Genomic DNA, 40399 nt, shown 5'->3' on the forward strand with positions numbered 1-40399 from the left:
AGCACGGCAATTAACTCTCTCGGAGTCTCGCCCCGCTCCTTTACCTACCTCTCTCGGAGTCTCACTTCGCTTACTTACCTGGCGCCGATGGTAGTGCACGAGCGCTGCGCTCAAGAGTAGGTCATCGCCGTATCTTTACACCAATTCCCAATCAACTATAAGGTTGATTTGGGATTTTTTGTTTGTACATAACTGCTGTTTTTCGTCCTGCAGTTTAAATCTTGTTACTTTTCTACTCCAATTTTTCCATTTTCTTTCTCTCTTCACTTAAAAACTACTTGCAAGGGTAAGATACCGATATACTGTGTTTATGGGTATCTTCAAACTGTAAACTTTTCCAGATAATTCTAAAAGATGGTATCTTTTACAATCCATATTCTTCAGGTGTAAGAACATGAAAATAACTGCTCGCGATATCATGAGTACCAGATTCCACACCCTTTCTCCAGAAACACCCGTACAAGAAGCCATCACCCTGTTCAAGCAGGCGAGCCGCAAAGAAAACAGAAAACTGTTTGGGATGATGGTTCTCGATGATCAAGGTAAGCTTATAGGTATGCTTTCCATGTATGATATCCTGCTCTATATGAGACCAAAACATATTCATATCTGGGGTATGATGGAAGATATTGATGTAGCGGGACTTGTAGATGCCGCCTGCTCTAAAATGGCCAATGTGTTAGTCGGTGATATTATGTCATGCGATGTAGTCACAATAACCCCGGATACTCATAAATTCATGATCCTCGATATCATGATTAAAAAGCATATACGCCGTCTCCCGGTCATTGATGAAGGTATCCTTGTTGGGATTGTCTATATTTCTGATCTTTTTTACGATATTCTCGATAGATTTACCGAATGAGGTGTGTATGCTAAAGAGTAATGAAAAGAATACCCTTAGTGGCGTGTCAGTAAAAAATGCAATGCGCAGGCAATTCAATGCTCTTCCCCAATCTACAAGCATCGATCACTGCATCAATACACTTCTCAAGTACAAAGTAAGTGGTATCCTGGCCCTGGATGATACTGGGAAACCTTCAGGGGTTTTATCTAAAACTGATATCATTGGAGCATATTATGCCGATCTACCTATAGAATCACCAATAGAACATATTATGGCCACACCACCTCTTATGTGTACAATGGAACAACCTTTAGAAACTGCTCTTGAACAAATGAGAGAAAATACGGTATATCGTCTCTATGTTGTCGATTCTAAAGATCAAATTGTTGGCACCCTTGCTTACCCCGACATCGTAGGTTTACTCTACAAAAGTTGCTACATGTGTGAATACAGCCATTATCGAAAAAAATACAGTGATACAGATACCATAAAACGGCTTACTGTTCAGGATGTTATATTCGGAGAGGTAAAATCTGTTAATATGGCAGACAATCTTTTCAATGTACTAGAAGAACTTTCAACCTATCGCCTCGGTGCAATTTTGGTCGTCGACGATGAAAATATACCAGTTGGTGTTGTGTCCAAAACTGACCTGATCTTCGCTTACAAACACCGCTGTGATAAGCTTCAGCCTGCATCATCTATCATGACGAGCCCTGTTCAGACATGTTATGGTGACGATCTTTTGGAAGAGGCTGTAAAAAAGATGATTTTTTCAGATATCCATCGTCTTTTTGTAATCAACAGACTCAACGATACTATGGATGGTGTGTTCTCATTGACGGATGCCGCACGGTGCCGCTCTGGCTCATGTCATGCGTGCATGAGCAGTAGAATTACTCTTGAAAATTAAAACCTTCAGGAAAAACTCAGGCATAACAGTTTGAAAGAATTCAACTGAGCAGTTCCTACATCTATACAGTTTTTGGTAGCATGACCGTGAACATTGCTCCACCTAGTTCGCTGTCATCTACCCTTATCTGTCCTGCATGCCCCTCTACAACCTCTCTTACAAAACTCAGGCCAAGACCGAAACCACTTTCTTTCATCTGATTGGCTCCTCTCATGAATTTTTCAAAGATCTTGTTCTTCTCGCCATCATCTACACCTTCACCGGCATCTTCCACCCGTAAAATAATATGATTGACAGCCTCTGTAACTGAGAGCAATACCCTGGTATGCTGAGGGCTAAATTTCACGGCATTATCCAGGAGATTTAAAACTGCCTGGGTGAGCAATGATTCATCCCCCAGCAACGGACTCATTTTTTGAGGCAAATCATAAAATATCTCAATATTTTTGTTTGCAGCACTGTGTGACACCCCACTCGCTGCGTCATGGACGACGTTCAGCAGATCAAAGGGATACCTGTTGATGAGGTATTTCCCACTCTCAATCCGCGCGATATCAAGGAAATCCTCAATCATCTTGGCAAGCCGATTGGACTGATCTCTGATTTCTATAGCGAACTTTTTTTCCGGTCCAGCCAGAGACTCTGAAAGCATTTCAGCAAAACCCATGATTGTTGTCAGAGGCAACTTGAGTTCATGGGAGACGATGTTCATTATTTCACCCTTCAACCGCTCTAACTCTCTTATCTCTGTGACATCCGTGAAACTTGCGAGAACGCCGTCAAAGCCTAGAATAGTATCAGTGACTTTATGGATAACGACACGATGATAGGACTTTTTACCTTTTAACGCGGTAAAAATATCAAAAATACGATCGATAGTTCCAAATTCGAGATTCTGAAAAGTGACATCTTTATCAGTTTTTTTATCGGTTACAATTATTGGGTTTATAAAATCAAAAAATTCATCAAGTGTGGGTTCTCTTTTTCCCGGATTTATAACTGTTTCCCATAAAGTTGAAAAACGTTGATTGGCCAGAACAATGTCACCTTTACCTTTCTGCCAAAGAATCAATGGAGGAGTTTCTTTACTCAGTAGATGATTAATAAAACCATTCTGCAAGCTAAGGGCCTGAATAGCCTGATGCATATGACGGATATGATTATGAAACCCTTCCGTTAACTTAAGCTGTTTTCCGTATCTTGGCACATACGATAGTGGAGTGGGAAGGGTCTTGAAGATCTTATCCACCCCATCAACGAGTTGCGTGTCCAGTACTTTTATCTCTTTAATGAGACCGGCTGTGATTTTAAGCCACCATATGACCGTATGGCTTACATAACTGATAACAAGGACAAAAAGAGGAAGAGCAAGATTGACAAAATAGTGATAATTGAAAAAAATGACCGACAACGCACAAACACCCAAACCAAACACAATGGAGACAATGGCATTTTGAGCTTCACTGTTATTGGGCCATAACCAGAGAGCCATAACAAAACAGATCAAACAAAGCCCCCACTCAAGCCAGGTCAGCTCCTTTACAAAACTGTTGTCCAGGATATTATTAAGAATGGTCGCCTGTATTTCTACGCCTGGTATCGGATGTTTTTTGCTAAATGGCGTGATATGGACATCGCCGAGGGCCAGGGATTTGGATCCAATCAAAACATATCTTTCATTAAAAAAATCTCTATCATATTTTCCTGACAAGACATCATCATAAGACAGATAAAGAAAAGTAAACTCAGGACCATAGAAATTTATATAAGGGATAGCTGTTTCTTTTTCAACATCTTGCAGGTAGTGGCTTCCTGCCGCCTCAGTCATTGCTCCGGCAAGAACGGGAACATCAAACTTGTGCAGTTGAATCCGGCGAACAAGACCATCTGAACCCAGCTCGGTTTCAATATGGCCAAACTTCGCAACGCTTTTATATAGTTCAACAGGTTGTAACACCTGTCCCTGATAATTCTCGGCAATGGCTAGTACAACGGGGGGACTTTTTTCCAGTGCCTCAGAGAACGCTTTATCATCACTGGAAGGATGGGAAAAAATCAGATCAAAACCTATGGCCCTGGCCTTGTCTATCTGCTTAAGAAGGCGCGCATGGGTCGCTCGTGAAAAAGGCCAGGGCCCCAGCTTTTTTAGAGATATTTCATCAATGCCAACAATGACAATCGACTGGCTCGACGGCCTGGAGCCTCTCACCTGAAAAAGCAGATCCAAGCTGATTTCTGCAAGCCATGGGAAAAAATTTGTTTGAGAAAGAGTAACACAAACACAAATCGTTAAAATTACTCCCCATATCCTCTTATACCCATCCACCTCCTGCGACCTCTTAGAGAATGAGTATTAAACTCAAAAATAAAGTCAAAACAATTCCGTCAACAATAGCAAAAGGGGCTTGGGCTATCTTCAACTTCTGAGAAGGCGTCCAGGGACTCATCTGGCCATCCGACAGGACTCCTCTTACCCGCACATAATAGGTCCCAGGATCCATAGATTCGTTATAGGAAAATTCGGGGTTTTGAAGATTTTTTTCAGAAATAACTAAGTCGGAAAAGTCTGTTTTTCGACTCATCTGCACTTCGTAAACAATATCTTCTCCCATAGAGGCCCAACGTAAATTAACACCATCTTTACTTGAGCCCTCCAATGGTCCAAATGAAGTCTGTTGCTGTACCTTCCAGGTGTCAACGAGCGAGAACAAGGACCTGAAACCATCTGAAGCAATGGATTGCACTCTGCAATAATATGTCCCTGGAGCAAGATTTTCAAATGTGAATGAGTTGTCATTCTGAACAACATCGACAAGTAACTCACTAAATTGGTCATCAATTGCAAGCTGTAAATTATAACTCTGCTGCCCCTCTCCCTGTAACCATTCTACTTTCAGAGACTGATCGAAAACAGCTTTACCCTTTCTGGCGGAGACAAAGATTGGTGCTCCCGGAATCGTCCTGACCTGGAAGGAAAATGGCCGCGCTGCCTGACTTTCAAACCCCTCCTCATCTATTGCCGTGAGAAAACCAAAATAATTACCATCAGCTAAGGCAAGTAATGTGAAAAATGCTCCCGATTTAGCCGTTTTTGCTAAAACAGTATTATAGCCTTGCTCATCCGTCGTTACCCTGAGGTGATACAAGGCCACCCCATTGCCTGCGGAAGGGCTTGGAATTTTAACGGGGAGTTCTTTCACAATATCAGAGATAACGGGCGTTTCAGGGGCTGCCGGCAAGGTCTTAGGAGCTCTTGGCCTCCGCCCTGCTTCGACTTTTGTCCCCATCCCTTTTGGCAATGACAATTCGCCTTTCTCTCCTGCCACCTGGACGACACCCTGGAGGGTTTCAACAATATTTACGTTATCATCGGTTACTTTTAAACGATACTCTGTACCACGAACGCCCGTGACAGACACAGGGGTACGTGTTGTAAATGTTTCATTGGCCTTTAATTGTTTTTTTACCGCATGGGTGATTCTTCCCTTTTCAAGAAAAAATTCAGCTTTGAGACTATTATCTGAAAGCTTTACCAGATACGTCAGGGTAAACTTTGATCCACTGGAAATTCTGGTATATTTATTGTCAGGAAAAATAAGATGGGTAAAACCATCATCCTCGGTGACCAGTGTCTGACCAGGCATGATGAGATCCCCCTGAGATACCCGCTGAAGCTTTTTGCCATTGGAAACAATAAAAACACCCCCAATGACCGAAGCCACCCTTGCCGACACCTTCTCAACCTTAAGAAGTTCAATGGGCGCCAAAAGAATATCTCCTGGAAAAAGCTTATATGGAGGAGTTAAATTATTAATTTTGGCTAATTCTTTCCAATGATATTCTGAGGTACAGAATTGTCGGGTAACTTTTATAAGATTTACCCCTTTTTGAATCGTTATTGGTATGAGCGTTTCAGCGTAGACTTGACGCATCGATAAAACGGAGCTCAACAGGATCAATACACTCAGAAGGATTCGAACGTGGTAGTTTGCTGTTTTATTTTTTTTATAAGATATGAAGCTTTTCATAGCCGGGTGTACCCTTTATTGACAGGGCGGTTTCAACCGCTGAGACCTACGCCTCAATCAGTTTGTAACCTACTCCTGCCACAGTTTCGATTTTAACGCTATCAATTGATATTTTAGCCATTTTTTTTCTCATATTGGCAATATGCATCACTAATGCTTTCGTCTCGGTATCAGTTTTATACCCAAGAACGTCATTAAGTAGATCGGTATGTCCCACAGCCTGCGTTTTTCTTTTTGCTAAATAGTAAAGAAGATCAAACTCTGTTTTGGTAAACTGGATTTGCTCGCCATTCACCATCCTCGCTTCCCTTGCAAGTGGATCTATTTCCAGGGACCCCATACGTATGATTTTTTCAGACGAGCCCCCTTTCAATTCTGCGACTCTCCTCAAAACTGTTTTAACCCGAGCCAAAAGCTCTTTTGTGCTAAATGGTTTTGTCATATAATCATCTGCGCCATAATCAAGACCTGTCACTTTGTCTTCTACCGTATTGAGGTCTGTAAGCATAATCGCGGGTGTGTTATCTCCGCTTTTTCGCAGCGCAGCTAAAGCGGTCAAGCCATCAACGTGGGGCATTACCACATCCAGTATGAGTATATCCGGCTGGAACGCATGTACCCGTTCAAGAAGATGTTGCCCGTTTTCTTCAACCCAGACGGTTGCTCCATTTTGCTCAAAAAAGCTCCGCAACAAGGTTACAATACCACTGTCATCTTCGGCCACTAGAATTGAAACACCTTCGAGCTCTTTTTTTTCCATTGTGCCTGTAATTATCTTTTGAGGTTTAATGATAATATCAACTATAGTGTTAACATTTTTCCCATATCATTACGATAGATTATCGCAATTTTCCAATCGTATGAGTACATTGTTGACCGCCTCTACTACGGGATCATTATCGACAAATCTATAACGACTTTCATTTACGATATCTTTTAGGAGACAAACGACTCGAGGAAGGTGGTGCACACGAGTACTGTTAGAGATCCTGCAGACAAGATCTTCTCGCACAGAAAGGGGAAGTTCTTTTCGCTGCTCCAAAATACAGAGATATATTCCTTCAATCTTTGCATCATCAAAATCATCAAGACACTCAATAAGACTTACTTTAACATCGTCGTTTACAAGATGAAATGCAGCAATGAACCTTTCGGTTACCTCCTCCCCGCCAAGGGCCACAATGCAAGTAATAACTTGTCGTTGAACCCTGTGATCGGGGTGACAGAGAAAGGCAGAGGCATATGGGTAGAGATCAGGATCACCAATCGCCCCAAGCAAGATCAGACAATTGCGAACAACATACCAAGGTTGTCTGTCTTTTAGTTTTTCCATAAGGATTGGAAGAACTCCACTCATGTCTTCTAAAATCATTTCCAGAAGAGTCAACCGACTGTCTTTCTTGGTGCTCTTACAAAGAGCCTGGATCATTTTCCCTGTCGAATGGGGAGCCAATGCCAGCAAGAGTTTTCGTTCTGCGATCTGAGCCGGGGACTTTTCCTTTAGAAAACTCTCTATTATTGCGTCAATGTTTTTTTCGTCTGCAACACCACAATGGAGTTTATTCACCTGTGTTCTGATGCGTTTATCTGTGGTCATCCTCTCATAGTTCTTTTTGTGGACAGCAGATAACAGTGTTTCTGCCTGACTCCAGAACTGCAATGAAAGCATTTTTCGAATGATGGCCTCTACTCGAACAAACACATTCTCTAAACCAATATAATATTCTTCTACCCGCTTTAACCACTCCGTTAAAATTACAGCTACAGCCTGGTAAAACTCTTTATCTTTTTGGCTATCCAAAATTGAGGCAAACTCAGTAACAACAAGTATTGCTCTCTCTCTTAAATTGTATCTTTCGTGGTTTGCGGCACATTGTCCAACCTTTCCGAGCACATTCAAGATGATATGATTGTGACCAAGGTCAAATAGTCTTATGAGATATTGTTGTAATTCATTGCAGAACTGATCACTTGCCAACACTTCAAAATAACCATTACCGAGGTCATACATCCGATGTTGAAAATGCAATACCTCAAGTTTTTTCGGGTCGTAATTTTTCACCTTCTTGACCTCCCCTCAATTATTTTCAGGTATTTCCATCTCGACCTTGACGTCGTCCCGCCTCTGAAATGATTCTGGAGTACCTCCCCCATTTCAGTTCCCCGCCATCTCCACCCACCATCACCAGAAGCTCATTGAAGAAACTGGCACCAATCCAAGGGACCCATCGAAACTCTAGGTTGAAAGGATTTTCAGTTGAAACTTGTAACCAAGTGACACGGGTTTATCAACAACCCTCATCCCATCTTTACTGAATTATTACCCGCATTTTTCTTACAAAAGCCACAAGATGTCAGAAAGTGCTTCACCCAAAAGAGTAACCGAACAAAAATCCCAATAAGGCATGGTCACATATCCTTCACTCTCCAATCCTTATAAGAAAAAGGTACTCACCCTTTCATTGCATATTTCTTTTGTGATATGATTTTCAAACTACTTGCCACGACAACCTCAAGGTAAATTCCAGGGAACAAAGATTACATGTATAATGCTTCATCGATACAGGCAGAGCAGATTATAAAACAACCGGTTGATGTTGTTGACTTACTGGCGACTGAGCCCTCAGTAAAACCATTTCAGGACAGGGTAGGAGAACTCTGTCTCAGCGGCAATCTTGAACTTAAAATCAAGAAGGCAAATTCTGGATTTATAGGTAAGAGCCTCTATCTCACAGAAAACGATGAAAAAGAACTCGCCACTGAGGTCTTACTATTACGCCACAAATTCACTGAATCAGTTTGGCGGACAGCAAAATTTAACCAGGCCGCCATCACCATAATTCAGAACATCTATCTTTTTCGACTACGAAAAATTTTCTTTGACCCAACTGGGCCTTTGTATGAACAGGAACGGGTTGAAGCATTATATCTTTTCAGCTCCTACGATAAAGAAAAGTCCCTGCCACTGAACAAAACCTTTCAACACCTGATCCTTGCCCGGGTATGGAACCGAATTGTCAGTCAAAGCAGTCGGGAAGAATTGCACACACCTGAATTTATAGAATTACAGCAAATCGTGGAGAAGTTGAATACGGTAAGAAACATCTACATGTTACTCACAACCGGGCTTGTCAAAAAGATAGTTGGACAACTGGGTAAAAGATATGATGACACACTTGCCAGTGAAGACGCCTGGCAGATCGGCAGCATTGGAGTCGCTCGAGCGGCTTACAGATACCACCATTCGTGTGGTATCCGGTTTTCAACCTATGCAGCAAACTGGATACAAAAAGAAGTACAACGTCAGGCCTTACAGTGCCGCCTCATAAGGATCTCTGCACACACCGTGGAACAGTATTCACTGGCAAAAAACAACAACGACCCAGATAACCTTAAAAAATATCTGGCAATAATAGAAAAAAGCACCTGTATTTCTGAGAACGTAAATTTCAATGCCAGCAAGTCCACCTGCTCCTTTTCTCAATGTGAATCAAGCCAGGAGGAAGGAGTTGAAGTAAGAGAACTGCAGGATATCCTGGTGCAGATCATTAACAGCGCCCTGACAGAAAAAGAAGCTGAAATCATCAAACGAAAATTTGGACTAGCAGCGTTTGCAGGCTCTCCCCAATCCGTAATTTCAATCAGTACAACCTATGGAGTGACCAGAAGCAGCATCTACCAGATAGAGAACAAAGCCCTGACCAAGTTACGTAGAGCTTTAGTGGCATTAAAGATATCAAAGGAAGACTACTGTACCTCTACCGTGGGATGAGTTGCTCTGTCAGACGCTCAGACCAATCCTTACACCTCTTTATCAAGGACAGAGGTAATCTTATCCTCCATGGTCTGTGCTCTGTCAATTCTTGTTCCCATTTTAATCGTCGTGGTAATGCGGGGTGCTCCCATGCCATGGATTGTCTCATGACAACTCTTCACCGCAACCATAACTTCATCCCACTCGCCTTCAATGTTGGTACCATAGGCATGTAACTGAGTCTTTAAGCCAGCTTTTTTCAATATTTTATGGCATGCGACCACATATTCAGACACAGACACACCTACACCCATTGGAATTACGCATAGATCCATTATTACTTTCATGTATCCCTCCACAAAATACATTTTGGGTTAGCACACGCACATAGGTACACGGCTCTCAATGTTTATGCTTTTCTCCTTAAAGTCTCACGCCCTGCCATTGTTATCTCTTTAACGAAGTTGGTGGTCACGCTTTAACTGCTCATATACCAGGGTTGATACTTCACGGATAACATTACTTCGAGACTTCATCCATTGACCGTAGTCTGACGGACGTGAACGTCTTTCAATTATTCCAACCAGTGCGTATGGATAGCTGCCACCATTCTTGGTTTTTGGCACCAGAATGCCCATATCCCCACAAAGATGTGCGGTGGAACCTGTTTTATTATAGACGAGTGTGCCTTTGGGAATGGTCGTTCCGTGATAGAGGCGATCGCGCCCTGGCAACGCCATTAATCTTCGGATTTCCTTGCCGTAGGGGAGCTCTTTATTCCATAATGCCCTGAGAAAGCGGACATAATCGGATGGGGGAGCACTGTTGAGATAGGTTCGCCCCCCTGCTGGGATGTATTCTTTAATTTCTGTCTTCTTGAAAATTTGGCCATAGTGTTTTTTCAAAATTTCTTCACATCTTGCAGGACCGCCGACCTGTTTCATAACCCAGTTTGTCGCGCTATTGTTGCTGCGCTGGATCATCGCGACCATATTCGCTCTGCCCTTAGACCCGTATTGAAACTTTCCTTGCTTGACCTCATGAAAAAATGCCAGGGCAACGAAGGGTTTGATCATACTGGCCGCCTGAAATTCCTGATCAGCATTGATGTTTATGATAGGAGTATCTGTTTCAAGATCGTACACCATCCAGCCTGTAGACTCATCTTTGGCAATTTTGCCATTACGCCTCAGTTTATCTATATACTCTTCAATAGATTGCTCATAGCTGGTATATGTTGGAGGGTTTACGATTGGCTCCAGGGTCTTTTTGGTTTGTGTCTTCTGAATTTCAACTATTTCCGGGGTGACTGCAGGAGGCTCGTCAACAACTGGAGCAGGTGTCACGGGGACTACTGGAGTCGCGGTAGCAGCGACTACATTTTCACCAGTTTTGTCATCCATCAGGCTGGATTCCCCATACACTATCGGGTCGTTATTTTCTTTTGCCACCGAGGCTGCTATCTTTTTGGATTTCAACAATTTTGAATGTTGCCGGGCAACAAGCGTTGTAGAGCGTTTGTCTCCGCGAAGGCGGTATATAAGCTTGTAGTTTCCGTAATTTGATTTTTCTATGAACAGATTTTGCTTAACAGCTTCTCCAAGCTTACCATAGAGCTGGGCATATCTTTTTTTGAGAGGCTCAAGATTTGGACCCATTCCATAGCTGACATTATAGAGCATATGAAAATTTTGCTCTTTTGTTGCATACGGCTCATCAAAACCTGCATTATTTAACAATTCAGCATGTTGAATGAGGGTACGACTAACTGTACCGGCAGAATCATTACCATCATAAATCAATGCATATTCATCGCCACGCCCAACAACCTTTATTTTACGTTGAATTTTTTCATCAAAAACAGTCTCAAGTTCTTCTTTATAATCCAGGACCCTTTCTAAATCGTTCGTGAGCAGATAAATGATATCATAGACCTCCCCCCTTGTCTTTGCCAAGACGACGCCTGGCTGTGAGAGGTTTATAATTCCACTCAGGGAGATGGTAAGCAACAGAACAATTCGGATGGGATGTAGTAGCAAAAACTTCATAAGCGAGTCTAAACGACCTCAAAGTAGAGATATAGTAGAGATATCTGGATTAAATAACCGGATATAGATACGAGTACAAATGCCTTTTTTCATACTCAGCATATCATATAATTGCAAGCTGGAGATGTGTTCTAAGTAAGATAGCATATCTAACAAAGAAAAAATCAAAAATATACCTGAAATTGTAACAAAAAAAAGGATAATCAATCAACCTTCTTAGAAAGATAAATTTTTCACGATCTAAACTGCCACTTTCTGCTGTCAATATCAAACATTTTCAATTATATTTCTTGCCTCGTTGACTATGCTACAAGGCTGCAGTTTTCTCATATTCATAGGACGCACACGACTGTTACCTGAAAACGACTGTACTGCCTGAACGAGTATACCGAACATTCAAACAAACATACATTTTAACAGTGTATTTACCCAAAGAGGTGACACTGTTGCATGGAGAAACAATGGATAGCGTGAAAGATTTTGACCCAGTGATTTACTCGCTCATAAAACAGGAAGAGCAACGTCAGGCTGATAAAATCCGCATGATTGCCTCTGAGAATTATGCCTCAAAAGCCGTGCTTGAGACAACTGGGTCTGTACTTACCAATAAATATTCAGAAGGCTACGCAGGAAAACGCTATTACGAAGGCCAACAGATTATCGATCAGATAGAGGAACTTGCCATACAACGCGCTAAAGATCTTTTTGGAGCAGAGCACGTCAATGTCCAACCCTACTCCGGTTCCCCTGCGAACATCGCAGTTTACCTTGCCTTTTTGCAACCCGGCGACACGATACTCGGAATGGCACTTCCCCATGGTGGTCATCTCACCCATGGTGCAAAAGTAAGTCTTTCCGGTAGATACTTTAACGCCCAATCCTACGAACTGGATCCAGCCACGGGTCGTCTTAATTACGACGCAATCAGAGAAAAAGCAAAGACCGTTCGACCAAAGATCATTATTGCAGGTCACTCTGCCTACCCCAGGATACCAGACTTTAAAATATTCCGTGAGATCGCTGATGAAGTGGGAGCTCTTTTTATGGTTGATATGGCTCACTTTGCAGGACTTGTCGCCGGCGGGGTTCACCCCTCCCCTGTCCCTTATGCGGACGTCGTTACCACAACAACACATAAATCCCTAAGAGGACCCCGGGGTGCAATGATCATGTGCAAGGCAAAATATGCGGCAGCAATCGACAAAGCAGTTTTCCCAGGCGTTCAGGGGGGCCCCCACGACAACACTACTGCTGCAATCGCTGTTGCACTAAAAGAGGCATCATCAAACGAATTTAAACAGTATGCCACCCAAGTCCTTAAAAACGCCAGCACACTTGCAACCGCCCTGATCGAAAAAGGTTTCAAGCTCATCACCGAAGGGACTGAAAATCACTTACTCCTGGTTGACCTCAACAATAAAGGTCTTTCTGGAAAACAGGCGGCAAAGGCTCTGGACAAGGCGGGAATTGTTCTTAATTCCAATGCCGTCCCATATGACACAAGAAAACCCTTTGATCCAAGCGGTATTCGCATGGGCACCCCTGCACTAACTTCACGAGGCTTTAAGGAACCGGAGATGCTACAGGTTGCTGAGTTAATCGATCAGGTTATTCGTAATTTTAAGGATGAGGATTTTCTTTCTCAGACCGCAAAGAAGGTAAAGACTCTTTGTAGTGCTTTTCCCGCTCCTGGTTTAGAGCATCTGCAGAATAATTAAACAGAATTTTCTACTTCCGATGTCTTTAAAATTGACAAAAAAGTTATTACGAGGCTTCCAAAAAGCCTCGTAATTTAGATATAGATTCTATTTAGTCGATTCTGAAAAAAGCATTTCAATCAGGCGGGTTGCCGACTTGGCATCCAAGCCTGAATTACAATCAGTGCCCAAAATAGATGCAAAACTCCTCTAATGAAATTCATTAGCTTTCTGAAGTTCATACCAGCAGCCCTGAGGATAGCATTTATCTGATCCCCAACCACTCCTTTTTTCGATCCATACGGTGTTTGTTCAACGACAATTATAATTCGGGGGAAATTATAATTGTCGCTGATCAAGGAGAAACTCTCTCGATGAATTTGGTAAGTTGACAAGTTTGGACTGTTTCTCGAAAGTTCGTTATCTACGAGAAAAACTGGTTGAACTTAGTATGGATGATGCAGCCAAAGAATGGACCCTCCATCTCAGCCGACAATGGATAAAGGCTGATCCCGAGGCTACCGGAACGCTCTACATGTAGTATGCATGCAACACAAAATTATTAAACCACTGCTTCATAATGATACCGGATACCTAATACCTGCAACGGACTCGGGATTAAAAAGGCTTCAACTGACGCTTGAAGTATTGCAGTACATTTTCATTTTCGTGGGGCATACATGCTTTCCCTGCTGCCTTAATAATTCCAGATGTTTCCAGCTCCTTAAGTTGCCTGGTAATCTTCTGTATTTGTTTGTGCTGCTCGGAGACGATCCGTGCCAGGGCCTCTTCCCCCAAAGCCTTAAAACCTAACCGCACAGTAACAGTCTTCAGAATCGCCAACTCTTCCCTCGTAAGATGAAGGAAATAAAACGGATCATCGGTGGCGAAAAAGCTCTCTCCGTTCAATTGAAAATCGCAATTACTGGTATAAGCAGTAAAGTCCCGAGACTCACCTTGGACGGTGGTCAATATAATTTTTCGTATCTCCAGGACGACAGGACAATCCACCGGATCAAAACGAAGAGCCTCAAGGCCTTGACATTGCGGCAAAGAAAATTGAATCTCGTAACTATTCCCGTCTACTTTTCTACTTACACAGCCATCATCACTCAATCCATTGCCGGTATCTAAGTACAACTTACTGGTATAGTACTTCTCACGCACCTCAAGAAGAGTGTTAATCCAGACCTCGATATTATCGGTAAACATTTTCTGATGTCGCTCAAAAATACGTTTGAACATCGATACTTTCTGCCATTTTTCCTTACTGCGCACCATGGAATCAGATGCAACACGATAGGAAAAGAGTATTTCTGGAATTTGATACACTTCACGCCCAAGCTCAATGAGGGACAGCCAGAAATCGTAATCTTCCCAGCCGTAAATCATACCGGAGTCATAGCCACCAACCCCTTCCCAGTCTGATTTACGAAACATGGCAGAGCAAAATATCACATTATCTTGAAGCATTTCCTTGAGAGAGTATGGAGGTAAAAGCCATTCGGTATCAAGGGCACCAAACAGTTGTGCTCGACAATATACGATACCAACGTCTAATCTTTTCTCTAACACAGCTGCTGCCTGCTCGACATAGCATGGCTTGATTAAATCATCAGCATCAAGTGGTAGGATAAAGTCCCCCGTAGCTTGACTAATACCATTATTACGAGCAGCGGCAAGCCCCTGATTTGAGGTGTGAATTATCTGAACGGTTTTGAAATCGATTTGGTCAAGAATAGAAAGTGTATAATGGTCATCAGAGCCATCATTGACAATGACAACTTCGATGTTCTGATAGGTCTGGTGCAGCACAGAATCGAGTGTTTCCAAAACATAGTGCCCTTGGTTGTAACAGGGAATAATAACACTGACTTTAGCCATACAATATTCTTTCCAGTGAAAATAGTCTCATTCGCAAATTTCTGACATTAAAGGTTGAACATAAAAAGTCGACTATATATTTAAAATTATACAAATAATACGTTAAAGCCTTTCACGTCCTAGTATGTTAATTTTATCTGAAACATCAATAATAAAAAAGAAGAAGGCAGTCCCTATCGGCCAAGGTTTGGAAGCTACGACAAAATCCACAGAGCATCTCGCGGACATGACTAAAAATGCAATAACACTTCAGTCAAAGACAACTAAATCATCTTGAATAGCTGGTTTTGTTGGCCAACTTTTGCCGGTGATTTGTATACCCAAAGATATACCAAAAGGTGTTGTAACACTATAAAGGAAAAAAGCTACGACTGAGTCCCCTTTATAAAATTTTAGGAAAGCGTCCAGGCAAAGTTCGATTTTTGGCCAGTATAGTGATGGAGACTGGTAGGGAATTATACTTACTTTGCACATGGAGAGACAATACGTCTAACCAATCTGCCACCAAAACGTAGCGGTGCAGTTATACGCCATGACCAACTTTTGCTATAATGATTAATACATTCTGTTTTCTGCGCCAAATCACTATACAATTGTTCTATGTGTTTTCCAGCGCCATCTAATTCCAATAAAACACCATCCAGATCACACTGCAAAACGTCACCGCTGCTACGCCTTTGTTCTCTTCTTTTTCGAAAGAAACTTTCCATAATATGCTGTATTTCATCACGAGTTTCCGACCAGCATCCTACGAACATTTGAAAATTAATTTCTTGAGTTACATACCTTAAAAAGGTTTCATCATCAAATTGCATATCAAAGTGCGAGAAGGTCTCCTCGACTACATCAAAACACGTCCTTCCGTTAAATAGATTGCTTTGCTCTAGTATCTCAATATGACTTTGCAATTCTCGGTAGATACCTCTAAATAATAAAAAACCGATCTCTAATGGTTGTATACATTCCCATTCTTGATCAATCAAGCATAGCTCATGTTGCTCGTTCCAGATGAGGTTGGCCGGGGTGCAATCCAGAAGTATTTTGGGGACCACTTTTTGTTCTTCACCTTTGGAGATGTAAGACTTTTGGGTTTGTTTAGACAAATAATCAAACCAAGGTGTTAAATAATTAATGAATCCATCAATAGGTTTTTCAACCGATATTGCCTCCCCCAACCTCTCGGAGTATAACGTTCCCCAAACATACGGTGAGTCATCAATATGATGTTTTACAGGATGTTCATCAGATGATTCCCCAGCTACTTTGTAAGAAGGACATTTTTGTGCCACCAGCCCCCTTGTAGATCTGAGAAAAGTTGTTTCAATATGATATTTTTTCTTTCTTCTACTAGTAAACGTCTTTGCCAGCCATTGCCCAGTAAGATCTTCAACTCTCCCCTTTCCATTAAAAGCAAACACGAGGAAAGAATTAGAAAGATCCGCCAGCATACCGTTTCGTTCAAGCACCTTCCAAGCATTTGATTCATCAAATAATTTTCTACCATTACAAATGTAATCCCTGGAAGGATATTGCCCCGCTATAATACCAGCGCGAAAAACTGAATCATTCAAAGCTTCTTCACGCAATAAAAGCTGTGGAAGTTTATAATCCGGAAAGGGATAGAGAAATTCAACTCTCTCGAAACCAGCTTCTTTAATAAGGCTTTGAAGTTCAGCTTTTCCAAAAGTCCTTATTGTATCCGGTAAATAACGATCATTTACTCCCCAGAAAATTTTTCCGGTATGATCCTCCGAGCAGCCATTAAAATACTTTAACCCCAGTTGGTTTTCGATGGCAATCACCATTACACCGTCTTCACTCAGCATATTTCTGGCATGCTCCATCGCTTCAACAACAGGATTTACAGAGTCAAAGAAGGACGGACTATATTCCAAAACACCTATCATTGTGATCAAATCAAAATAAACCTGGCTCTGAAAATTCGCAAAGGAGTCGCAACAAACTTCAACATTTTTGAGCTCGCGGCAACGAGCTCGTGTTATTTCAGCCCTCCGCCGACTGCCGTCAAGCGACAAAATTTCAGAATCAGGGCATTTCTCACCGAGCTGCCTTGTTATTGCACCGCATCCAGACCCAATCTCAAGGATCTTTGGAAATCTTTTGAGATCAAATGAAGACAAAAGATTAGCTCGTAATGGAGTCAGATGATATTCAGAGGGCCAGTCAATCATCATTCGTTGCAATTCATCGGAGGCCAAGGATAGATCCTTTGCACTTTTTAACAAGCGCAACAATCGTTCCTCTACTTCTTTCCCGTCTGTGTAATCAAAGTTACTCTCCTCCGATCGCCTCCATACTCCCGTAGAATTTTGTTGATATATTTTTTGAAGCATAGCCACTGCGTTCATTTCTTCACTCTACTAATTTTGATTTCAGAGCCTAGATCAAACAAGCCCACACTTGATCTGTCAGATACAACATCAAACGTTATCATGTCATAACGGCGGTCATACACAACGTAACCACCTTCATCAAAACCGGCACAACCAAATGAAAGTAAATAGCCGCCAGGATTTAGCATCATCCGTTGATCAAATTCAGTCAAAATAATTTCTCCTGCATTTACAACGCCCAAGTCTTTTTTCTGAAACAACGTATTCGTCCCGGTGATATCAAATCCTTTAACATCTTTAATAGTATACGCCGTAATTGGATCCTTAATGGTTTCATGAAACAGTGTTTTAAACCAGAACCGATATTTTTCTCCATGAACAAAAGAGTACTTTTCTTTTTCACTTAAAGAATCTATACCAACCTCGATAATCTCCGCCTTACCATTTCCATAACGGTTTTCTGAGGGATTTAACTGGTATGCCAACTCAGTCGCTCGTAAATGTGTCAATATACGTTTTGATGATTTCTTTTCTGGTACATCATAATCAGTAGTGTCCATATCCGCTGCACTGGCATCGGATTCTTCGGTTCTCACCATTTGAGCTTCAGAACAATCAACAATTAACCTGTTGTATTCATCTACAATATCTTTTGCAGGTCCTAACTTAATCATTTGTCCTTGTTCTAACAAAATAGCATTATTACAATAACGTGATATCAAATCCATGGAGTGTGTCACAAAAAGTATTGTGACACCATTGTTTTGAAACTCTCTAAATTTAGCAAAACACTTTGCCTGAAATGCTGTATCACCTACAGACAAAGCCTCATCGACAATGAGAATATCCGGATTTACATTAATGGCGACGGCAAATGCTAAACGGACATACATTCCGCTGGAATAACTCTTTACAGGCTGATCAATAAACTCGCCGATAGCGGCAAAAGATTCTATATCCTCAAAACAGTCATCCATTTCCTGCCTGCTGATACCAAGGATTTCTCCATTGAGATAAACATTTTCTCTTCCAGTAAATTCCGGATTAAACCCTGCCCCAAGCTCGAGAAGGGCGGATATTCTACCCCACACCTGAGCACTTCCAGCAGTGGGCTGTAAAATGCCACAGATGATCTGAAGTAAAGTGGATTTACCAGAACCATTTCTACCAACAATCCCAACTGTATCTCCACGGTGTATTGTGAAAGTGATATTTTTTAACGCATAAAAGGGATGGTGATAGGCTTTTCTCCCAAAAAACGAGAGTGCTTCTCTTATTCTATCCAATTGTCTGTTATACAGTCTAAAAATCTTGGTTACATTTTTAACTGCAATCACGGGTCTGTGTGAATTCGTCGGCTCGGAATTAATCATTTATAAAACATCTGCAAATTGAGGCTTTAACCGATAGAACATATACATACCAAAGCACAAAATACATGTTGTCACCACCCAAAAATACATTGTCTGCCAGGGATGATCCCAGAACGGGACAAAATATATAAAAGAATCTCTATACCCCTGCACAAAATAATAAACAGGGTTCAATTTGAGCAAAAACTGAACCCAGTCGGGCATAATATTTATATCCCAGAATATTGGAGTGCCCCAGAAACCCACCTGCATTACCACCGCCACAAGATGTCCTACATCCCGCACAAAAACATTTAATGCCGAGCTGAGCAACGAAAGAGCAAGGGCCAGTATCCACAAACAAAACAAATAATATGCAGCCTGAAAAAAATATAACGATATACTAAGCTGCTGACAGATCATAAGTATAAACAGAATCAGTAGGAAGAAAACATGAGAAATAAGGCTTGCCAGTATCTTAACAACCGGCAAAATTTCCGTTGGAAATATCATTTTCTTTACAAGATTGCTATTTGATAGGATTACACTGGTAGAACCAATCACAATTTCAGAAAAATAAAACCAAGGTGCCATGCCGGCAGTCAACCATACAACAAAAGGAACATCATTCATGGGCTTCACTCGAAACCCTACACTAAAAATGAACCAAAAGACTAGTATCATAACCAAAGGGTGGATAAATGCCCAGACAATCCCAAGGAGTGAACCTACATATTGCGTTGCCATCTCACGTTTAGCCAAAGACGCAATTAATCTTTTATACTTATAAATGGATACCGGTAAATACAAAATAAAACTCATTGCCATTCCACCATGTCACTCAGGATACAAACAAAAAATACTCATTCACCAAATTACAAAAAAACAATAAAACGACCATATATTGTGAACCATTAAACCCCCAACATCCCTCGTTCAAGTAAAAATAAAAAACAACATTATGGGAAGTCCAACGAGTAATCTCCCATAAAACGGAGATACAATTCCTTCAGGCATGGATATGTACGAAGAACTGCCAAAACCTTGTCCCAACCAAAACACATCCCTGGTGATGTCTGCAGAACAATCATATAAAACATGATAAATTGCTCATGGATCTTCAAGTAGAGGAGCAAAAAAGGCCAATAGAAACAGGATAAACAGAAACAACAAACACGTAACCAATAAAAATATATAGATATTTCTTTAGCGGTAAATGAGTAAGCACAAAAACTAGCAGCAATAAGTGTCTCTACAACACTTTTTCCCCACAAAGTTGCAATTGCCCCCACAGTAGAAAAGAAGTGGTCTCGCTTTTTAGACCACCACTTGGCTGTTTTTAGATATGACGCATAGTTTCAGATCTGTTTCCACACCCCTTCCCCGCATTAACCGACGGACCCGTTCTCGTCCTATCTTTTTTCCAGTTGACCGCCGCAAGTATTTGTACATGCGACGCGATCCTGCTGAGGGATCATCTAAGTGCAATCGATCTATCTTTTCCATAAGCTGCAGGTTCTCAGCAGATTCGCCAGACAGCTGGTAGTAGACCATAGATCGAGGTACATGAAGCAGTCGACATTGGCAACGAATGCTCAGTCGGGATTTCCGTGTTATGAGTTTCGCCCTTTCACGGGTATTCCCAACTGCCGACACTTTTTTTCGAGGAAATCTACCTCCATTGTCAATTGACCGACTTTGCTGTGGAGTTGTTCCTTATCCTTCTCCGTGTCTTTTTCTTTTCTGGTGTTTTTGCTTTCGAACAATTCAGGTAAATGTTCAAGCATTTCCTTCTTCCAGTTACTCACCATAACTGGGTGAATCTCAAATTCAGCCGCAATTTCACTCATAGTTTTGAGACCTTTAATCGCTTCGAGAGCCACCCGTGCTTTGAATGCTGCTGTATGTTTTCTTCTTTGCTTTTTCATAATTTCTCCTTGCTGGTTTGTTTGAGAAACTATGCATACTTGCATAACTTAGCCAGTGGTCCTAAAAGCTGGGGCCCTTTCTAAATACCAAGTAGAAGCTAAACACTTTATTTTGCCACCTACCAGCTAGCACCTCCCTGTGGAGGATCAGTTCGAAAATGTCTTTATCAAATAACCTGTATGATGACAACATCAAAACACACAAACTCAGGCATAATATTGACACCAACCACCTGGTAAAAATCTTTCAAGACTCTTCACGGTGCCCAAAAGGCAAGTGCCACAATTGTAACTCTACCGAATAGGCTGAATATTTAAACAGTTCACCAACATGCGATTTGTAGTAGGATATCCAACCTCTCAGAGACTATCCTCTGTAAGCCTAAAGTAAAGATCTTCGTAACTGTTTACCATCCTTGAAACATGAAAATGCTCGGCAATTTTTTCTTTTCCAGCTTCGCCCATTTTTTTTGCTGCATAAGGCTCACTCAGCAAATGGGAAATGTATGTGATTAACTGTTCCGCTTTCCCATTTTCAACAAGATATCCTGTTTTACCATGATCAACCAACTCATGATTACCACCCAAAGCTGAGGCAATAACCGGTTTTCCCAATGCCATATATTCAATGATAGCATTGGAAAAACCCTCCCCTTCGGGGCTCAGCAACACCCCGATTTCGCAGCCACTGACAATCGACTCAGGACTGTTGCAATCAGTCACAAAAGTAACGGATTGCGTCAAACCGAGAAAAGCGACCTGTTGCTGTAGATTATCTAAATTATCTCCACGGCCGACAAGAATAAGATGCAATCTGGAATATTTTTCTAGCAGTTTGGGCAAGATTTTAATGAGTTGGGCCTGATCCTTCTTGAGCGAAAAGTTCCCCACCATGCAAATGCTCTGTTCAGGAATTTGTGCAGGGATGATATCTTCAAAACGTTTTATGTCAACACCGTTATATATCACTTGGGCATTATCCCGATTCTCCATCCCGTATGCTCTAATTCCAGCATAAGAATTGGCTACAATTCCCGTAGCAAAACGCATACAAAAGCGGCTGATCTTATCACGTTTATTTAATTTCGGCCGTGCGTTTCGTATTGATCCATTCACTACAGGAATATTATTAATCCTGCCTGCGACAATACCAGAAAAATCGCTGACACTACCAAATGTGTGTATAAGATCGATATTATATTCTCTGGTAAGGTGGATTAAGGACCATGCCAGTGTAAAATCATACTGTGAAGACTGGCGAACAGGCAATATTTTTGCGGCATAATACCCTGCTTCAGGTACACACTCCCCATCTTTAACCAACACACCGAAAATGATCTCAAAGTTTTTGTTATACTGAAATCCCTTGAGCAATTCTATTATTTGACGTTCGGTTCCCCCGGCCGACATTCCATCTGCAAGGATCAGCACCGATCTTTTTTTTTGAAAAGTCATTCATTCCCCAACTGTCTAGAAAACAATGCCGAATATACTTCAGAATCGCTTACGGACACACAACAAATCATCATGACTGACCTGGATGGTTCATAGTTTTTATGCAACCTGACAGGATCTTCCTCCGACTCACCTTTAGTGCCGATAAACAATAAATATTCTGCAAAATGCTCCGTTACCACAGGTATGCCTTCAACAAAATTCTTCCCTGATAAAAAAGAACTTTAGAATGCAGGTTTTTAAAATCTGCTTACCACCGAACTTCAGCCAGTTTCAGAAGTCGTGTTAGCATAGGCAGAGTATTAGCAGAATGTTTAAGGAGAGATACAATCATTTCTCCCATGTTAAATCTACGGTTAAAGCGATAGCAACATTCAGCCAAATAACGTGGAACAAGTTTGCTACTGATGGAATGGTATACACCAAGTATTGCAGTTTTGACGTTACCTATAACCGTATTGAGCCATTTGAATATACTTCGTGACAGCTCCTCGTTTTTGCTGGTTAAGATCGAGAGATGATTAGATTTTCCATCTTGGATTCCCGGAAAACAATTCAAACCATAGGAGACAGCATAGCTATTACGAACAAGATGCTTTGAACTCCAGGCAGCGATTTCTTGTTGAGTAAATCCAGCTACCTTGTTGAATTTGATGAATAGTGGGTGTTTTGCTTTCGACACTTGGCTTCACTCATGTTTTATGGTTCCTTGTGATTAAGCATAGCTTAGTCGATTCTGAAAAAAGCATTTCAATCAGGCGGGTTGCCGACTTGGCATCCCAGCCTGAATTACAATCATTGCCCAAAAAAGAAGTAAAACTCCTCGAATGAACTTCATTAGCTTTCTGAAGTTCATACCAGCAGCACTGAGGATAGCATTTATCTGATCCCCGATCACTCCTTTCAATCGGTTTCGATCCATACGGTGTTCTTGTTTTAAGTGACCTATGGATGGTTCAACTGCCGAGCGACGCTTCATCCATCGCCAAAGGCTGTTTGAGGTTTTTCCTCTCCGTACTTTGTCAACATGCACCGAAGCTTTACCTGTGTAATCATGACCTCGGTACCCGCGATCCACAAAAACATGATCTGGGCTTTTTGTCAGCTTGGTCACTTGTTCTAAAGTCTCGTCCAGAGTGTGCCCATCGTATGGATTGTTGTGGAAGGCAAGAGCACCAACAAACCAGCCTCCACGACTCGTCGTTGCTACACTGACTTTGGTCCCAAATTCATATCGCTTATGAGCCTTTCCTTTACTGATACAATCAACATCAGGTTCGTGCACACTGTACACCTTGTTTTTATCGTGTCGCTGTTGCTTGTGGATTTTTTTCGATGTTGCGAGTAAAGCCGATAGATCCCCGTCAATAACCGAACATTTTCTTTCAATATCTCGAATTACACGACCGAGGTATGTTTTCAGCTTTTTGGTGCAATTCCTGGCTCTCTTCATCTGCCTGGCATGTGCATACCGGCTTTGTTTCAACACCAGGCGTTTTGCAAGGCGATTGTAGTTTTGCCTCAAGTTAATCTTTCTCTTTTTTGCCTCTTTCACCAATCGATCTCGTGCACGATCATACAGTCTGGCATCAGTTGGGAAGCGAATATCTTTCTCCATCACCGTCGTGTCGACATTCACTCTCTTCAACTGAGTTGTCTTAATTGCTTTCAATTTCAATCCGGCTTCAATGGTCTGCTTTAACAGCTCTTCAGCTCCAGCCTCGCCGATCCTATTTCGCCATTTGGTCATGCTTGTCGGATGAATGGGAAGTTTATGTTCAAAGTACTTCATACCACTAAAGTACTGCCAATAGGGGTTTTCAACCCAGCCATGAAGAACATCTTCATCACTGAGGTCAAATGTGTATTTGAAATAATGGAGTGCAATCATCAGTCGTGTACTGATAGCAGGTCGACCTTTTTCTGAATTGAATGACTCACCAAATGTTTGGTTAAGTTGGTCCCAGTTCACCACTTCTGATAGTTTAACAAGAGAGTGGCTGGGGTTGATCATGTTTTGAAGCTCGGCCCTGAATAGATCTGCTTGGGGATTCTGCTGAGGAGATTTCTTTGGTTTCATGGCTAAAAAATGCAAGAAAATGGACGGTTAGTATCAATAATCTTGCATTTATATTAGCATACATGACCGTTTTTCTCTAGTTTATTCAGCCATATATCTAATTTTTCAGCATCGACTGGTCTAGCTTCCTCCTGTAGTTGCTGTAACGCTTACGCTCTTTCGGAATCAGATATTGTGCGAATCTATGAAAAACGTTGGGATATCGAAGTGTTCTTCAAAATGGCAAAACAACATCTGAAGCTGGTTAAAGAAATCCAGTGTCGTGACTTTGATGCATTAATCGCTCACACAACAATCGTTTTCATGCGCTACATGTTTGTTGCCTACAATTGTCGACGTGAGACAGACCACCGGACATTTGGTGAGCTTTTCTTCGCGTGTTGTGATGAATTGAGAGATATCTCATTCATTGAATCCCTCTACCGCGTCTTAACATTGGCTGTAAAGCAGATTCAGGAACTGGGAGCATTTTGTGAGAAGACTATCCAAATATTCTTTGCAACGTTAATGGACACAGCACTTGATTCAGTAGGCATCGCAAAAAGTGAATTGAGAGTGCCTGAAACTTAATCCCGAAAGTTGAGTTATTTAAAAGGGCTCACAAAGAAGTATCCGGTTCAACCAGTACCCCCTTAGTGTTGGTTCTATAAAATAAATATGTGTTGGAGTAAAGCGTCGGATGGTTAGCACCGACATCAACATAAATACCGTTACTGAGGTCGATATCTTTTAACAATCCCGAAAAGATGGTCTCCTCAGCGTGCTGTGCATATGAAGACTTTCGATATGAAAGCGTATCTTTGATGGCAATCAGGTATCTTGGAAACCAAACCAACCAACGCATATTTCTAGTGATATATTCTTTAAAAACAGTCATGACTATATATATTAGTTTCTTAAAGTTACAGAGGGTATTCCTCAACGAAGAAAATGTAAGACCGACCCTACCTAATTGAGCAACAAAGATAGCGCCAAGTACTATTCAATCATCAGTGACGATTTTCTGAAAAATCTTGAAAAAATGTACAATGTTGCTCCAACTCTTCATACGTGCCACTACTTACAATCCGGCCATTTGATAAAACAAAAATTTTGTCACACTCTTTAAGTGTAGTCAACCTGTGTGCAATCATAACTATTGTCTTGGTCTTTCTGACCCTACTAATTGCTGCAATGACACTTTTTTCAGTCACATTATCTAAAGCACTTGTTGCCTCATCAAATACGATAAGCTGAGGGTCATGGTAAAGCGCCCGGGCGATACCAATTCTCTGACATTGACCACCAGATAACCGTACCCCTCTCTCACCAACGATCGTATCGTAGCCATCAGGAAGTTCTTCGCATATAAAACTATCAAGGTTTGCAATTTCAGCTGCCTTTTTTACTGCATTGTCATCAATATCCTCTGGGTTAATTCCCAGAGCAATATTCTCCCGTATTGAGGTATCACTTAAAAAAATTTGTTGAGGCACATAACCAATCGATCTCATCCATGATCTTTTATTGGTCTGATTAATTTTTATTCCATCTACGATAACGCTTCCCTCAAAGGGTTCGAGTAAACCAAGAAGCAGATCTACTAGTGTCGTTTTTCCCGAACCAGTTTTCCCGACAAACCCGACTGTCTTCTTGCTCTGGATTTTCAAGTTGATTGATTCTAAAACAACTTTGCGGTCACTACCCGGGTAGGCAAAACTGATATCTGTCAACTCTATCCCGTTTGATAAAATCAACTTTCCCGGTTCTTTTTTCCATTCTTCAATCTCATGAAATGGGTAATTTTCCATATCCAGATCCTGAAGAAGTTTGTCCACTAAAAAGAAATTGAACCGCAGTGACGTCGCCCCTATAAAAACACCCTGAAGAGCCGGCATCAGGCGATAACCTGCAAACGCGTAGAGGGCTAAAAGAGGTATTGTATTTGAGGTATCCTTCTGCGTAAGAATAAAATAGATGGTGATCAATAAAATTCCACCGAAGCCAACAATTTCAAGAGCATATTTGGGGAGTTGAGACACCGTCTGGTGTGAAGCCGTGTGCATATTTGCCCAATATGAGTGGTTAAGAAATCTATCGGAATACGTTCCTTCGCAACCTTTGACTTTGATTTCCTTCACCCCGGTAAATGATTCATTGACACAGAGATATCTTTTTTTGTTATGGTAGGCCCGCTCTTTTCCAACCCTTCTCAGCCGTTTCCTGACGAGTGCAAAAACTACCCCAAAAGCAGAACCCAAAACCGATGCAACAATCAGAGCCAAAAACGGGTCAATTGCTAACAAGAGAATGAGAATGAATGATGAAACGATGAGTTTTGATACCAACGTCATCAGAGGACGAAGAACCCCACTCATGAAGTTCCCCACTTCAGACAACACATTTACCCCGAAGTCAGCGGTGTTTCGATTAAGAAAATATGAGTAAGGTTGCGATAAATACCTCGCAAAAAGACGATATTCCAAAGAGTGTCCGCGCAGCTGTGTAAATTTGATGAGTTTCCAATCAGTATATGCGGCAAGCGCATTATTGAGAATTAAAACACAGAAGACAGCGAGCCCCAAAACGAGAAGAAATGACTTTGAAGAATTAAATCCAAAGAACTCATATATAACCGCTAGATAAGAGTTAGAATGAATTGTCTCGGGATTTGAGGCCACGGCGATAAACGGCATAATTGAAGCAACACCTACAACTTCAAATAAACTACGGATAATTACGATCACTATTAACCAGTAAAGCTGCCGTTTTTCTTCTCTATTGAAAAATTCAAAAACTTTTAGTACGGACGAAACCATTTTTATATCAGATAGCTAAACATATTTAACCCACTCACGCGCAAGAATATCCTGTATCGCTTAATAAACAACCAGCTCAACTCAAGGCGACGACACTAACAAATTGTAATTTTTATGCAAAATATATTTTTTTATTGAATCATAATTTGCTTCACCTTTACGTCCACATTCTTAACCGAGATACTAAAAATTATCACAAAAACAATTACTTAGTCGATTCTGAAAAAAGCATTTCAATCAGGCGGGTTGCCGACTTGGCATCCCAGCCTGAATTACAATCATTGCCCAAAAAAGAAGCAAAACTCCTCTAATGAACTTCATTAGCTTTCTGAAGTTCATACCAGCAGCACTAAGGATAGCATTTATCTGATCCCCGACCACTCCTTTCAATCGGTTTCGATCCATACGGTGTTCTTGTTTTAAATGACCTATGGATGGTTCAACTGCCGAGCGACGCTTCATCCATCGCCAAAGGCTGTTTGAGGTTTTTCCTCTCCGTACTTTGTCAACATGCACCGAAGCTTCACCTGTGTAATCATGACCTCGGTACCCGCGATCCACAAAAACATGATCTGGGCTTTTTGTCAGCTTGGTCACTTGTTCTAAAGTCTCCTCCAGAGTGTGCCCATCGTATGGATTGTTGTGGAAGGCAAGAGCACCAACAAACCAGCCTCCACGACTCGTCGTTGCTACACTGACTTTGGTCCCAAATTCATATCGCTTATGAGCCTTTCCTTTACTGATACAATCAACATCAGGTTCGTGCACACTGTACACCTTGTTTTTATCGTGTCGCTGTTGCTTGTGGATTTTTTTCGATGTTGCGAGTAAAGCCGATAGATCCCCGTCAATAACCGAACATTTTCTTTCAATATCTCGAATTACACGACCGAGGTATGTTTTCAGCTTTTTGGTGCAATTCCTGGCTCTCTTCATTTGCCTGGCATGTGCATACCGGCTTTGTTTCAACACCAGGCGTTTTGCAAGACGATTGTAGTTTTGCCTCAAGTTAATCTTTCTCTTTTTTGCCTCTTTCACCAATCGATCTCGTGCACGATCATACAGTCTGGCATCAGTTGGGAAGCGAATATCTTTCTCCATCACCGTCGTATCGACATTCACTCTTTTCAACTGAGTTGTCTTAATCGCTTTCAATTTCAATCCGGCTTCAATGGTCTGCTTTAACAGCTCTTCAGCTCCAGCCTCGCCGATCCTATTCCGCCATTTGGTCATGCTTGTCGGATGAATGGGAAGTTTATGTTCAAAGTACTTCATACCACTAAAGTACTGCCAATAGGGGTTTTCAACCCAGCCATGAAGAACATCTTCATCACTGAGGTCAAATGTGTATTTGAAATAATGGAGTGCAATCATCAGTCGTGTACTGATGGCAGGTCGACCTTTTTCTGAATTGAATGACTCACCAAATGTTTGGTTAAGTTGGTCCCAGTTCACCACTTCTGATAGTTTAACAAGAGAGTGGGTGGGGTTGATCATGTTTTGAAGCTCGGCCCTGAATAGATCTGCTTGGGGATTCTGCTGAGGAGATTTCTTTGGTTTCATGGCTAAAAAATGCAAGAAAATGGACGGTTAGTATCAATAATCTTGCATTTATATTAGCATACATGACCGTTTTTCTCTAGTTTATTCAGCCACATATCTCATTTAGCCCGCATTTCTCATGAGCACTTTGATTCCAAACTCAATTACATGATTTCATTTTTTTCAACTGGCTATCGCAGAAAACAGTGTGCTTTTCGTTTCAAATCCAAAGCTCACCCTTCGGGGCGATAGATTTTTCCGAAGAAGTAGCGTTACAAGCCACTTGCGGTAATTTACTACAGCGTATGGCTTGTGTCTCGACCTGCAAAAAACTTTATTGATGAGAAATCTGGGTTAACACCGACTCCATTCTTTAAAAACCAATTCGTAAATCAATTCTCTCACAATAATACCGAATGGACTATGCAGACACTTGAGAACACACGAAGGGCAATAGCCAGTTATAATTTGATTATGAAGAACCGAGAGATTTGTAAAGGCCAATATACTTTTCACTTATTGCCTCAAATGAATAATAGGTCAGCATATGCCTTCTTGCATTTCCCCCCAGGTATTCTCTCTTTTCTCTGTCTTGGATCAGACCTATACATTTATTTGCAAGATCATCACTATTTTCAGACTCAAACAAAAGCCCATTTTCGTTGTCAGTTATGATCGCTTCTACTCCACCAATTTTTGACGCAATACAGGGAAGACGTGAAGCCATAGCTTCCATTAGGGCATTTGGAAATCCTTCTTTTCTTGAAGGAAATATAAAGAAATCAACCATTGACAAGAAATCTTCAGGGGTTTGCGTTTCTCCCAAAAATCTAACATTTTTCAGTTTCTCTATTACTATTTTTTGGCGCATTTCTTCTTCTACTGAATCAGGCTGATTTGCACCACTACCGACAATGAGCAAAAAAGCCTCCGGGACAGAATGTACTATTCTTGCCCAGGCATCTATTAAAATATCCAAACCTTTTCCAAAAACCAATCTGCTTGAAAAGAGTAGAAGTAGACTTTCAGATGGAAGTTTATTGTTTACCCGCCACTCCTGTCGCTCTGCAGAAGAAGATGGATGAAAACGCCTGCAATCAACCCCATTCGGTATTGAATATATAACAGATTTTGAAGTTTTAATACTTTGCAATTCCTGATCAATCTCCCGAGTCATGCTAATAATTGCCGAGGAGTGTTTAAACATGCATAGAGAAAACCGACCCGGCACTGTAGAAAGCAATCTCGGGATTCTACCTGCACTGGCAATTTTAGCTACATTCTTCTTCTTTCGAAGTAACTGAATGAGTGCACACAAACCACCCATGTTGACTGCGCCATGAGAATGATATATATCGATCCTGGAACCGGCCTTGAACATAAACAGGAAAAGAGAACTAATAAAAACTACTTTGGCAAATAATGATGTGCCTGGAAAACCAATTCGATAAACCATGACACCGGAGATGAGTTCTTGTGAAGGCATCTCTTTGTGCCAACGCCTTGTGACAATCTCGACCCTGCATCCTCTCTTAACGAGGTATGGTGCCAGTTGCCGTAATTGATTTTCCGCACCTCCCCATATAGGAATGTACCTTTCAGTGACCATTAAAATATTCATACTTCCATCCTTATGTCACTTGAGTAAGAAAGTTCAGAAACTCCCTGCCAATTGTTTTGGGTTGAATTCGATTTGTTATTTCAGGAGGATAGGATACCTGTTTCCAGTCGAGGGATGTCAGTAGGTAAAGAATCGTATCCGCCAGTTTTTGCGGATCTCCAGGGGGAACCAAAAATATGTTTTTCATATCAGAGTCAAGTAGCTCTCGTATGGCAGGAGAATCCAATGTAATAACAGGTTTTCCTGAACTGATTACCTGGTAAATTTTATTGGGTATTACCCTTGAGGCCTTTCCAGACCCCCCAAAAATTCCAAGACATATATCTGATTGAGCGATCCAATTATTCAATTCCTCATATTTTACCCATTTGGTCCAGGTGACATCAGGCAAAATGACTTCATCTAACATTTTTTGAATTCTTGGCGCTTCCTGCCCCTGCCCGATAATGTGCCATTTAACGGGCTTTCCTTTTAAGATACGCGCTGCTTCAATTATTGTTCCAATCCCGTGAAGAGGAATAAACTGGCCATAAAACAACACAGAGAGTTTCTTGTGTTCTGCTACAGGCCCTGACACAATCACAGACTCTTTATAGCCGGCAAAGCATTCCGGTTCAATGCCAACAAAAATAGCCCCCATATTTTTAGTTTTCAAATGAAAAAGCTGCTTGATATATTGACTATGCGTTCGGGTATCAAGAATTAGCGCGGTAGCACAACGAGTTGCAACCCACTCAAAGAAATAGAGCAATTTACTCAGAGGATTAGAAGGGGAAAGCAACTTTCTGTCATCAACTATTGTATCATATAGAGAAAGGAAAACATCCAAAACTACCGGAACTCCACGAAGTTTGGCAAACAGCACAATAACGATAACATCAAGCTGACCAAGGTATCCGACAAAGACGATATCATGGGCGGGCATTGTAAAATATCTGCAAATCAAAACGGGGTAAGAGGCAAGTAGACGTAAAAAAAATGCCAATTTCGAAAGCAAGCCTTTAACCTGGCTCTTATCCTCTACTCCCGTCCATATATCTTTATGACACTGGTAAACGATAACGTTATTTTCACGCAATCCCCGCAGTAAAATTCTATTTCTAGGCTTTCCAAGGTCATACGTACCCCAGCAGACCACTCTCAAAGGAGCTTCCATAATTTCAGGTAGCTTTCCTGTATTCTTTTTTCTTCAATCTATATTGGATATCTTCCATCAACCTTCTATTGACAGATTGCAAATCCGATAAAAAAGCGACGAGAATAACCTGAAAACCTGTTCCAATCAAAATCGAAGTAAGAATGAGCGATTGAATGTGCCCATCCCCGGACCCTGAAAAATAGAAAGCCAAGAAACGTATCCCCAACAAAAGACCCACCGTGAGAATGCTGGCTCCTATCGTCACAAAAAACCTAAATGGCTTATATACAACAAGAATCCTCAGTATTGTTATAACAGATTTATATATATAAGATGGGATACTGCTCATTAATCTGGAAGGTCGAAGATATGGATTGATACGTACCGGGACCGACATAACAGCCATGTTTTTCTGCCCTGCCTGGATAAGAGTTTCAAGAGTATAGGTATACTCATTAAAAACATTCAACTGCATTGCTGCGTCACGACTGATTGCTCTAAAACCACTTGTTGCATCTTTTACTTTTGTTTTGCTGACAACTCGAACCACCTTGCTTCCTATCTTCTGCAGGATTTTTTTTGTAACACTAAAATATTCAATACCGTCAATTGGTCTGGCACCGACAACGAACTCAGCTTCACCGGAGACAATGGGAGCAACAAGCAGCGGTATATCAGCCGCCCGATACTGATTATCAGCATCCGTGTTAACTATGACATCAGCACCTAGCTTCAGGCAGCCGTGCACCCCTGCCATAAACCCCTTAGCCAGTCCTTTGTTTTTAGTTAAATGGACAATATGATCAACTCCATTCTGCCTGGCGACATCCACGGTTTTGTCTGTACAACCATCGTCAATTACCAACCATTCGACAATATCAAAACCTTCAACTTTTCGTGGTAGTTCCGCTAAAGCCAAAGGAAGTGTTTCTTCTTCATTAAAGCAGGGAATTTGAATAATTAATTTTTTCATAAAATATTTTTACCGGCTACCTGCACCCGCAAATTCTTTCTGGTGCTGTATTCAAGAAGGATTGTAAAGATTAAATACATACCACCAAGATAGAGGAAATACAAATAACGCCACCTTGGCCAGACCACAAAAAACATCCCGCCTGCCTGGACGAGGAAAAAGAATGAATAAAAAGCGGAAACAGGGAACCATTTATACAAGCCAAAAGCCATTAACAACAACACGAAACCAAAAGCGCTATTCCAATGTATAAACCGCCCACTCGTAAAACCTTTAAATATGCGTGTATCCAATGCTAAATCTTTATAATGAGCAAGAGTGTTGCTTATCGGATTAACGATCCACTCAGCACGCACCTCGTCGACACTAAACCACCGCTGCGGTGGGTGATGCATATCGTTATACCATGTCGATGCTTTGGGAGAAGCCCCTAAGGTTGCAACGAATCTTTTCACACGATATGCCAGGTAATTTTCAATATAGTATTCCTCAGCATCATGAGAGATCTTGGTTACATTTTTAAAATTGTTTTCGACCACACTTTTTGAGAAATTATTTGCCTCGGGTTTATCGTACAGAATGTAGCCAGGTAAAACCTGATATACAAGGAACAACATCACTCCACTCAAAAACAAAAATCCTGCCAACCGTTTTCGACTGACAGTGGAACTAAAGAACAGCAGAACTGGAATAATTGGTAAATAAATCAAACCGTTGTGCCTGAAAGTGCATAAAAACACAAAGGCAACGCTCAACAGTACCAACTGCACCTTTGAGAGTTGCAGTATCTTTCCTTGCCTTTTTAAATAGTAACAAGCAGTTAAAAAGAAAGCCCAAAATAATACCAATGTATTGTAGGGTATATCCTTCCAAAGAGTTATATTGAACAAGTTTACGGGAATAGATAGAAACGTCAGAAAATAGAGTGGAAGAATTATGTACCACCGAACTCCATTGCGAAAAATAAAAACCAACCAGCTGGCAACAACCGCATGAAAGCAGAGTATTTGAAATAATACTACAGTCAGCGGAGAATCGTAAATATTATGTAACCCCAACATGTACAATGTGTATAAATAAGGATGGTGGTTTGTGATTTTTAGCGTATTCATCTCAATATTGACATGCACGGAATCAGGCGTCATGCAACCAGGCCATTCTGCTAAAAGCCACAACATGTTTGATGCTATACCAGACAGAAAAATCAGCCAGAAAAACCATCGTTTTCTAGAAATAAATATCGTTTTCAACGAATTTCTGGAATTTTTCACTTCTGATACCACAGGAAGTGACAATAGGTAATAAAGAAATAAAGAGAGAACACCTGCTGTAAAGAATTGTACAGATAACAGAAGCACAGAAAACCTATTCTGGGCAACATCGGAAAAAGCTCTAAACACAAACTCCCTGTCGGAAAGCACAGTTGGCCGGATAAGATGCCGTTTTCCACTTGCATCAACGACATCCATCGATTCAATGTTAACCGATTCTTTTTCTGCCGCCAATTGTATAAACTTCAGTCCCACTACCTTACGATGGGGTAAATAAAGTCTCTTTTCAAACTTTGCTCGATAGGGGTCCAATATGTAATTAATGCTTCCGGGTGATGATGTGTAAAATTCAAATAGGCTCACCTGCCATCCTGCATTCTTTCCATACCCATCGTAGAACTGAACTTCACCTGTACTGCTTGTTATTTTAGCGATGCCGGAATTCGGAGTTTTGAAAAATTTAATGTTATAAGCACTGGACGAATTCTCAAAAACAATTTTTGCCCCTGGATATAAGGCCAGTTGCCTTCCTTTGCTATCCTTGTTAATATCAAACCAATTCATCCATGCATGACGACCTTCTATAACAAAATTAGGATTATGAAAATCATGTTCGGTGACAACCAACCAGACCATATTATCTCTGGCTTTATTGTTTTTTTGACCCGACGCTTCAACTGTTATATCACCTAGGTTTTCACCAGTAATTACGTCATTTGCCGACAACAAAAGCTCAATGGAATTGTTTTCTAAAAAACCATTACCATAATCCCAATACAAGGTTCCGTGAACATCTTTGGGCAGGCTCCCTTTAAATGAAACGGTTAATCCAGGGTTAAAATGGTAGAAGAGAAAAAAATACCCGAAGAGAACCAGGAAAAAACCAATAGTTATTGATAGCTTATTCAACATAAGTCATCTAGAGAAGGGGAACATCCCTTGAAGTTTCTTCTTCGCTTTTTGGATGAAGGAGCGATTATTCAGCTTTTCAGATTCAAGTAATGCAAGTACATGTTGTAATTCTTTTTCTTTTTCGGCAAGGGTATTTTTATAGTGGTCGTGCATAAATATTTTATTACTCAAATATTGATATGAGAGGAATACATCTGAATTCAGTTTTGTATTTTTAACTAAAGTGATCACTTTGTCTCTAAATGTATCATCTTGGAGCAATTGTAATAAAGCTTTATCATCTTTCACCAACCCTCTTCCTAAATACGAAAGAAATACTGCCACAGCAACGGCAACATAGCTTTCGTTTCTTAAGAGTAAATTCAAATAAATATTATTGATATTTTCAATGGTAGTATGTTTTTTGGAAATTGTGTGGAGATAGCAGGAAAAATTATACGAGTCCTCAAACAGATGGTTCCAAACAGCACTTTCCAACAGCGTATTTGAATCATGTACCCTGTAATCCATCAATTTTTCATCAAGCCAAATGACTTGACATTCGGCACTATAACGGAGCGCCCAGTTCCAGTCATGTGTATAACGTAGATTATAAAACTCCCCAACCTGATTATAGGCTTTTCGGCTAAAAAAGAAATTCGATGTAGTAAAAGCCGGATTTGCAACTAAAAAAACATTTCCTGAAACGTCTCTGCACTTCTTACAAAGCTCATGATAATGATCATACCGCCAACCACGGTAATGGTCAGAGCCAGCATCTATCATATCCACATTGGAAAAACAAAAGTCACCCTCTGAATACTGCAATGATTGCAGCATTTTTTCAAACCGATCAGGATAATACCTGTCATCCGAATTTAATATCGTCAGATACTCCCCATCGGCAATACTGAGACCGCGGTTGATGGCATTATGCGCACCGCTATTGGATTGTTCTATTATTGAGATACGTTCATCGGAATAACTTCTAATAACTTCTAAAGAGTTATCTGTCGATCCGTCATCCACGACAATCAATTCAAAATTGCTATGACTCTGTTGCAAAACACTATCAATGGCTTCCCCAATATAGTGGGCATGATTATAGGATGGCAATATAACAGAAATTAATTGAGGCATAGATGGACTAATAGGTTTGCTACTGAGCAGCACGTAAAAAGTTGACGATCTTTTTTAACCATCGTTTTACAGGGTTTCCTGATAGAGCCTGCAATGTACTCCATACCCTTTCTTCAAAGAGTTCTACCTGCAACTCTACTCGACTCCCTGAAATACTATATGTTCCGGGCAATTGAATTTGCGGGTCCTCACCATGAGCAAATATCTTCAGCAGCCTTTTATTCTCAATTTGTCGACATGTGCCCTGCAGTTGCAATGAATTAAAACCCGTTTGAGAATTCCATTCTCCTAATATATCGCCAGTATCTTTATCAACAATTCGCACGGTACGGATTGATATCACACCTATTCGCACCGATGGATCAAGGCGGATGGCAACAGGACGCATATCAAAGGGCAAGATAACAGAACAAGTTTGCCAGCCATTGTCAAGATATTCATCCCATAGCATAGCTTCATTAGTATAGCCTCTTCCATGATGATAATAGACTTGAATAAAATTCTGGTATTGCCTACCTATCTCCAAAGAGTTTTCCCGATCAAAAAAACGAGCATACTCTTGTGATTTAAAATATCTGTCTCTAGCTGTGCTACTCCTGGCAGTATATCCGGCAACAAGTTTCTGAGTGATTTGAGAGGATGCGGTAATTTTCTTTAATTGTTTAGAAAAACTTTCAGCCTGAGTTTGCCAATCAGGCCAATCCTTTGCGGTGAGTGAGGCCTCATGACATAATGCCGCAAGAAACTCAGAATCACTTTTCAAACGATTAATCCAGGAAACAACATCCGACTCGGCATCTTTATTAACAACAATTGCATTTTGTTTATGTTTTATATACTCATCATGGCCGGTAACATCATAGACGATAGCAGTTCCACCACAATGAAACATTTCCAGTGGAGGCCCAAACATTCCCTCGACATAGCTTAACTTAACCAAGACATCACAAGATCTGTAAATTTCGGCAGTTTTTTCGATTGGAATCTTTGAAAAGCACCTATCGACACCGGCATACTCTTGTATGTGGGAGGAGGTCAACAACCAAACTTCATCGGCATCAGACTGAAGGCATAATTCTAACGTCTTTTCAACATTCTTAAAAAAGACATTGAGCGGTCCCTCTACAAGGACTCGTAATTTACCTACCTTTTTAGCAGCAACACATTTACCATTTGTGTTATAAATATCTTTCCTGATACCATTCCTTATCAGCACCGCCTTATGACCGTAGAGATCGTGTAAATAATCACAAATCCAGTGCGCTTCCGTAATTACCGGCAGAGGAAAGCAGTAAGAACTTTCACACCATTCACGCAGTACATCAATATCTCTGTTTGGCAATTCCCTGCTATTCTGTGGTGGAAAAAATCGTGATTCAATGGATTGAACAAAATAGCAATACGATTGAGCCTGTACTTTCTCTAACAAAAAGACCGACTGCCACCATGTTGCCAGCAATATATCAAAAGAGAGCTTTTGAGCCTCATCCAGGGTAATCCAACACAAAGCGGCAGCATCTTTATGCCAAAACAACTGTGTAGCATCCACAGGATCAAGAGTGATCAGAAAGACCTCATCTCCCTGAACTTGCATGCGAATACCGTATTCCAAAATCACATTTGTTCCACCCGAAATATCAGCCGAGCCTAAAAGAAACGCAATGCGCACCATAACCTCCTGTAACCAAATACACGTTGATAACGTTTCCACCCATCAATGCTCCTGTACCAACCAATACCAAGATGGCGCAAAATTACAGGGGGCCAGAAGCCTATTTCCAATAGTGGCGGGTCGCTGATAACTGCTTTTAAATTAGAGACTCTTTTCCTGAAAGACAGTTTTTCTCCTGCATAAAAAGTGGTAAATTCAAACACTCCAAAATTTTCAAGATGATAAAGAGACTCAAAAAATTCCACCTCTATCTTCGTGGGTAGAAAAACCATCCTGGCATGCTGGGCTGCAAACCAGTCTTCTGGTGGATCCGATTGATAATTATAAAAAAAACAATTCCCTATCCGTGAAAACGTGCTATAAATTTTTTCTTGGAGAGGCTGAATTTTGGAGACATACAATTCCGATTCTTCAGCAGCTTCAGCTACTGCGACATGGATACCGTCATATTTCCCGTAAAGACTCCCGTTGTCCCTTCTATTAACTTCACTTCGAGAGAGAAAATACCCTTCGGCACTTCCGTGTGAAGCGCCTAGCATCATTTCAAACAAAGCACGATTATTGTTGTATACAGAAAAAAACTGCTCATCTTTCGGTAAAGAAGAGAAAAGGATTCCCGTCTTTTGCATCAAGGGTGTTTCTGAGCTCATACCTCCACCAAGCAATCCTATATAATACCCGGCAATTTCGATATTTTCATTCAAGATTCTAAAAATATTATCCTGCATTGACCCCTTCCAGCCAACATCAACAATATTCAACCTTTCCTGAGTGAAATCAACACCAAACGACATTAAATAGCGGGTAAAGTTATTTCGTTGCTCAACTCGAAATTGCTCGTACAGCTCCTGAAAAACGGAATTATTACGAAGAGTGCGGTATTCTGAACTTTCAGCAAAGTTATATATTTTTGTCGTATAATCAATATCCACAGCAGCACAGATTTTCCTGCTCTGATATTCAGTAAAATTAAGACTTAAGAGAAAATCTCTTGGAGATATATGGCTGTACTGGTTGAATAATTTTTCGAATTTTTCGTTTTTCAGGGAATCTAATGACGCAACATAGCTAGATTTCCTTGAGACAAGTAGATAATGGGACCGAATTACTTCTTGCCCAAAAAATCGCTCCTGATACAGCACAAACAGGGCTTTCAAAAACTCACCTTCACGCGACAAAAAGAAAACATCCTGCACGCCATCGATGCGCAAGGCTTCAAATAATTTTCTGATAAAATGCCAAATTATCAGCGAAAATTCTTGAAAAGGAACAAAATTTTCTTTTCCTGCAATATCAACCAGCTGCTTTTGGAGAGTAGTGTTCTTCTGCTGTTCCCCTTCCCACTTCTGATAAAAATCCTGATTGTCAGTACTGTCAATCAGTAATGACTGTAAACCGTTATCTTCTGCCATTTTTTTATCTGCATGGGGATTGTCACCTATCATAAGGAGGTTTTTTGCCTTTAAATCAAGTTCCCGTAGTATCAGATCATAAAGACGCCCCGATCCTTTTGTTCGTAGATAGTCGCACGAAATAAATACTCTTTCGAAAACACCGTCTAAACCATGATGCTGAAGAAGCCTTGAAAAAATATTACTGGGAATATAAAAATCAGATATTAATAATATTTTTACATCCTCATCTTTCAGTTTCTTCAATAATTCAATCAGAATAGCTGATGGTTGTTGCACTTGTCTCTCAACTGTGAGCTCTACATTTATAAATATTTCAGTAAAAGCCGTACAGTCTATATCGATAGCATCTATTATTGCCCGATCATGCAAATAGAGATAAAGACTTCTGGACAAATCAATCAAATTGAACTCTTGGTCATGCCCTTTTGCCAGATTTTTTGCACATATTTCGGCTTCGAGACTACGTCTTTTTTTATAAAATTCGTGTGCGGAAATTTTCTTCCCAAATAAGGTACTTAGTTGTCTTGAAGCAATTTTCTTGGTGTATTCAGGCATTACCTTACGAGTCACTAGCGTGTCAAAAAAGTCAAAGCACACGACAGACTTATGCCCACGCTCTTTTACAAACTCAGCCACCTTCCAGGAAATTTTTTCAGTACTGTTCATTCTATTCACCGGCTGTTAGACCATGACTACTCTTGAAAAAAAAGTATCCAACTCGTTCCGCTTTTGCTTAATTCAAAACAGTGCACTTTTTAAACATGTATCATTTCAAATGTCCAGGCCTGACTTGAACTCTATTCCACTTCACTCCGGGCCAGCATCTTTCCCCAGAGCAATAAGATATTTATACACTGAAAAATCAAATTTTAGACACATTTTGACTTAACAAAAAAGCATAAAAAGATTCTAACTAGTCCATACTGAAAAATGAGATATATGGCTGAATAGACTAGAGAAAAACGGTCAAGTATGCTAATATAAATGCAAGATTATTGATACTAACCGTCCATTTTCTTGCATTTTTTAGCCATGAAACCAAAGAAATCTCCTCAGCAGAATCCCCAAGCAGATCTATTCAGGGCTGAGCTTCAAAACATGATCAACCCCATCCACTCTCTTGTTAAACCAGCAATTCCCGCTCAAAAGTTATATATTTGAAATAACTTAATATATTAAAAAGCTCTTTCGTAAACTGTTGCAACTTTTATGAGGTATAAATACTAAAAAATATAGTATAAAAAACTTTCCGGCTATGCCATTTTTTACTTGACAAAGCTGCTAGTGAAAAATCGTTTTTTCTATGTGATTCCAAATAAATACATAGGAGAAAACGATGAAATCAAAAAGCTACAATTCGACCAATGCGATAAGACCAACCACAACTGCCCAACGAAAAGTGAGAAAACATCTCAACGCCGATAGCCTGTTTGCAGCAATACACAAGGATTTTCAACAAATCCCTGACAATAGAGGTGCCAATTGCACAATCTCACTGGGTGATGCACTGATGTCCGGCCTGGCAGTGTTTCAGTTGAAGCACCCATCCCTTCTTGCTTTTGACAAACAGCGACAAAAAGAACCGCAAAACCTGCATT

The 40399-nt window shown here is 40.8% G+C and carries 29 protein-coding genes and 2 pseudogenes; 6 read left to right on the forward strand and 25 right to left on the reverse strand.

The window, feature by feature from the left end:
• The first annotated feature begins 394 nt into the window (after positions 1 to 394).
• Together FCL48_RS22660 and FCL48_RS22665 are read left to right on the forward strand one after the other, a co-directional pair.
• The gene (locus tag FCL48_RS22660; protein WP_136875996.1) at positions 395 to 865 is read left to right on the forward strand and encodes a CBS domain-containing protein; all 471 of its coding nucleotides are present in this window, start codon (positions 395 to 397) and stop codon (positions 863 to 865) included.
• Positions 866 to 872: 7 nt separating this feature from the next.
• A complete protein-coding gene (locus FCL48_RS22665) occupies positions 873 to 1760 on the forward strand; it encodes a CBS domain-containing protein (protein ID WP_169309335.1) in 888 nt (295 codons plus the stop codon).
• A gap of 61 nt (positions 1761 to 1821) precedes the next feature.
• Here FCL48_RS22665 and FCL48_RS22670 read toward each other — a convergent pair whose 3' ends face one another.
• From FCL48_RS22670 to FCL48_RS22685, 4 genes are all read right to left on the reverse strand, one after another.
• On the reverse strand, positions 1822 to 4086 hold the full coding sequence (locus FCL48_RS22670; RefSeq protein WP_136876000.1) for a CHASE2 domain-containing protein: 2265 nt from the start codon (positions 4084 to 4086) through the stop codon (positions 1822 to 1824).
• 13 nt (positions 4087 to 4099) lie between these two features.
• Complete coding sequence (locus tag FCL48_RS22675; protein WP_169309336.1) at positions 4100 to 5527, reverse strand: FecR domain-containing protein; 1428 nt, start codon at positions 5525 to 5527, stop codon at positions 4100 to 4102.
• A 307-nt stretch (positions 5528 to 5834) separates the two neighbouring features.
• Positions 5835 to 6548 (reverse strand): response regulator transcription factor, encoded by a 714-nt coding sequence (locus FCL48_RS22680; RefSeq protein ID WP_136876004.1) that lies wholly within the window; start codon positions 6546 to 6548, stop codon positions 5835 to 5837.
• Positions 6549 to 6617: 69 nt separating this feature from the next.
• The gene (locus FCL48_RS22685; protein WP_136876006.1) at positions 6618 to 7850 is read right to left on the reverse strand and encodes a HEAT repeat domain-containing protein; all 1233 of its coding nucleotides are present in this window, start codon (positions 7848 to 7850) and stop codon (positions 6618 to 6620) included.
• A 480-nt stretch (positions 7851 to 8330) separates the two neighbouring features.
• Between FCL48_RS22685 and FCL48_RS22690 the strand changes: the two genes are divergently transcribed.
• A complete protein-coding gene (locus FCL48_RS22690; protein WP_136876008.1) occupies positions 8331 to 9560 on the forward strand; it encodes a sigma-70 family RNA polymerase sigma factor in 1230 nt (409 codons plus the stop codon).
• Between the two features lie 29 nt (positions 9561 to 9589).
• On the opposite strand, the gene FCL48_RS22695 is transcribed toward FCL48_RS22690, so the two are convergent.
• Both FCL48_RS22695 and FCL48_RS22700 read right to left on the reverse strand, forming a co-directional pair.
• The gene (locus FCL48_RS22695) at positions 9590 to 9889 is read right to left on the reverse strand and encodes an MTH1187 family thiamine-binding protein (RefSeq protein ID WP_136876010.1); all 300 of its coding nucleotides are present in this window, start codon (positions 9887 to 9889) and stop codon (positions 9590 to 9592) included.
• 108 nt (positions 9890 to 9997) lie between these two features.
• Positions 9998 to 11590 (reverse strand): serine hydrolase, encoded by a 1593-nt coding sequence (locus FCL48_RS22700; protein WP_136876012.1) that lies wholly within the window; start codon positions 11588 to 11590, stop codon positions 9998 to 10000.
• A gap of 461 nt (positions 11591 to 12051) precedes the next feature.
• Between FCL48_RS22700 and glyA the strand changes: the two genes are divergently transcribed.
• Positions 12052 to 13308 carry a serine hydroxymethyltransferase gene (gene glyA / locus FCL48_RS22705; protein WP_136876014.1) on the forward strand — a complete coding sequence of 419 codons (1257 nt, stop codon included), beginning with the start codon at positions 12052 to 12054 and terminating at the stop codon, positions 13306 to 13308.
• Between the two features lie 597 nt (positions 13309 to 13905).
• Here glyA and FCL48_RS22710 read toward each other — a convergent pair.
• From FCL48_RS22710 to FCL48_RS22750, 9 genes are all read right to left on the reverse strand, one after another.
• A complete protein-coding gene (locus FCL48_RS22710) occupies positions 13906 to 15171 on the reverse strand; it encodes a glycosyltransferase family 2 protein (protein WP_136876016.1) in 1266 nt (421 codons plus the stop codon).
• A 461-nt stretch (positions 15172 to 15632) separates the two neighbouring features.
• Positions 15633 to 17540, reverse strand: a complete 1908-nt coding sequence (locus tag FCL48_RS22715; protein ID WP_136876018.1) for a class I SAM-dependent methyltransferase — start codon at positions 17538 to 17540, stop codon at positions 15633 to 15635.
• Complete coding sequence (locus FCL48_RS22720) at positions 17537 to 18862, reverse strand: ABC transporter ATP-binding protein (RefSeq protein ID WP_169309337.1); 1326 nt, start codon at positions 18860 to 18862, stop codon at positions 17537 to 17539. The genes FCL48_RS22715 and FCL48_RS22720 overlap by 4 nt, the downstream gene beginning before the upstream one ends.
• 36 nt (positions 18863 to 18898) lie before the next feature.
• The gene (locus tag FCL48_RS22725) at positions 18899 to 19699 is read right to left on the reverse strand and encodes an ABC transporter permease (protein ID WP_205747801.1); all 801 of its coding nucleotides are present in this window, start codon (positions 19697 to 19699) and stop codon (positions 18899 to 18901) included.
• A gap of 495 nt (positions 19700 to 20194) precedes the next feature.
• Complete coding sequence (locus FCL48_RS25995; RefSeq protein WP_371418690.1) at positions 20195 to 20431, reverse strand: IS3 family transposase; 237 nt, start codon at positions 20429 to 20431, stop codon at positions 20195 to 20197.
• A gap of 59 nt (positions 20432 to 20490) precedes the next feature.
• The gene (locus FCL48_RS22735) at positions 20491 to 20805 is read right to left on the reverse strand and encodes a transposase (protein ID WP_169309339.1); all 315 of its coding nucleotides are present in this window, start codon (positions 20803 to 20805) and stop codon (positions 20491 to 20493) included.
• Positions 20806 to 21165: 360 nt separating this feature from the next.
• Positions 21166 to 22260 carry a glycosyltransferase gene (locus tag FCL48_RS22740; protein ID WP_136876029.1) on the reverse strand — a complete coding sequence of 365 codons (1095 nt, stop codon included), beginning with the start codon at positions 22258 to 22260 and terminating at the stop codon, positions 21166 to 21168.
• A 250-nt stretch (positions 22261 to 22510) separates the two neighbouring features.
• The gene (locus tag FCL48_RS26000; RefSeq protein WP_136876031.1) at positions 22511 to 22942 is read right to left on the reverse strand and encodes a transposase; all 432 of its coding nucleotides are present in this window, start codon (positions 22940 to 22942) and stop codon (positions 22511 to 22513) included.
• Between the two features lie 72 nt (positions 22943 to 23014).
• Positions 23015 to 24340: an IS5 family transposase gene (locus tag FCL48_RS22750; protein WP_136876034.1), complete on the reverse strand. Its 1326-nt coding sequence runs from the start codon at positions 24338 to 24340 to the stop codon at positions 23015 to 23017.
• 93 nt (positions 24341 to 24433) lie between these two features.
• On the opposite strand from FCL48_RS22750, the gene FCL48_RS22755 reads away from it, so the two are divergent.
• A complete protein-coding gene (locus tag FCL48_RS22755; protein ID WP_136876036.1) occupies positions 24434 to 24910 on the forward strand; it encodes a transposase in 477 nt (158 codons plus the stop codon).
• A 419-nt stretch (positions 24911 to 25329) separates the two neighbouring features.
• Here the strand turns inward: FCL48_RS22755 and FCL48_RS25570 are convergent, their stop codons facing one another.
• From FCL48_RS25570 to FCL48_RS22800, 10 genes and pseudogenes are all read right to left on the reverse strand, one after another.
• Positions 25330 to 26307: an ABC transporter ATP-binding protein gene (locus tag FCL48_RS25570; protein WP_240744927.1), complete on the reverse strand. Its 978-nt coding sequence runs from the start codon at positions 26305 to 26307 to the stop codon at positions 25330 to 25332.
• A gap of 156 nt (positions 26308 to 26463) precedes the next feature.
• Positions 26464 to 27138, reverse strand: a pseudogene (locus tag FCL48_RS26005) (ABC transporter transmembrane domain-containing protein); the annotation flags it as partial.
• Between the two features lie 237 nt (positions 27139 to 27375).
• Positions 27376 to 28701, reverse strand: a complete 1326-nt coding sequence (locus FCL48_RS22765; RefSeq protein ID WP_136876040.1) for an IS5 family transposase — start codon at positions 28699 to 28701, stop codon at positions 27376 to 27378.
• 451 nt (positions 28702 to 29152) lie between these two features.
• Positions 29153 to 30301, reverse strand: a complete 1149-nt coding sequence (locus FCL48_RS22770) for a glycosyltransferase family 4 protein (protein WP_136876042.1) — start codon at positions 30299 to 30301, stop codon at positions 29153 to 29155.
• Positions 30302 to 30311: 10 nt separating this feature from the next.
• Positions 30312 to 31457, reverse strand: a complete 1146-nt coding sequence (locus FCL48_RS22775) for a glycosyltransferase (RefSeq protein ID WP_136876044.1) — start codon at positions 31455 to 31457, stop codon at positions 30312 to 30314.
• A gap of 4 nt (positions 31458 to 31461) precedes the next feature.
• Positions 31462 to 32412, reverse strand: a complete 951-nt coding sequence (locus FCL48_RS22780) for a glycosyltransferase family 2 protein (protein WP_136876046.1) — start codon at positions 32410 to 32412, stop codon at positions 31462 to 31464.
• On the reverse strand, positions 32409 to 34595 hold the full coding sequence (locus FCL48_RS22785; RefSeq protein ID WP_136876048.1) for a hypothetical protein: 2187 nt from the start codon (positions 34593 to 34595) through the stop codon (positions 32409 to 32411). The genes FCL48_RS22780 and FCL48_RS22785 overlap by 4 nt, the downstream gene beginning before the upstream one ends.
• A 3-nt stretch (positions 34596 to 34598) precedes the next feature.
• Positions 34599 to 35714: a glycosyltransferase gene (locus FCL48_RS22790; RefSeq protein ID WP_136876050.1), complete on the reverse strand. Its 1116-nt coding sequence runs from the start codon at positions 35712 to 35714 to the stop codon at positions 34599 to 34601.
• A 19-nt stretch (positions 35715 to 35733) separates the two neighbouring features.
• Positions 35734 to 37386 (reverse strand): glycosyltransferase, encoded by a 1653-nt coding sequence (locus tag FCL48_RS22795; protein WP_136876052.1) that lies wholly within the window; start codon positions 37384 to 37386, stop codon positions 35734 to 35736.
• Positions 37362 to 39467 carry an HAD family hydrolase gene (locus FCL48_RS22800; RefSeq protein ID WP_136876054.1) on the reverse strand — a complete coding sequence of 702 codons (2106 nt, stop codon included), beginning with the start codon at positions 39465 to 39467 and terminating at the stop codon, positions 37362 to 37364. The genes FCL48_RS22795 and FCL48_RS22800 overlap by 25 nt, the downstream gene beginning before the upstream one ends.
• Before the next feature lie 670 nt (positions 39468 to 40137).
• Here FCL48_RS22800 and FCL48_RS22805 point away from each other — a divergent pair.
• Positions 40138 to 40399: pseudogene (locus tag FCL48_RS22805) on the forward strand (hypothetical protein); the annotation flags it as partial.

The organism is Desulforhopalus sp. IMCC35007, from assembly GCF_005116575.1.
Taxonomy (GTDB): domain Bacteria; phylum Desulfobacterota; class Desulfobulbia; order Desulfobulbales; family Desulfocapsaceae; genus Desulforhopalus_A.

What these genes read in the sequence shown, in the direction of transcription:
- FCL48_RS25995 (WP_371418690.1), bottom strand. Translation starts at nt 20,431, where the DNA reads ATGGTCTACTACCAGCTGTCTGGCGAATCTGCTGAGAACCTGCAGCTT.
- glyA (WP_136876014.1), top strand. Translation starts at nt 12,052, where the DNA reads ATGGATAGCGTGAAAGATTTTGACCCAGTGATTTACTCGCTCATAAAA.
- FCL48_RS22695 (WP_136876010.1), bottom strand. Translation starts at nt 9,889, where the DNA reads ATGAAAGTAATAATGGATCTATGCGTAATTCCAATGGGTGTAGGTGTG.
- FCL48_RS22710 (WP_136876016.1), bottom strand. Translation starts at nt 15,171, where the DNA reads ATGGCTAAAGTCAGTGTTATTATTCCCTGTTACAACCAAGGGCACTAT.
- FCL48_RS22765 (WP_136876040.1), bottom strand. Translation starts at nt 28,701, where the DNA reads ATGAAACCAAAGAAATCTCCTCAGCAGAATCCCCAAGCAGATCTATTC.
- FCL48_RS22700 (WP_136876012.1), bottom strand. Translation starts at nt 11,590, where the DNA reads ATGAAGTTTTTGCTACTACATCCCATCCGAATTGTTCTGTTGCTTACC.
- FCL48_RS22665 (WP_169309335.1), top strand. Translation starts at nt 873, where the DNA reads ATGCTAAAGAGTAATGAAAAGAATACCCTTAGTGGCGTGTCAGTAAAA.
- FCL48_RS22780 (WP_136876046.1), bottom strand. Translation starts at nt 32,412, where the DNA reads ATGAAAAAATTAATTATTCAAATTCCCTGCTTTAATGAAGAAGAAACA.
- FCL48_RS22795 (WP_136876052.1), bottom strand. Translation starts at nt 37,386, where the DNA reads ATGGTGCGCATTGCGTTTCTTTTAGGCTCGGCTGATATTTCGGGTGGA.
- FCL48_RS22735 (WP_169309339.1), bottom strand. Translation starts at nt 20,805, where the DNA reads ATGAAAAAGCAAAGAAGAAAACATACAGCAGCATTCAAAGCACGGGTG.
- FCL48_RS22790 (WP_136876050.1), bottom strand. Translation starts at nt 35,714, where the DNA reads ATGCCTCAATTAATTTCTGTTATATTGCCATCCTATAATCATGCCCAC.
- FCL48_RS22800 (WP_136876054.1), bottom strand. Translation starts at nt 39,467, where the DNA reads ATGAACAGTACTGAAAAAATTTCCTGGAAGGTGGCTGAGTTTGTAAAA.
- FCL48_RS22770 (WP_136876042.1), bottom strand. Translation starts at nt 30,301, where the DNA reads ATGAATATTTTAATGGTCACTGAAAGGTACATTCCTATATGGGGAGGT.
- FCL48_RS22715 (WP_136876018.1), bottom strand. Translation starts at nt 17,540, where the DNA reads ATGAACGCAGTGGCTATGCTTCAAAAAATATATCAACAAAATTCTACG.
- FCL48_RS22725 (WP_205747801.1), bottom strand. Translation starts at nt 19,699, where the DNA reads ATGAGTTTTATTTTGTATTTACCGGTATCCATTTATAAGTATAAAAGA.
- FCL48_RS22785 (WP_136876048.1), bottom strand. Translation starts at nt 34,595, where the DNA reads ATGTTGAATAAGCTATCAATAACTATTGGTTTTTTCCTGGTTCTCTTC.
- FCL48_RS22660 (WP_136875996.1), top strand. Translation starts at nt 395, where the DNA reads ATGAAAATAACTGCTCGCGATATCATGAGTACCAGATTCCACACCCTT.
- FCL48_RS22690 (WP_136876008.1), top strand. Translation starts at nt 8,331, where the DNA reads ATGTATAATGCTTCATCGATACAGGCAGAGCAGATTATAAAACAACCG.
- FCL48_RS22775 (WP_136876044.1), bottom strand. Translation starts at nt 31,457, where the DNA reads ATGGAAGCTCCTTTGAGAGTGGTCTGCTGGGGTACGTATGACCTTGGA.
- FCL48_RS22750 (WP_136876034.1), bottom strand. Translation starts at nt 24,340, where the DNA reads ATGAAACCAAAGAAATCTCCTCAGCAGAATCCCCAAGCAGATCTATTC.
- FCL48_RS22740 (WP_136876029.1), bottom strand. Translation starts at nt 22,260, where the DNA reads ATGACTTTTCAAAAAAAAAGATCGGTGCTGATCCTTGCAGATGGAATG.
- FCL48_RS22680 (WP_136876004.1), bottom strand. Translation starts at nt 6,548, where the DNA reads ATGGAAAAAAAAGAGCTCGAAGGTGTTTCAATTCTAGTGGCCGAAGAT.